General features: G+C 70.6%; 48 protein-coding genes and 1 pseudogene (2 of these 49 cut by a window edge). 24 read left to right on the top strand and 25 right to left on the bottom strand.

Features of this window, described 5'->3' with window-relative positions; all coding sequences use genetic code 11:
• From QF034_RS28350 to QF034_RS28340, 3 genes are all read left to right on the top strand, one after another.
• Positions 1-552: the 3' portion of a M4 family metallopeptidase gene (locus QF034_RS28350; protein WP_307177572.1), read on the top strand. The gene continues 1,509 nt to the left of window position 1, outside the view; the window shows 552 of its 2,061 coding nt (coding positions 1,510-2,061); the start codon falls outside the window, past its left edge; its stop codon occupies positions 550-552.
• A 209-nt stretch (positions 553-761) separates the two neighbouring features.
• The gene (locus QF034_RS28345) at positions 762-2,411 is read left to right on the top strand and encodes a M4 family metallopeptidase (protein WP_307177571.1); all 1,650 of its coding nucleotides are present in this window, start codon (positions 762-764) and stop codon (positions 2,409-2,411) included.
• Between the two features lie 63 nt (positions 2,412-2,474).
• On the top strand, positions 2,475-3,011 hold the full coding sequence (locus tag QF034_RS28340; protein ID WP_307179996.1) for a DUF1990 domain-containing protein: 537 nt from the start codon (positions 2,475-2,477) through the stop codon (positions 3,009-3,011).
• Between the two features lie 72 nt (positions 3,012-3,083).
• Here the strand turns inward: QF034_RS28340 and QF034_RS28335 are convergent.
• Positions 3,084-5,706: pseudogene (locus QF034_RS28335) on the bottom strand (glycosyltransferase family 1 protein).
• Positions 5,707-5,996: 290 nt separating this feature from the next.
• Here QF034_RS28335 and QF034_RS28330 point away from each other — a divergent pair.
• The 5 genes from QF034_RS28330 (at position 5,997) to glgB (ending at position 15,811) form a co-directional block, all read left to right on the top strand.
• Positions 5,997-7,199 (top strand): S8 family peptidase, encoded by a 1,203-nt coding sequence (locus tag QF034_RS28330; protein ID WP_307177570.1) that lies wholly within the window; start codon positions 5,997-5,999, stop codon positions 7,197-7,199.
• Between the two features lie 215 nt (positions 7,200-7,414).
• Positions 7,415-9,535: an alpha-1,4-glucan--maltose-1-phosphate maltosyltransferase gene (locus QF034_RS28325; RefSeq protein WP_307177569.1), complete on the top strand. Its 2,121-nt coding sequence runs from the start codon at positions 7,415-7,417 to the stop codon at positions 9,533-9,535.
• Complete coding sequence (gene treS / locus QF034_RS28320) at positions 9,532-11,232, top strand: maltose alpha-D-glucosyltransferase (RefSeq protein ID WP_307177568.1); 1,701 nt, start codon at positions 9,532-9,534, stop codon at positions 11,230-11,232. The genes QF034_RS28325 and treS overlap by 4 nt, the downstream gene beginning before the upstream one ends.
• A 191-nt stretch (positions 11,233-11,423) precedes the next feature.
• On the top strand, positions 11,424-12,866 hold the full coding sequence (locus QF034_RS28315; RefSeq protein WP_307177567.1) for a maltokinase N-terminal cap-like domain-containing protein: 1,443 nt from the start codon (positions 11,424-11,426) through the stop codon (positions 12,864-12,866).
• A gap of 41 nt (positions 12,867-12,907) precedes the next feature.
• A complete protein-coding gene (glgB, locus tag QF034_RS28310; RefSeq protein ID WP_307177566.1) occupies positions 12,908-15,811 on the top strand; it encodes a 1,4-alpha-glucan branching enzyme in 2,904 nt (967 codons plus the stop codon).
• 300 nt (positions 15,812-16,111) lie between these two features.
• Here glgB and QF034_RS28305 read toward each other — a convergent pair whose 3' ends face one another.
• The 4 genes from QF034_RS28305 to QF034_RS28290 all read right to left on the bottom strand — a co-directional run bounded on the left by QF034_RS28305 (position 16,112) and on the right by QF034_RS28290 (position 19,803).
• A complete protein-coding gene (locus QF034_RS28305; RefSeq protein WP_307179995.1) occupies positions 16,112-18,343 on the bottom strand; it encodes a HelD family protein in 2,232 nt (743 codons plus the stop codon).
• A 196-nt stretch (positions 18,344-18,539) separates the two neighbouring features.
• Positions 18,540-18,857 carry a thioredoxin family protein gene (locus QF034_RS28300; protein WP_307177565.1) on the bottom strand — a complete coding sequence of 106 codons (318 nt, stop codon included), beginning with the start codon at positions 18,855-18,857 and terminating at the stop codon, positions 18,540-18,542.
• Entirely contained in the window at positions 18,851-19,264 is a 414-nt protein-coding gene (locus QF034_RS28295; RefSeq protein ID WP_307177564.1) for a MerR family transcriptional regulator, read from the bottom strand. Before QF034_RS28295 ends, QF034_RS28300 begins: the two co-directional genes overlap by 7 nt.
• Positions 19,265-19,293: 29 nt before the next feature.
• Positions 19,294-19,803, bottom strand: a complete 510-nt coding sequence (locus tag QF034_RS28290) for an Lrp/AsnC family transcriptional regulator (RefSeq protein WP_307177563.1) — start codon at positions 19,801-19,803, stop codon at positions 19,294-19,296.
• Between the two features lie 45 nt (positions 19,804-19,848).
• Here QF034_RS28290 and QF034_RS28285 point away from each other — a divergent pair, with 45 nt between their 5' ends.
• Positions 19,849-20,763, top strand: a complete 915-nt coding sequence (locus QF034_RS28285) for an NAD-dependent epimerase/dehydratase family protein (protein WP_307177562.1) — start codon at positions 19,849-19,851, stop codon at positions 20,761-20,763.
• 1 nt (position 20,764) lies between these two features.
• Entirely contained in the window at positions 20,765-21,664 is a 900-nt protein-coding gene (locus QF034_RS28280; RefSeq protein WP_307177561.1) for an aldo/keto reductase, read from the top strand.
• Here QF034_RS28280 and QF034_RS28275 read toward each other — a convergent pair.
• Positions 21,661-23,334: a DHA2 family efflux MFS transporter permease subunit gene (locus QF034_RS28275; protein ID WP_307177560.1), complete on the bottom strand. Its 1,674-nt coding sequence runs from the start codon at positions 23,332-23,334 to the stop codon at positions 21,661-21,663. The genes QF034_RS28280 and QF034_RS28275 overlap by 4 nt on opposite strands.
• A gap of 106 nt (positions 23,335-23,440) precedes the next feature.
• Between QF034_RS28275 and QF034_RS28270 the strand changes: the two genes are divergently transcribed.
• Entirely contained in the window at positions 23,441-24,058 is a 618-nt protein-coding gene (locus QF034_RS28270) for a TetR/AcrR family transcriptional regulator (RefSeq protein WP_307177559.1), read from the top strand.
• 81 nt (positions 24,059-24,139) lie between these two features.
• Here the strand turns inward: QF034_RS28270 and QF034_RS28265 are convergent, their stop codons facing one another.
• Entirely contained in the window at positions 24,140-25,534 is a 1,395-nt protein-coding gene (locus QF034_RS28265) for a cation:dicarboxylate symporter family transporter (protein WP_307177558.1), read from the bottom strand.
• Between the two features lie 177 nt (positions 25,535-25,711).
• Between QF034_RS28265 and QF034_RS28260 the strand changes: the two genes are divergently transcribed.
• From QF034_RS28260 to QF034_RS28240, 5 genes are all read left to right on the top strand, one after another.
• On the top strand, positions 25,712-27,400 hold the full coding sequence (locus QF034_RS28260; protein WP_307177557.1) for a sensor histidine kinase: 1,689 nt from the start codon (positions 25,712-25,714) through the stop codon (positions 27,398-27,400).
• The gene (locus tag QF034_RS28255; protein WP_208641705.1) at positions 27,397-28,095 is read left to right on the top strand and encodes a response regulator; all 699 of its coding nucleotides are present in this window, start codon (positions 27,397-27,399) and stop codon (positions 28,093-28,095) included. The genes QF034_RS28260 and QF034_RS28255 overlap by 4 nt, the downstream gene beginning before the upstream one ends.
• 129 nt (positions 28,096-28,224) lie before the next feature.
• Complete coding sequence (locus QF034_RS28250) at positions 28,225-29,592, top strand: extracellular solute-binding protein (protein ID WP_307177556.1); 1,368 nt, start codon at positions 28,225-28,227, stop codon at positions 29,590-29,592.
• 16 nt (positions 29,593-29,608) lie between these two features.
• On the top strand, positions 29,609-30,529 hold the full coding sequence (locus QF034_RS28245; protein ID WP_307177555.1) for a carbohydrate ABC transporter permease: 921 nt from the start codon (positions 29,609-29,611) through the stop codon (positions 30,527-30,529).
• 5 nt (positions 30,530-30,534) lie between these two features.
• Positions 30,535-31,374, top strand: coding sequence for a carbohydrate ABC transporter permease (locus tag QF034_RS28240; RefSeq protein ID WP_307177554.1), 840 nt, complete (start codon positions 30,535-30,537; stop codon positions 31,372-31,374).
• A 319-nt stretch (positions 31,375-31,693) separates the two neighbouring features.
• Here QF034_RS28240 and QF034_RS28235 read toward each other — a convergent pair whose 3' ends face one another.
• Both QF034_RS28235 and QF034_RS28230 read right to left on the bottom strand, forming a co-directional pair.
• Positions 31,694-33,031: an enolase C-terminal domain-like protein gene (locus QF034_RS28235; RefSeq protein WP_307177553.1), complete on the bottom strand. Its 1,338-nt coding sequence runs from the start codon at positions 33,029-33,031 to the stop codon at positions 31,694-31,696.
• A gap of 45 nt (positions 33,032-33,076) precedes the next feature.
• Positions 33,077-34,414, bottom strand: a complete 1,338-nt coding sequence (locus tag QF034_RS28230) for a gluconate:H+ symporter (protein ID WP_307177552.1) — start codon at positions 34,412-34,414, stop codon at positions 33,077-33,079.
• A gap of 54 nt (positions 34,415-34,468) precedes the next feature.
• Between QF034_RS28230 and QF034_RS28225 the strand changes: the two genes are divergently transcribed.
• A complete protein-coding gene (locus QF034_RS28225; RefSeq protein ID WP_307177551.1) occupies positions 34,469-35,008 on the top strand; it encodes a hypothetical protein in 540 nt (179 codons plus the stop codon).
• A 206-nt stretch (positions 35,009-35,214) separates the two neighbouring features.
• Here the strand turns inward: QF034_RS28225 and QF034_RS28220 are convergent, their stop codons facing one another.
• Positions 35,215-35,676 (bottom strand): PPOX class F420-dependent oxidoreductase, encoded by a 462-nt coding sequence (locus QF034_RS28220; protein ID WP_307177550.1) that lies wholly within the window; start codon positions 35,674-35,676, stop codon positions 35,215-35,217.
• Between the two features lie 186 nt (positions 35,677-35,862).
• Between QF034_RS28220 and QF034_RS28215 the strand changes: the two genes are divergently transcribed.
• Entirely contained in the window at positions 35,863-36,600 is a 738-nt protein-coding gene (locus QF034_RS28215) for a helix-turn-helix domain-containing protein (protein ID WP_307177549.1), read from the top strand.
• 18 nt (positions 36,601-36,618) lie between these two features.
• Here QF034_RS28215 and QF034_RS28210 read toward each other — a convergent pair whose 3' ends face one another.
• Positions 36,619-37,644: an ATP-dependent 6-phosphofructokinase gene (locus QF034_RS28210; protein WP_307177548.1), complete on the bottom strand. Its 1,026-nt coding sequence runs from the start codon at positions 37,642-37,644 to the stop codon at positions 36,619-36,621.
• 221 nt (positions 37,645-37,865) lie between these two features.
• Here QF034_RS28210 and pta point away from each other — a divergent pair, with 221 nt between their 5' ends.
• The 3 genes from pta (at position 37,866) to pyk (ending at position 42,684) form a co-directional block, all read left to right on the top strand.
• On the top strand, positions 37,866-39,971 hold the full coding sequence (gene pta, locus QF034_RS28205) for a phosphate acetyltransferase (RefSeq protein WP_307177547.1): 2,106 nt from the start codon (positions 37,866-37,868) through the stop codon (positions 39,969-39,971).
• Positions 39,968-41,182 (top strand): acetate kinase, encoded by a 1,215-nt coding sequence (locus QF034_RS28200; protein WP_307177546.1) that lies wholly within the window; start codon positions 39,968-39,970, stop codon positions 41,180-41,182. Before pta ends, QF034_RS28200 begins: the two co-directional genes overlap by 4 nt.
• 74 nt (positions 41,183-41,256) lie before the next feature.
• Positions 41,257-42,684, top strand: coding sequence for a pyruvate kinase (pyk, locus tag QF034_RS28195; protein WP_307177545.1), 1,428 nt, complete (start codon positions 41,257-41,259; stop codon positions 42,682-42,684).
• A 104-nt stretch (positions 42,685-42,788) separates the two neighbouring features.
• Here pyk and QF034_RS28190 read toward each other — a convergent pair whose 3' ends face one another.
• From QF034_RS28190 to QF034_RS28175, 4 genes are all read right to left on the bottom strand, one after another.
• On the bottom strand, positions 42,789-44,147 hold the full coding sequence (locus QF034_RS28190; RefSeq protein ID WP_307177544.1) for a hypothetical protein: 1,359 nt from the start codon (positions 44,145-44,147) through the stop codon (positions 42,789-42,791).
• A complete protein-coding gene (locus QF034_RS28185; RefSeq protein ID WP_307177543.1) occupies positions 44,137-44,700 on the bottom strand; it encodes a DUF6114 domain-containing protein in 564 nt (187 codons plus the stop codon). Before QF034_RS28185 ends, QF034_RS28190 begins: the two co-directional genes overlap by 11 nt.
• Positions 44,701-44,819: 119 nt before the next feature.
• The gene (locus QF034_RS28180; protein WP_306963531.1) at positions 44,820-45,452 is read right to left on the bottom strand and encodes a DUF6230 family protein; all 633 of its coding nucleotides are present in this window, start codon (positions 45,450-45,452) and stop codon (positions 44,820-44,822) included.
• A 622-nt stretch (positions 45,453-46,074) separates the two neighbouring features.
• On the bottom strand, positions 46,075-47,049 hold the full coding sequence (locus tag QF034_RS28175; protein WP_307177542.1) for a tetratricopeptide repeat protein: 975 nt from the start codon (positions 47,047-47,049) through the stop codon (positions 46,075-46,077).
• A gap of 234 nt (positions 47,050-47,283) precedes the next feature.
• Here QF034_RS28175 and QF034_RS28170 point away from each other — a divergent pair, with 234 nt between their 5' ends.
• Positions 47,284-47,919 (top strand): TetR/AcrR family transcriptional regulator, encoded by a 636-nt coding sequence (locus QF034_RS28170; protein ID WP_307177541.1) that lies wholly within the window; start codon positions 47,284-47,286, stop codon positions 47,917-47,919.
• A gap of 19 nt (positions 47,920-47,938) precedes the next feature.
• On the opposite strand, the gene icmA is transcribed toward QF034_RS28170, so the two are convergent.
• The 5 genes from icmA to QF034_RS28145 all read right to left on the bottom strand — a co-directional run bounded on the left by icmA (position 47,939) and on the right by QF034_RS28145 (position 52,236).
• A complete protein-coding gene (icmA, locus tag QF034_RS28165; RefSeq protein WP_307177540.1) occupies positions 47,939-49,639 on the bottom strand; it encodes a coenzyme B12-dependent isobutyryl-CoA mutase large subunit in 1,701 nt (566 codons plus the stop codon).
• 75 nt (positions 49,640-49,714) lie between these two features.
• Positions 49,715-50,053, bottom strand: a complete 339-nt coding sequence (locus QF034_RS28160; protein ID WP_307177539.1) for a DUF3817 domain-containing protein — start codon at positions 50,051-50,053, stop codon at positions 49,715-49,717.
• 43 nt (positions 50,054-50,096) lie between these two features.
• Positions 50,097-50,606 carry a MarR family winged helix-turn-helix transcriptional regulator gene (locus tag QF034_RS28155; protein WP_307177538.1) on the bottom strand — a complete coding sequence of 170 codons (510 nt, stop codon included), beginning with the start codon at positions 50,604-50,606 and terminating at the stop codon, positions 50,097-50,099.
• Positions 50,607-50,638: 32 nt separating this feature from the next.
• Entirely contained in the window at positions 50,639-50,956 is a 318-nt protein-coding gene (locus QF034_RS28150) for an antibiotic biosynthesis monooxygenase family protein (RefSeq protein ID WP_307177537.1), read from the bottom strand.
• 20 nt (positions 50,957-50,976) lie between these two features.
• A complete protein-coding gene (locus QF034_RS28145) occupies positions 50,977-52,236 on the bottom strand; it encodes a cytochrome P450 family protein (protein ID WP_307177536.1) in 1,260 nt (419 codons plus the stop codon).
• A 247-nt stretch (positions 52,237-52,483) separates the two neighbouring features.
• On the opposite strand from QF034_RS28145, the gene QF034_RS28140 reads away from it, so the two are divergent.
• Together QF034_RS28140 and QF034_RS28135 are read left to right on the top strand one after the other, a co-directional pair.
• Complete coding sequence (locus QF034_RS28140; protein WP_307177535.1) at positions 52,484-54,112, top strand: FAD-dependent oxidoreductase; 1,629 nt, start codon at positions 52,484-52,486, stop codon at positions 54,110-54,112.
• Positions 54,113-54,149: 37 nt separating this feature from the next.
• Complete coding sequence (locus QF034_RS28135) at positions 54,150-55,127, top strand: amidohydrolase family protein (protein ID WP_307177534.1); 978 nt, start codon at positions 54,150-54,152, stop codon at positions 55,125-55,127.
• Between the two features lie 60 nt (positions 55,128-55,187).
• On the opposite strand, the gene QF034_RS28130 is transcribed toward QF034_RS28135, so the two are convergent.
• The 5 genes in view from QF034_RS28130 to QF034_RS28110 are tightly spaced (at most 34 nt apart) and all read right to left on the bottom strand, a layout consistent with a single transcriptional unit that may run on beyond the window.
• Entirely contained in the window at positions 55,188-55,529 is a 342-nt protein-coding gene (locus tag QF034_RS28130) for a TcmI family type II polyketide cyclase (protein WP_307177533.1), read from the bottom strand.
• Between the two features lie 26 nt (positions 55,530-55,555).
• The gene (locus tag QF034_RS28125) at positions 55,556-56,035 is read right to left on the bottom strand and encodes an SRPBCC family protein (RefSeq protein ID WP_307177532.1); all 480 of its coding nucleotides are present in this window, start codon (positions 56,033-56,035) and stop codon (positions 55,556-55,558) included.
• A gap of 1 nt (position 56,036) precedes the next feature.
• Complete coding sequence (locus tag QF034_RS28120; RefSeq protein WP_307177531.1) at positions 56,037-56,294, bottom strand: acyl carrier protein; 258 nt, start codon at positions 56,292-56,294, stop codon at positions 56,037-56,039.
• A 34-nt stretch (positions 56,295-56,328) separates the two neighbouring features.
• A complete protein-coding gene (locus QF034_RS28115) occupies positions 56,329-57,579 on the bottom strand; it encodes a ketosynthase chain-length factor (RefSeq protein WP_307177530.1) in 1,251 nt (416 codons plus the stop codon).
• A protein-coding gene (locus QF034_RS28110) for a beta-ketoacyl-[acyl-carrier-protein] synthase family protein (protein WP_307177529.1) crosses the window boundary here: on the bottom strand, positions 57,576-57,671 show its final stretch. Its footprint extends 1,173 nt past the window's final position; the window shows 96 of its 1,269 coding nt (coding positions 1,174-1,269); its start codon lies off the right edge, out of view; the stop codon is at positions 57,576-57,578. The genes QF034_RS28115 and QF034_RS28110 overlap by 4 nt, the downstream gene beginning before the upstream one ends.

Raw genomic sequence — 57,671 nt, 5'->3', positions numbered from 1 at the left:
GGCCGGGACAAGGCGGAGAAGATCTGGTTCCGCGCGCTGACCACCAAGTTCACCTCGACCACCAACTACGCGGGCGCCCGCACCGGCACCCTCGCGGCCACCGGTGAGCTCTACGGCACCGACAGCGCCGAGTACAAAGCGGTCCAGGACGCGTGGGCGGGCATCAACGTCGGCACGCGCTCCGGCGGCGGAGGCGGCGGCGGTACGTCCTTCGAGAACACCGCCGACGTGGCGATCCCGGACCGGGGCGCGGCGGTCACGTCGTCCATCACCGTCTCCGGGCGGACCGGCAACGCGCCCTCCAACCTCCAGGTCGCCGTGGACATCGTCCACACCTACATCGGTGACCTCCAGGTGCAGCTGGTCGCCCCCGACGGCACGGCGTACACGCTGAAGGGCTACGGCACCGGCGGCAGCGCGGACAACATCGACACGACGTACACGGTGAACGCCTCCTCCGAGGCCGCCAACGGCATCTGGCAGCTGCGGGTCCAGGACAACGCGGCCCTCGACACCGGATACATCAACAGCTGGAAGCTCACCTTCCCGTAGGCCCGTTCGCGGCCTGCCCAGGGCAGGGCGCCGCCCCGGCGGGTTCGACTCCCCCGGGACGGCGCCCGCTTCCCGTGTCCGGGCGTACGGCTCGTCGTCGATTTCCGGCCAACATCACGCAGGCCTCTGACATGTACGCGCCCGAGGTGCCACTCTTCCCCCACCCGCCGCACAGCACCACAGCACTTCCCCCACATCGAGGAGCTTGTGTGTCTACCTCTGTCTACGCGCGTCACAAGCGCACCACGCTCGCCATCGCCACCGCCGTCGCGGCCGGCGCCCTGCTCACCACCGGTCTGACCTCCGGCAGCAGCGCCGCCGCCGACGCCTCCTCCGGCAAGCCGGCCCTCGCCGCCGCCCCCGTCCTGCTGACCGCGCCCGCCCGCGCCGCCCTCATCAAGGAGCAGCAGGCGGACGCCGCGCGGACCGCCGACGAGATAGGCCTCGGCGAACAGGAGAAGCTGGTCGTCAGAGACGTCGTGAAGGACGCCGACGGCACGGTCCACACCCGCTACGAGCGCACCTACGCGGGCCTGCCGGTCCTCGGCGGCGACCTCGTGGTGCACGCGTCGAAGTCCGGCGCTGCCAAGGGCATCACCAGAGCGACGAAGGCGAAGCTCAAGGTCGGCTCGCTCAAGCCGGTGGTCACCGCCGCCAAGGCCGAGAAGCAGGCCGTGACGCTCGCCAAGGCGGCCGGCTCGGAGAAGACCGAGGCGAACTCCACGCCCCGCAAGGTGATCTGGGCGGCCGACGGCAAGCCCACCCTCGCCTACGAGACGGTCGTCGGCGGCCTCCAGGAGGACGGCACCCCGAACGAGCTGCACGTCGTCACCGACGCCGCCACCGGCAAGAAGCTCTACGAGTACCAGGGCATCGAGACCGGCACGGGCAACACCACGTACAGCGGCAAGGTCACCCTCAGCACCACCAAGTCCGGGTCCTCGTACAACCTCACGGACGGCACGCGCGGCGGGCACAAGACGTACAACCTCAACCGCGGCACCTCCGGCACCGGCACGCTCTTCTCCGGCTCGGACGACGTCTGGGGCGACGGCAACCCGTCCAACCTGGAGACCGCAGCCGCCGACGCCCACTACGGCGCCCAGATCACCTGGGACTTCTACAAGAGCACCTTCGGCCGCAGCGGCATCCGCAACGACGGCAAGGCGGCCTACTCGCGCGTCCACTACGGCAACAGCTACGTCAACGCCTTCTGGTCGGACAGCTGCTTCTGCATGACCTACGGCGACGGCTCGGGCAACACCCACCCGCTGACCTCGCTCGACGTGGCCGCCCACGAGATGAGCCACGGCCTGACGTCGGCCACGGCCGGCCTCAACTACAGCGGCGAGTCCGGCGGCCTGAACGAGGCCACGAGCGACATCTTCGGCGCCGGCGCCGAGTTCTTCGCCGCCAACTCCTCGGACGTCGGTGACTACCTCATCGGCGAGGAGATCGACATCAACGGCGACGGCTCCCCGCTGCGCTACATGGACAAGCCCAGCAAGGACGGCGCGTCCAAGGACAGCTGGTCCTCCAGCCTCGGCAGCGTGGACGTCCACTACTCCTCCGGCCCCGCCAACCACTTCTTCTACCTGCTGTCCGAGGGCAGCGGCTCGAAGACCATCAACGGCGTGACCTACAACTCGCCGACGTCCAACGGCTCCACGGTCACCGGCATCGGCCGGACCAAGGCGCTGCAGATCTGGTACAAGGCGCTGACGACGTACATGACGTCGACGACCAAGTACGCGCAGGCCCGCACGGCGACCCTGAACGCGGCCTCGGCGCTGTACGGCGCGTCCAGCACCGAGTACAAGGCGGTCGCGGCCGCCTGGTCCGCCGTCAACGTCGGCTGACCGAGGCACGACTCTCGGGCGGTACCCGGGCCGAAGGACGGCGCGGGTACCGCCCTACTCTTGGTGACCGTGTCTTATCCGGATCCGAAGGACTTCACCTACGCCGATGTCGGCGCCACCCGCGACGAGGGCTTCTGCCCGCCGGGCTTCCATCCCATGAACGTGCGCACGCGCCTCGGCGAGGGCGAGGAGGTCTTCCGCCGGGCCTCGGAGGCGGTGCTCACCTGGGAGATGCACCGGGCCCTGGGCGTCGGCATCGACGCCGGCGCGGACCGGGCCGCCCCCGGCGTGGACGTCACCGTCACCCTCGCCGGCATGATCAAGGCCCCCTGCCGTGTGGTGTGGACGGTCGAGGAACCCCGCCGCGCCGGCTGGGCCTACGGCACGTTGCCCGGCCACCCCGAGTGCGGCGAGGAGTCCTTCGTGGTCGACCGCACGGGAGACGGCACGGTCTGGCTGACCGTGAACGCCTTCAGCCGCGGCGCGAAGTGGTACGCGAGGGCGGGCGGCCCGGCGACCAGGGGCTTCCAGCACGCGTACGCGCGGCGGTGCGGCAATGTCCTGCGGAACCTGGCAACGCAGGGTGGTGCAGAAACCTAGGGGCGCGGGGCTGTATCGATGTGCGGCTCCGCCGCGTGGGCGCGACAAGCCCCCACGCACCGCAGACAACACTCAACGCATCAACAACCCCGCAGCCTCCACCAACTCCTCAGAGGGACCGGCCACAAGCCCCAACTCCGCGCTCGAAGCCAACAGCCGATGCGCGGGAAGGATCCGCACCGTATACCCAAAAGGTCCGGTGCGATCCAGAGACAAGGGCCCCTCATAAACCCAGCGCCCGTCCTGATCGGGGGACCCGGCCGGCTTCAACGGAACGACCGCCGCGTCAGCGATATGGTCCTCCTCGTCCACCCGCCCCGAAACGGCCTGCACCTCCACGTCATCAGGCCCGAGCTCCCCGAGCCCCACCCGCACCCGCAACCCCAGCGTCGTACCGAGCTCCGCCAGCGCCCGCAGCCGCGGACGTCTCCACATGGTCGACGGTGACCCCCGGCCACGCCGCCCGCACCCGGCCCTTCCACTCGGCGAGCTCCCGCGCCGCGTCCGGACCCATGGAACGGTGGGCGAGCGCGGCCGGCAGGTAGAGCCGCTCGACGTACTCGCGGACCATGCGCCCGGCCAGCACCTTCGGCCCGAGCAGGCTCAGGGTCTGGCGGACCATCTCGATCCAGCGGTCGGGCAGCCCGCTCTGTCCGCCGCGTTCGTAGAAGCTCGGCGTCACCCGCTGCTCCAGCAGGTCGTACAGCGCCGCGGCCTCTATGTCGTCGCGGTGGTCCGGGTCGGTCCCCACCCCGTCGGCCGTGGGGATGGCCCAGCCGAAGTCCGGCTGGAACCACTCGTCCCACCAGCCGTCCAGGACGGACAGATTCAGACAGCCGTTGAGGGCCGCCTTCATCCCGGACGTGCCGCAGGCCTCCAGCGGGCGAAGGGGATTGTTCAGCCAGATGTCGCACCCCGGGTACAGCTTCTGCGCCATCCCCATGCCGTAGTCCGGCAGGAACACGATCCGGTGCCGTACCCGCGGATCGTCCGCGAACCGCACCAGTTCCTGCACCAGCCGCTTCCCGCCGTCGTCCGCGGGGTGGGCCTTGCCGGCCACGACGATCTGGACCGGCCGCTCGGGATGCAGCAGCAGGTCCATCAGCCGGTCGCGGTCGCGCAGCATCAGCGTCAGGCGCTTGTACGACGGGACGCGCCGCGCGAAGCCGATGGTGAGGACGTCCGGGTCGAGCACGCCGTCGATCCAGCCCAGCTCGGCCGTGCCGGCGCCGCGCTGCCGCCAGGAGGCCCGCAGCCGCTCCCGCACCTCCGTCACGAGCTGCTCGCGCAAGCCCCGCCGCAGCTCCCAGATCTCCTGGTCGGGGATGTCCGCCACCGCGTCCCAGCGATCCGAGCCGCCGACGGTCAGGGCGTCCTCGGCGCGGTGGACGCCGATCTGCCGGGCGCCGAGCCGGAACACCTCGGGGGCGACCCAGGTGGGTGCGTGCACCCCGTTGGTCACGGAGGTGATCGGCACCTCGTCGGCGTCGAATCCGGGCCACAGGCCGGAGAACATCTCGCGGCTGACGTTGCCGTGCAGCAGGGAGACGCCGTTGGCGCGCTGGGCCAGGCGCAGGCCCATCACGGCCATGTTGAACAGGTTGGGCTCGCCGCCGGGGTAGGTCTCCATGCCGAGCTTGAGGACGCGCTCGACGTCGATGCGGGGCAGCTCGGCGTCGGGGCCGAAGTGGCGGGCGACCAGCTCGCGGTCGAAGCGGTCGATGCCGGCCGGGACGGGGGTGTGGGTGGTGAAGACGGTCCCGGCGCGGACCGCCTCCAGCGCCGAGTCGAAGTCCAGGCCCTCGGCGCAGAGCTCGGCGATCCGCTCCAGGCCGAGGAACCCGGCGTGTCCCTCGTTCGTGTGGAAGACCTCCGGCGCGGGGTGCCCGGTCAGCCGGCAGTACGTGCGCACCGCCCGGACCCCTCCTATGCCGAGCAGCATCTCCTGGAGCAGCCGGTGCTCGCTGCCACCGCCGTAGAGCCGGTCGGTCACGCCGCGCTCGCCGAGGTCGTTCTCCTCGACGTCCGAGTCCAGCATCAGCAGCGGGACCCGGCCGACCTGCGCCAGCCAGATCCGGGCGTGCAGCCGCCTGCCGCCGGGCAGGGCGAGGGCGACCTGGGCGGGGGTGCCGTCGGGCTCCTCCAGGAGGACCACGGGCAGCTCGTGGGGGTCGAGGACGGGGTAGTGCTCCTGCTGCCAGCCGTCCCGGGACAGGGTCTGGCGGAAGTAGCCGTGGCGGTAGAGCAGGCCGACGCCGATCAGCGGGACACCGAGGTCGCTGGCGGCCTTCAGATGGTCGCCGGCGAGGATGCCGAGGCCGCCGGAGTACTGGGGCAGGGCGGCCGTGATGCCGAACTCGGGCGAGAAGTAGGCGATCGCGGCGGGGAGTTCGTCGGGCTGGGCCTGGTACCAGCGCTCACCGGTCAGGTAGTCGTTCAGATCGCCCGCGACGGCGGCGAGGCGGCGCAGGAAGCGGCGGTCTGTGGCCAGGTCCGCGAGCCGCGCGGGCGGCACGCTGCCCAGCAGCCGGACCGGGTCGCCGCCCGAGGCGGCCCAGCGCTCGGGATCGACGGACTGGAACAGGTCACGGGTCTCCGCATGCCACGACCAGCGCAGATTGCGGGCCAGATCACTGAGCGGCCGGAGGGGTTCGGGGAGAACGGGTCGGACGGTGAATCGACGGATCGCCTTCACGGGTTCCACCTCGGCGCGTTGGCGGGATGACGCAGGGTTCTGACACACGGCTTCATCGGCGTCACCTACGACAGTACCGGCGTCGGTGCCGCAGCCGCTGAAGCTCCGCCTCCCGACGCTCGATCGGCCGGAACCGGCCCATCCAGGGATATGGCCGATTCCGCCCCCATAGGCGTCCTTGTGGCACTTCACGCGTCACGAGAGGCTGCCCCTGGCGTACCGGCCCGCGCCTGTTCGTACGCGGTGTCGCGCGGCAGCCGTACGCCGAGTCGAGGAGGGGAACTCGAACCATGGCACGGACGCGCACACGGCGTCTGCGCTGGACGGGGGGCCTGGCGGCGGCGATCTGTGCCGCGGCGTTTTCGGCCATCACCCTGCCCGCGCACGCCGTACCGGAGGGGCGGATACTCGGCGCCGGACAACCCGGCTCCGTGCACGGAAGTTACCTGGTGACACTGAAGGAGGGCACACGGGCTCCGTCGGCGGCCGGAAAGGCCCTCGCCGAGAAGTACGGGGTGCGCATCAGCCACACGTACGGCACCGTCCTGAACGGCTACGCGATCAGGACCGACGAGAGACGGGCCGGGCGGCTCGCCGCCGACCCCCGGGTCGCCTCGGTCGTCCAGGACACCCGTGTGCGGCTGGAGCACACACAGCCCGGGCCGCCCTCCTGGGGGCTGGACCGCGTCGACCAGCCGGGGCTGCCGCTGGACCGGAGCTACACCTGGCCCGAGTCGGCGGGCGCCGGGGTGTCCGTGTACGTGATCGACACCGGCGTCCGGACCACGCACCGGGACTTCGGCGGCCGGGCGAGCCACGGCTGGGACTTCGTCGGGAACGACAGGGTCGCCTCGGACGCCAACGGCCACGGCACGCACGTCGCCGGCACGGTCGCCGGGAGGACCCACGGTGTCGCCAAGCGGGCCCGCGTCGTCTCCGTGCGCGTCCTCGACGCGGCGGGGGCGGGCACCACGGCCCGGGTGATCGCCGGGATCGACTGGGTGACCCGGCACGCGGAGAAGCCCGCCGTCGCCAACCTCAGCCTGGGCGGCCCGCGCAACGAGCGGCTGGACGCCGCCGTCCGCGCCTCCATCGCCTCCGGCGTCACCTACACGGTCGCCGCGGGCAACGACGGCAGGCCGGCCGGCCTGTACTCCCCGGGGAGCGTCGAGCAGGCGCTCACGGTCGGCGCGACCGACCGGAGGGATGCGAAACCGGCCTTCTCCAACCACGGTCCGGCCCTCGATCTGTTCGCGCCGGGCGTGGACATCACCTCGGCGTCGGCCGCGAGCGACACCGCGCGGGTCGCCTTCTCGGGTACCTCGATGGCGGCACCGCACGCCGCCGGCGCGGCCGCGCTGTATCTGGCCGATCATCCGAAAGCGGCTCCGGCCCAGGTCACAAGGGTCCTGACGGAAGGAGCGGCGACCGGGAAGATATCCGGCCGGGGTCCCGGTTCGCCGGACAAGTTACTGCGGGTGCCGCACGGCTAGGGCGAAGGAGCAGCCACGCGCAGGGGCCGGCCTCGTCCGTCACGGACGAGGCCGGTCTTGTGTGTCGACATACGCGTGAGTAGTTAACAAAGTGCCGGATTGCCCACCCGAATAGGGTGGGAAGGCTCCTCCGGGTACCCCTCTCAGGAGCACCATGCAGGACCCACCTCCCCACATACATCCGCCTACCCACGTTGACGCGGACAGGAGCGGTCATGCCCGCCAAGCACCACTCGTCACCACCCCCCACCCGCCGCACCGGGGCGCGCGCGCCCGGCGGCGAGTCCCGACCCGCGCGCCCGGCCGACGCCGGTCCGCAGGTCCCGCAGCCACCCCCCGTGGGCGACGCGACCGCCGTCGGGCGCATACCCGTGCTCGACGTCCGCCCGGTCGTCCAGCGCGGACGCCGGCCGGCCAAGGCCGTGACCGGCGAGACCTTCGAGATCTCGGCGACCGTGTTCCGGGAGGGGCACGACGCGGTCGCCGCCAATGCCGTCCTGAGGGATCCGCAGGGCCGCCCCGGCCCGTGGACGCCGATGCGTGAGCTGGCTCCGGGGACGGACCGGTGGGGCGCCGAGGTCACCGCCGGGGAGCCCGGCCTGTGGTCGTTCACCGTGGAGGCGTGGGGCGATCCGGTCAGCACCTGGCGCCATCACGCGCAGATCAAGATCCCGGCCGGCATGGACACGGACGTCGTGCTGGAGGAGGGCGCGCGGCTGTACGAGAGGGCGGCCGCCGGTGTGCCCGAGGAGGAGGGCCGCCGGGACGTGATCCTCGCGGCCGTCGCCGCCCTGCGGGACGAGAACCGCCCGGCGGCGGCGCGGCTGGCGGCGGCGCTGACGCCGGAGGTGGACGAGGTTTTGGCCCGCCATCCCCTGCGGGACCTGGTCACGACCTCCGAGCCGCTGCCCCTGCTCGTGGAGCGGGAGCGGGCCCTGTACGGCTCCTGGTACGAGTTCTTCCCGCGTTCGGAGGGCACCCGGCAGCAGCCGCACGGCACGTTCCGCTCCGCCGCCCGCCGGCTGCCGGCGATCGCGGCGATGGGCTTCGACGTGGTCTACCTGCCCCCCATCCACCCCATCGGCACGACCTTCCGCAAGGGTAAGAACAACACCCTCTCCCCCGGCCCCGACGACGTCGGCGTGCCCTGGGCGATCGGCTCGCCCGAGGGCGGCCACGACGCCGTCCACCCCCAGCTCGGCACCCTGGACGACTTCGTCTGGTTCGTGGACCGGGCCCGGGATCTGGGGCTGGAGATCGCGCTGGACTTCGCCCTGCAGTGCTCCCCGGACCACCCCTGGGTACAGAAGCACCCCGAGTGGTTCCACCACCGCCCGGACGGCACCATCGCCTACGCGGAGAACCCGCCGAAGAAGTACCAGGACATCTATCCCATCGCCTTCGACGCCGACATGGACGGCCTGATCGCCGAGACCTGCCGGGTGCTGCGGCACTGGATGGACGCCGGGGTGCGGATCTTCCGGGTGGACAACCCGCACACCAAGCCGGTCGTCTTCTGGGAGCGGGTCATCGCGGACATCAACCGCACCGACCCCGACGTGATCTTCCTTGCCGAGGCGTTCACCCGGCCCGCGATGATGCACACCCTGGCCCAGATCGGCTTCCAGCAGTCCTACACGTACTTCACCTGGCGCAACACCAAGCAGGAGCTGACCGAGTACCTCACGGAGCTGTCGGGCGAGGCCGCCTCCTACATGCGGCCGAACTTCTTCGCCAACACCCCCGACATCCTGCACGCCTACCTCCAGCACGGCGGCCGTCCCGCCTTCGAGGTCCGCGCCGTCCTCGCCGCGACCCTGTCGCCGACCTGGGGCATCTACTCCGGCTACGAGCTGTGTGAGAACACCCCGCTCAGGGAGGGCGGCGAGGAGTACCTCGACTCGGAGAAGTACCAGCTCAGGCACCGCGACTGGGAAGCCGCCGAACGCGAGGGCCGCACCATCACCCCGCTGCTGACCAGGCTCAACACCATCCGCCGCGAGAACCCGGCCCTCCAGCAGCTGCGCGACCTCCATTTCCACCAAGCGGACCAGGAGGCGGTGATCGCCTACTCGAAGCGGCAGGGTTCGAACACGGTTCTGGTGGTCGCCAACCTCGACCCCCACCACACCCAGGAGGCCACGGTCTCGTTGGACATGCCGCAACTCGGCCTGGACTGGCACGAGTCGGTGCCGGTGCGCGACGAGCTCACCGGCGAGACCTACCACTGGGGCAGGGCCAACTATGTGCGCCTCGAACCGGGCCATAGGCCCGCGCATGTCTTCTCGGTTCTGCGACCGTCCACCCCGCAGATCGGAGGGTCACCCACAACATGATCGTCAACGAACCCGTGCCGGACACCTTCGAGGACACTCCCGCCAGGGACCGGGACCCGGAGTGGTTCAAGCGCGCCGTCTTCTACGAGGTGCTCGTCCGCTCGTTCCAGGACAGCAACGGTGACGGCGTCGGTGACCTGAAGGGCCTGACCGCAAAGCTCGACTACCTCCAGTGGCTCGGCGTCGACTGCCTGTGGCTGCCACCGTTCTTCAAGTCCCCGCTCCGGGACGGCGGCTACGACGTCTCCGACTACACCGCCGTGCTGCCGGAGTTCGGTGACCTGGCCGACTTCGTGGAGTTCGTCGACGCCGCCCACCAGCGCGGCATGCGCGTGATCATCGACTTCGTCATGAACCACACCAGTGACCAGCACCCGTGGTTCCAGGAGTCGCGCAAGGACCCCGACGGCCCCTACGGCGACTACTACGTGTGGGCCGACGACGACAAGCAGTACCAGGACGCCCGGATCATCTTCGTCGACACCGAGGCCTCGAACTGGACCTACGACCCGGTCCGCAAGCAGTACTACTGGCACCGTTTCTTCTCCCACCAGCCGGACCTCAACTACGAGAACCCGGCCGTGCAGGAGGAGATGATCTCCGCGCTGAAGTTCTGGCTGGACCTCGGCATCGACGGCTTCCGGCTGGACGCGGTGCCGTACCTGTACCAGGAGGAGGGCACCAACTGCGAGAACCTGCCCGCCACGCACTCCTTCCTGAAGCGGGTGCGCAAGGAGATCGACGCGCAGTACCCGGACACGGTGCTGCTGGCGGAGGCCAACCAGTGGCCCGAGGACGTCGTCGACTACTTCGGCGACTATCCGAGCGGCGGCGACGAGTGCCACATGGCGTTCCACTTCCCGGTCATGCCGCGCATCTTCATGGCCGTACGACGGGAATCCCGCTACCCGGTCTCCGAGATCCTGGCCAAGACCCCGGCCATCCCCTCGGGCTGCCAGTGGGGCATCTTCCTGCGCAACCACGACGAGCTCACGCTCGAGATGGTCACCGACGAAGAGCGCGACTACATGTGGGCCGAGTACGCCAAGGACCCACGGATGCGCGCCAACATCGGCATCCGGCGCCGTCTCGCCCCGCTGCTGGACAACGACCGCAACCAGATCGAGCTGTTCACGGCCCTGCTGCTGTCGCTGCCGGGCTCGCCGATCCTGTACTACGGCGACGAGATCGGCATGGGCGACAACATCTGGCTCGGCGACCGGGACGCGGTGCGCACACCGATGCAGTGGACGCCGGACCGCAACGCCGGGTTCTCCACCTGCGACCCGGGCCGCCTCTACCTGCCGGCGATCATGGACCCGGTCTACGGCCACCAGGTCACCAACGTCGAGGCGTCCATGGCCTCGCCGTCGTCGCTGCTGCACTGGACCCGCCGCATGATCGAGATCCGCAAGCAGAACCCGGCCTTCGGTCTGGGCTCGTACACCGAGCTGCCGTCGACGAACCCGGCGGTGCTGGCGTTCCTGCGGGAGTACGAGGACGACCTGGTGCTGTGCGTGAACAACTTCTCGCGGTTCGCGCAGCCCACGGAGCTGGATCTGAGCGCCTTCGAGGGGCGGCACCCGGTGGAGTTGTTCGGCGGGGTCCGTTTCCCGGCGATCGGCGAGCTGCCGTATCTGCTGACCCTCGGGGGCCACGGCTTCTACTGGTTCCGGCTCCGCAGGGATACCTTGTGAGGCCTGAGTCGGCCTGACGAGGCCCTGAATCACGGGGCGGGCCGCAAACCCCCGGGGCGGGGCGTTTCTCCCGCCCCGCCCGGGGCACGCATCAGTAACACCCCGCCCATCCGCGTGAGCCGGAGGGGCGCCGCCGGCACCTGCTGAAGGCCCCGGAGGCGCACCAATCATGGGTGAAAGGACGCGACGCCATGTCGGAAGCCGTCACACGCACCGTCACCGCCCCGCCCGGCCTTCTTGCCTCCCTCGATCCGCTGCTGCGGGAGTGGCTTCCGCGACAGCGCTGGTTCGCGGGCAAGGGACGTCCGGTCACCGGATTCACGCTGGTCGAGGCCACCGAGCTGCTCCCTGCCAACGGCAAGCTCGGCCTGTACCACCTGCTCGTGCGCGCCCACCAGCCGTCCGTACCGTCGCACGGCGCGCCCGGCCACCCCGGCGACTGCTACCAGCTGCTGATAGGCGCGCGCGAGGCGCTGCCGCCTCGGCTGGCGCCCGCGCTGATCGGACACCTGTCGACGGGGCCGCTGGCCGGCCGGACGGTCTATGACGCCCTGCACGACGCCCGGCCCGCCGAACTGCTCCTGGAGGCGCTGCGCACCCAGGCCCGGATCGGCGGGCTCCGTTTCGAGCGGGACCTCGACCAGGACATCCGGTCCGGTCTGGTCCCGCGCGTGGTGACCGCCGAGCAGTCCAACTCGTCGATCGTCTACGGCGATACGTTCATCCTGAAGCTGTTGCGGCGGATCGTGCCCGGGGTCAACCCGGACCTGGAGCTGCCGCTGGCGCTGGCCCGCGAGGGCTGCCCCCGGGTGCCCGCGCCGACGGCCTGGATGGTCGCGGACGTCGACCCCACGGCGGACCCGGTGCTCTCGACGGGCCCGGCCGACCTGGCCGGCCAGCCGTATGTGCTGGGGGTGCTCCAGCCGTTCGTGCAGGGCGCCTCCGACGGCTGGGAGCTGGCGCTGCGCGAACTGGCCAAGGGCGAGGACTTCGGCGCCGAGGCGCGGGCGCTGGGCCGGGCCACCGCCGAGGTGCACACCACGCTGGCCCAGGCACTGCCGACGGTCACGCTCGGTCACATGCAGCTCCGGCTCATGGTGGACGGCATGATCGAGCGGCTGGAGGCGGCCGTCCAGGCGGTGCCCGCGCTGCGGCCGTACGCCGGCGGGCTGCGGTCGGCGTTCACGGCACTGGGCGACCTGGCCGCCGAGGGCCGCACCTGGACCGCGCAGCGCGTGCACGGCGATCTGCACCTCGGGCAGTGCCTGCGCTCGCCGGCCGGCGAGTGGTGGCTGATCGACTTCGAGGGCGAGCCGGCCCGGCCGCTGGCCGAGCGGCGCATGCCGCAGCCGGCGGTGCGGGACGTCGCCGGCATGCTGCGGTCCTTCGACTACGCGGCACGCTCGGCCGATCCGCCCCAGCCGGACTGGGCCGAGACCTGCCGGTCCGCGTACTGCTCCGGGTACGCGGAGGCCTCCGGCCTCGATCCGCGCACCGACCCGGTGCTGCTGCGCGCCTATGAAACGGACAAGGCGATCTACGAGGTGGTGTACGAGGCCCGGCACCGCCCCGACTGGCTGCCGGTGCCCCTGGCCGCCATAGACCGGCTCGCCTCGACCGGCCACCTGACCTGACCCGACCTGACTGACCCACCTGCGTCCTGGAGGCTCCGCCCGTGACCCCCCGCCCTGAGTCCAGCGGTTCCCGTCCCAAGGGGACGGCAGGGGAGAAGATCCCCGAGCAGCCCACGGCCGCCCAGAAGAAGAGTGCCGCGAAGAAGACGTCGGTGCCGAAACAGGCGGCGGCCAAGAAGGCGACGGCCCCCGCGAAGAAGGCCGCCGCCAAGAAGACGCCCGCCGCGCGGCCACCCGCGACGAAGGCCACGGCCAAGAAGGCGGCCCCGGCGAAGACGACCGCGAAGAAGGCCGTAGAGAAGAAGGCAGTTGCGAAGAAGGCCGTCGCGAAGAAGGCGGGTGCCGAGAAGACGACCGCGACGAAGACGACCGCGACGAAGGCCGCTGCCGAGAAGACGACCGCGACCAAGACGACGGCGAAGAAGGCCACCCCCCAGAAGGCCACCGCCGCCAAGGCGACGGCCACGAAGGCGGTTGCCAAGAAGGCGACGGCCAAGAAGACGGTCGCCAAGAAGGCCACGACGGCGAAGGCGGCGGCCACCAAGGCCACGGCCACGAAGGCCACCGCCGCCAAGACCACCGGGACCAAGGCCACCGCCGCCAAGCCACCCGCGAAGAAAGCCCCCACGAAGAAGGCTCCCGCCAAGAAGGCGACCACCAAGAAAGCCACGACCAAGAAAGCCACAGTCGCGAAAGCCACCGCCGGGAGCACCACCGCCGCCCCGGCCCAGACGCTTCCGCCGGAGATGGAGGTCGCCGTCTCGCCCGCCGTCGGCGCGGCCGACCGGGAGCGGCTGCTCAACGGCACGCATCACAACCCGCATTCCGTGCTCGGCGCCCACCCCGCGCCCGGCGGGATCGCGTTCCGGGCGTTCCGGCCGTACGCCCTGTCGGTGACCGTCGTCGTCGGCGAGGTGCGGGCGGAGCTGGACGACGACGGGGAGGGGTTCTTCTCCGGGCTGCTGCCGCTGCGGGAGGTCCCGGAGTACCGGCTGCTCGTGGAGTACGAGGGGACGGTCCTGGACACCGAGGACGCCTACCGTTTCCTGCCCACGCTGGGCGACCTCGACCTGCACCTGATCGGCGAGGGCCGGCACGAGCAGCTGTGGACGGCGCTGGGCGCGCACCCGATGACCCACCAGGGCGTGACCGGCACCCGGTTCGCGGTGTGGGCGCCGAACGCGCTCGGCGTGCGCGTGGCCGGCACCTTCAACTTCTGGGACGGCACCGGCCACGTCATGCGCTCGCTCGGCTCGTCGGGCGTGTGGGAGCTGTTCCTGCCGGACATCGGCGAGGGCGAGCTGTACAAGTTCGAGATCACCCGCCCCGACGGTTCGAAGACGCTGCGTGCCGACCCGATGGCCCGCCGCACGGAGGTGCCGCCCGCGACCTCGTCGGTCATCACGTCCTCGGAGTACGAGTGGGGTGACGACGCGTGGCTGGCCCGCCGTGCCGAAGCCCCGGCGCACGAGGCGCCCTTCTCGGTGTACGAGGTGCATCTGCCGTCCTGGCGGCCGGGGCTGACGTATCGTCAACTGGCCGAGCAGCTCCCGGCGTACGTGAAGAACCTGGGCTTCACGCACGTCGAGCTGATGCCGGTCGCCGAGCATCCGTTCGGCGGCTCCTGGGGCTACCAGGTGACCGGCTTCTACGCGCCGACGGCCCGGCTGGGCACGCCCGACGACTTCCGGTACCTGGTGGACTCGCTGCACCGGGCCGGGATCGGGGTGCTGATGGACTGGGTGCCGGCGCACTTCCCGCGCGACGACTGGGCGCTGGCCGAGTTCGACGGCCGGCCCCTGTACGAGCACGCGGATCCGCTGCGGGCCGCGCACCCCGACTGGGGCACGCTGGAGTTCGACTACGGCCGCAACGAGGTGCGCAACTTCCTCGTCGCGAACGCCCTGTACTGGTGCGAGGAGTTCCACATCGACGGGCTGCGCGTGGACGCGGTGGCGTCGATGCTCTACCTCGACTACTCGCGCGAGCCGGGCCAGTGGACGCCCAACGAGCACGGCGGCCGGGAGAACCTGGACGCGGTGGCGTTCCTGCAGGAGATGAACGCGACGGTGTACCGCAGGGTGCCCGGTGTCGTCACGATCGCCGAGGAGTCGACCGCCTGGGACGGCGTCACCCGGGCCACCCACCACCAGGGCCCGAGCGGCTTCGGCGGGCTCGGGTTCGGGCTGAAGTGGAACATGGGCTGGATGCACGACACGCTCCAGTACATGAGCCACGAGCCGGTGTACCGCAAGTACCACCACCACGAGATGACCTTCTCGATGGTGTACGCGTACAGCGAGAACTACGTCCTGCCGATCTCCCACGACGAGGTGGTGCACGGCAAGCGTTCGCTGGTGTCGAAGATGCCGGGCGACTGGTGGCAGCAGCGCGCGGGCCACCGGGCGTACCTCGGCTTCATGTGGGCCCACCCCGGCAAGCAGCTGCTGTTCATGGGGCAGGAGTTCGCGCAGGGCGCCGAGTGGTCCGAGGCGCACGGCCCCGACTGGTGGCTCCTCGATCCGGGCTACGGGGCCGAGGCCGAGCACCGGGGCGTGCGGGACCTGGTCCGCGACCTCAACACGGTCTACCGCGCGACCCCGGCGCTGTGGCGGCTCGACACGGACCCGGCCGGTTTCGAGTGGGTGGTCGGGGACGCCGCCGACGACAACGTCCTGGCGTTCCTGCGGCTGGACCCGGAGGGCACGCCGGTCCTGTCGGTGTCGAACTTCGCGCCGGTCGTCCGCCAGGACTACCGCCTGGGCGTGCCCGAGGACGTCCCGGCCTGGCACGAGACCGTCAACACCGACGCCGCGCGCTACGGCGGCAGCGACGTCACCAACCCCGACCCGGTCAAGCCGGAGGCCCAGCCCTGGCACGGCCGCCCGGCGAGCATCCGGCTGACGCTGCCGCCGCTGTCGACGGTGTGGCTGCGCCCGGCGTAGACGGCCTGTGGCACCGCTGTGACGGGAGGGGTGGCTTCCGTCACAGCGGTGTCAGGTCCGGGCCTGGTGGGGTGGCCGCATGCACACGGCCGTGCCCCTCGGGTTCGCCGCCCTGCGCGCCCGAGGGGCCGTGGTGGAACGGTCTTCTGGTCGGTTCCGCTCGGCGCCGTCACCTGGGCGGTGATCATGACGGCGGACGACGCCTTCCTGTTCCCGGACACCGCCCCCTGCCCGCGTGAGCCCCTGCGGAAGGGCGTCATCGGCAGCGGGGAGGTCTTGCAGGCGCGTTCGCGACGGGGGCTACACGAAGGCCTCCGACAGGGACGCGGGCAGCTCCCCGGTGTGCAGCACTCCGAGCCGCTGGGTGGCGCGGGTCAGGGCGACGTACAGGTCGCTGGTGCCGTACCGGGCGGGCTCGACCACGAGGACGGAGTCGAACTCCAGGCCCTTGGCCTGGCGCGGGTCGAGGAGGACGACCGACTGCGTGAGGTCGGGTTCGGCGCCCGCCGTCACGCCGTCCAGCCGGGCGGCGAGGCCGCGGTGCAGGTCGCGCGGGGCGATCACCGCGAGCCGCCCCTCGGCCGGGGTGAGTTCCCCGACCGCCTTGGCGACGGCGCCCGGGAGGTCGTCGGTGGCCCGTGCCCAGGGGCGTACGCCCGTGGAGCGGACCGAGCTCGGCGGCTCGAAGTCCGGGTGCTCGGCGCGGACCACGGCCGCGGCGACGTCCATGATCTCGGCCGGTGTGCGGTAGTTGACGCCCAGCCGCGTGTGTTCCCAGCGGTCCTCGACGTACGGGGCGAGGATGCCCGCCCAGGAGCCGACACCGGCCGCCTCCGCCGTCTGCGCGGGGTCGCCGACCAGGGTCATCGAGCGGGTCGGGCTGCGCCGCATCAGCAGCCGCCACGCCATCGGCGACAGCTCCTGCGCCTCGTCCACGATGATGTGCCCGAACGCCCAGGTGCGGTCGGCGGCGGCGCGCTCGGCGGCGCTGCGGTGGTCGTCCTCCTCGTGCCGCTCGGCGAACCGCTCGGCGTCGATGATGTCGTGCGCGGACAGCACCTCGGAGGACTCGGGGTCGTCCTCCTCCTTGTCCTCGAACTCGTACGTCCGGGACGCGTAGGACACGTCCAGCACGCCCTGTGCGTAGGCGATCTGCCGCTCCCGCTCGCGCTGCGCGCGCTCCCGGGCCAGCCGGTCGTCCTCGCCGAGGAGTTCGGCGGCCTCGTCGAGCAGCGGCACGTCCGCGACCGTCCAGCGCCGGGTCACCGGGCGGCGTACGGCCGCGGCGTCCTCGGCGGACAGGAACTCCTCGGGCGCGGCGAGGAAGTCGGCGACGAGCCGCTGCGGGGTCAGCAGCGGCCACAGCTGGTCGATGGCGGCCCAGACCTCGGGGTTCTCGGCGAGGTCGTCGCGGATCTGGGTGATGTCGCTGGGGTCGAGCAGGCTGGACCCGTCGAAGGGGTCGGTGCCGATGCGCTCGGCGTACAGCTCGGTGAGGGTGTTGAGGATGTGCCCCTCGAAGTGCTCGCGGGCCGCGTTGTGCGGCAGCTTCGCGGCGCGGGTGCGCTCGCGGGCGACGTTCACCAGACCGTCGTCCAGCATGAGCACTTCACGTTCGTGCTCGATGGCGATCACGGGGTCGGGCAGCGCCTGCCGGCTGCTGACGACCTCGGCGAGGACGTCGGCCATGCCGTCGCGGCCCTTCACGGCGGCGGCCTCGGGCGTGTCGGTGGCGGTCGCCTTCACGCCGGGGAACAGCTCGCCGACGGTCGCGAGGAGCACACCGGTCTCACCGAGGGAGGGCAGCACCTCACCGATGTAGCCGAGGAACGCCGGGTTCGGCCCGACGATCAGCACCGCCCGCTTGGCGAGCAGCTCCCGGTGCTCGTACAGCAGGTACGCGGCGCGGTGCAGGGCGACGGCCGTCTTGCCGGTGCCCGGGCCGCCCTCCACGACGAGCACGCCGCGGTGCGGAGCGCGGATGATGCGGTCCTGGTCGGCCTGGATGGTCTGCACGATGTCGCTCATCCGGCCGGTGCGCGCGGAGTTGAGCGCGGCGAGCAGCACGGCGTCGCCGGCCGGGTCCTCGTGGCCGGTGCGGGTCTCGTCGCCGAGGTCGAGGATCTCGTCGTGCAGGTGGGTGACCCTGCGGCCGTCGGTGGCGATGTGCCGCCGGCGCCTCAGCCCCATCGGGGTGTGGCCGGTGGCCAGGTAGAAGGGGCGGGCGACCTCGGCACGCCAGTCGATCAGGACCGGTGTGCGCTCGGCGTCGTCCCTGCGCAGGCCGATGCGGCCGATGTGGTGGGTCACGCCCGAGGTGAGGTCGATCCGGCCGAAGCACAGGGAGCCGTCCACCGCGTTCAGCGCGGCGAGCAGCCCCGATCGCTCGGCGACGAGGATGTCCCGCTCCAGTCTGGCCTGCATGGGGGTGTTGCCCTGCGCGAGCGCGTCCGTGACGGAGGTCTCGGCGTCGCCGCGCAGCGCGTCCACGCGCGCGTACAACCCGTCGATGAATTCCTGCTCCTGCCGCAATTCATCGTCCGGAAATTCGGTGTTTGACAATTCCGCTCCCGCCCGGATATACTGTGCTCACTGAACTTCACTATGACTTCAATCGACTTGAAGTCACGAATGAACCAATATACGCAAGGAAATCCCCCGAGCGCAATTGCTCGGGGGATTTCCTCGTTTCCGGGCCTCCGGACCTGCGTGCTTCCGGGCTCGTCGTCTACAGCACGTCGGCCAGTTCCGCCAGCAGCCGCCGCTTCGCCCGCGCGCCCACCATCGCCTTCACGGGCTCACCGTCGCGGAAGACCATGAACGTCGGCATCGACAGCACCTTGTAGGCGTTCGTGGTCTCCGGGTTGGAGTCCACGTCGAGCTGGACCACCTTCAGCCGGTCGCCCTCCTCGGCGGCGAGAGCCTTCAGCACCGGCCCCATCTGCTTGCAGGGCGGGCACCAGTCGGCGGTGAACTCCACCAGCACCGGCAGGTCGGCGCCGATCACCTCCGCCTCGAAGTCCGCGTCCGTCACATCGGTCACCATGCTCGTCTCCCCAGTTCGCACTGTGGCTCCGGACCCCCCGGAGCCTCCGCCTCGGCGGCCAGCTCGGCCCGCGCCAGCTGCCGGGCGACCGTCTCCCGCACGCTCGTCAGCTGACCGATCAGGGAGTCGAGTTCGTCCAGCTTGCGCCGGTAGACCGCGAGGGACGCCGGACAGGTGTCGCCCTCGGGATGCCCGGCCCGCAGACACTCCACGAAGGGCCGCGTCTCCTCCAGGTCGAACCCGAAGTCCTGCAACGTCCTGATCTGCTCCAGCAGTTTCAGGTCGCACTCGTCGTACGTCCGGTATCCGTTGCCCTCACGTCGCGCGGGCAGCAGCCCCCGCGACTCGTAGTACCGCAGCGTCCGCGTCGTGGTCCCGGCCCGTGCGGCCAGCTCGCCGATTCGCATGCCGTCGAACGTAGTCCTTGACGCCGACGTCAAGGCAACAGCGGTTTCCGCTGCACCGGGGAGGTCAGCACGATCGACGTGGTGGTGCGGCCCAGCGCGGAGACCGCCTCCAGCACTTCTTCCAGGTGGACGGTGTCCCGGACCGCGGCCTTGAGGATCCAGCAGTCCTCCCCGACCACGTGGTGCACCTCGGTGATCTCGGGCCGCTCGATCAGCTCCAGGGTCCTGGGGTGCTTGAGGTTGTAGCCGCCGTGCGGGTCGACCCGGATGAACGCCTGGATGCCGTAGCCGAGCCGGGCCGGTACGACGTGGGCGCCGTAGCCGCTGATCACGCCCGCCGCTTCCAGGCGCCGCACCCGCTCGGTGACCGCCGCCGGGCTGAGCCGGACCCGGCGGCCCAGCTCGCTGAGCTTGATCCGGCCGTCGGTCTGGAGCAGCTGGAGGATCTGCCGGTCCAGCGCGTCGAAGGCCACCGAGGTTTCGTCGGCGGTGGTGCGCAGATGCCGTGGTTCTTTCGGCGCGGCGGCCGGAACTCCCATGGTTCCCCCTTCAGGACGTCGATGTACGCCAGGAGAATTATGGTCATGGAAAAGGCCCTGGAAGTACTGGTCATCGGCGGGAACCGTTACGTCGGAAAGCGTCTGATCGCACGGCTGCTCGCCGAAGGGCACCGCGTCTACGTGCTGAACCGGGGATCGTCCCCGCCGCCCGCCGGCGTGGAGCACTTGGTCGCCGACCGGGACGACGAACGGTCCCTGACGGGCGCGCTCGGCTCGCGCGTCTTCGACGTCGTCGTCGACCAGGTCTGCTGCACACCCCGTCAGGCGGCCGTCGCCCGCCGTGTCTTCTCCGGCCGTACCCGCCGCTATGTGATGACCTCCACGGTCGAGGTGTACGAGTACGAGGACTCCCCCGCCCTCGTGCGCGAGGAGGCCGTCGACCCGGCCACGGTCACCGTCGACCTCGGGCTGCCCTGGGACGACCCGGCGTTCCTGGAGACCAACTACGGGGAGGGCAAGCGGCAGGCCGAGGCGGTCCTCGCGGCCGACGGCCCGGCGTTCCCGTACACGGCGGTGCGGGTGGCCCATGTGCTCGGCGGGGCCGACGACTTCACCGGGCGGCTGGCCCACTACGCCGAGCGGATGCGCACCGGCGAGCCGATCGCCGTGCCGGTGGTGAACCGGCCGGCCACCTACGTCCACGTCGAGGAGATCGCCCGGTTCCTCGCCTGGGCGGCGGGGGAGGACTTCGCCGGGCCGGTGAACGCCGCCTCGCACGGGACGCTGAGCACCGAGGAGTTGTGCGAGGCGGTGGCCGCGCACGTCCCGGGTGGCCGGGCCGTGTTCCGGCCCGTCGAGGTCGGCGAGGTCTCGCCGTTCTCCTTCCGCCGCTCCTACGGCATGGACAACGCCCGGGCCGCTGGGCTCGGCTTCACCTTCACCGACGCCCGGCAGTGGCTGCCGCGTGCCGTCGCCGAGACGCTCGGGAAGGGCGACTGACATGCGGTACAGGACACTTGGCGGGCTGCGGGTGAGCGTGATCGGGCTCGGCGCGATGCCGCTGTCCATCGAGGGGCGCCCGGACGAGGAGCGCGCGCTGGCCACCGTGCACGCCGCGCTCGACGCGGGCGTGACCCTCCTCGACACGGCCGACTCGTACCATCTGCCGGGTGCGGAGCCCGGCCACAACGAACGTCTGCTGGCCCGCGCGCTGGCCGCCTACGGCGGTGACACCTCCGGCGTGCTGGTGGCGACGAAGGGCGGCCGGGGCCGCCCGGCCGGCGGCGACTGGACGGTGGACGGCTCCCCGCGCCACCTCAAGGCCGCCGCCGAGGCCTCCCGCAAGCGCCTCGGTGTGGAGGCGATCGGCCTCTACCACCTCCACAAGCCGGACCCCGACGTGCCCTTCGAGGAGTCGGTCGGCGCCCTGCGGGAGCTGCTCGACGCGGGCACGATCCGGCTGGCCGGGGTGTCCAACGCGGACGCGGACCAGATCCGCCGGGCGCGGGAGATCCTCGGCGAGAAGCTGGTGTCGGTGCAGAACCGGTACTCCCCCGCCGTCCGGGACAGCGAGCCGGAGCTGCGGCTCTGCGCGGAACTGGGGCTGGCGTTCCTGCCGTGGAGCCCGCTGGGCGGGCTGGCCCGCAGTTCCCTGGACGGACCGTCGCGCACCGAGGGCAGGGAACACCTGGCAGCCTTCCACGAGGTCGCGGCGGCCCGCGGTGTCAGCCCCCAGCAGGTCGGCCTGGCCTGGCTGCTGGCGCGCTCCCCCACCGTCATCCCGATCCCGGGCGCGAGCCGGCCGGCGACGGCCAGGGACTCGGCGGCCGCGGCGGACCTGCTGCTCACCAAGGAGGAGCAGGCCCGCCTGGACGAAGCCGCCGAGCCGGTCCGCGTCTAGCGGGCCCCGACGGACTCCAACTCCCTGTCGTCCTCGGCAGGCTGGTCCGCGGCCTTCCCGTTGCCGGGCAGCAGCAGCGCCACCACGACCGTCCCGACGCCCAGGATCACGGCCCCGACCAGACTGGTGTGCGCGACCGCGTCGGCGAAGGAGGAACCCACCGCATCGGCCATCTGCCGTGCCCCGCCGGCGAGTTGCCCGGCCTGCGCCTTGAGCCGCTCCGCCTGCTGGGGGTCACTCGTGTGCGCCGCCTGCTCGGCCAGCTGCCGGGCCTTGTCACCGATGCCCCGGGCGACGGCGTACCCGGCCCCGACGGAGTCCTGGGCCGTCTCCAGCGAGGAGGCGGGGAGCCTGCCGCCGGCTGTCGCGTCCGCGAGGTGGCCGGAGTACGAGGTGGCCAGCAGCGAGCCGAGGACGGCGATGCCGAGCGACCCGCCGAGCTCCAGCGACGTGTCGTTCACCGCGCCGCCGACGCCGAGCTGGGACTCCGGGAACGCCCCCATGATCGCGTCCGTGCAGGGCGACAGCGCGAGCCCGATCGCGAGGCCGAGCACGATCAGGGGCGCGACGAAGTCGCCGTACGACGACCCGGAGTCGACCCGGGTGAGCAGCGCCAGGGCCGCCGTACCGCCGACCATGCCGGCCGTGACGGTCCACTTCATGCCGACCCGCGGGGTGAGGTAGCCGGTGAGGGCGGAGCCCACGAAGACGGCACCGGCCAGCGGCAGCATGCGCAGGCCCGTGTCCAGGGCGTCGTAGCCGAGGACGAACTGGAGGTGCTGGGTCAGGTAGTAGAAGGCACCGAAGACGGCCAGGAAGAACAGGGCGACGGCGAGGTTGGAGCCCGCGAAGCGGCGGTCGGTGAAGCGGCGCACGTCGAGGACGGGGCGCGGGTGGCGCAGCTCCCAGAGCACGAAGGCCATGAGCCCGGCGCCGGCGACGACCGCCGCCGTGACCGCCTTGACGCCCCAGCCGAAGTGCGGACCCTCGATGATCATGTAGACGAGCGCGCCGATCCACACCACCGACAGCAGTCCGCCGCCGTAGTCGATCCGCCCCTGGTGGCCGGACCTGGACGGCGGTACGAGGACGAGCGCTCCGACGACGGCCAGAGCGGCGATGGGCACGTTGATGAGGAACGTCGACGACCAGCCGTGGTGCTCCAGCAGCGCCCCGGCGACCAGCGGACCGGCCGCGATGGCGAGTCCGGCCGTGGCGGTCCACAGGGTGATGGCCTTGGCGCGTTCGGCGCGCGGGAAGGTCGCCGCGAGCAGGGACAGCGTCGCGGGCATGATCATCGCGGCGCCGGCGCCCATCACGGCACGCGCCGCGATCACGGCCGTGGCGCTGTCGGCGAGGTAGCCGGAGACGGCACCGCCGCCGAAGACGACCAGCCCGAGGACGAGAGCGCCCCGGCGGCTGTACTTGTCGCCTATCGCGCCGAGAAGCAGCATCAACGCGGCGTACGGGACGGTGTAGCCGTCGATGACCCACTGGAGGTCGGCGCTGGACAGGCCGAGGTCCTCGGTCATGGCGGGCGCGGCGACGGTGAGGGCGGTGTTCGCCATCACGATGATCAGCAGGCTCAGGCAGAGCACGAGGAGCGCCCACCAGCGGCGTGCGTAGGGGCGGTCCATCCTCTCGGCCGGTTCGGTCATGACGAGTCGCATGGCAGGGATCGCCTTCCTCAGACTTGCACATGGGTGTGCATTTGCACAACACTGTGCAATGTACGCCGTTGCACAGCACTGTGCAAGTCGATGGAGGAGGGGCACAATGGCGTCCATGACCACGGGCACCACCAGCCGCGCCGACGCCAACCGGCGCCGCATCCTCGACGTCGCCCTCGCGGAGCTGCTGCGCGACCCCGACGCGTCCATGGACCAGATCGCACGCGCCGCGGGCGTCGTACGGCGGACCGTGTACGGGCACTTCCCGAGCCGCGAGGCGCTGATCAGCACCCTCGTCGACGAGGCGGTGGAGTCCCTGTCGGCCGCGCACGCGGCGGGCCGGGAGGGCGTGGAGGACCCGGCGGAGTCCGTGGCCCGCTCGGTGCTGGCGGTGTGGGAACTGGCCGACCGCTACCGGCTGCTGATCGCGCTCGCCCAGCGCACGGTCACCATGCAGGGCATCCGGGAGCGGCTCGCCCCCGTCCGGGAGGCCGCCACCGGGGTGCTCCGGCGCGGCCTCGACGAGGGCGTCTTCAGCTCACCGCTGCCCGCGCCGGCCCTGGCGTACGTGCACGAGCAGATGCTGGTCGCGCTGATGGAGGCGGTGAACGACGGGCTCGTGGCAGCACAAGAGGCGGGCCGCTGCGCCGCGGTCACGGTACTGACCGCGGCGGGCGTGCCCGCCTCGAAGGCCACCGAGCTGGTGGCGAAGCTGAACGATTGATCTGGATGTGCTGACCGGGCGGCTGAGCGACGGGGGGACACTCAGCCGCCCGGAGTCTCGCGGGGGCGTGGCGCGCGGCCGTCAGGCCTTCGCCAGCTCCTTCTCGCCGCCCTGCTCGGGCACCTCGGCCTGCCCGTCGGCCGGGCCGCCGTGCGCGTCGTCCAGCAGCGTCTTCTCGTCGAAGGGCAGGTGACCGGCGAGGACCTGGTTCACACGGTCCTTGTCGATCTCCTTCGTCCAGGTGCCGATCAGCACGGTGGCCACGGCGTTCCCGGCGAAGTTGGTCAGCGCGCGGGCCTCGCTCATGAAGCGGTCGATGCCGACGATGAGGCCGATGCCGTCCACCAGGGCCGGCTTGTGCGACTGGAGACCACCGGCCAGCGTCGCGAGGCCCGCGCCGGTGACACCGGCGGCACCCTTCGAGGCGACCAGCAGGAAGAGCAGCAGCGGGATCTGCTCGCCGATCGACATCGGCGTGCCCATCGCGTCGGCGATGAACAGGGACGCCATGGTCATGTAGATCATGGTGCCGTCGAGGTTGAAGGAGTAGCCGGTCGGGACGGTGATGCCGACGACCGGCTTGCTGACGCCCAGGTGCTCCATCTTCGCGATGAGCCGCGGCAGCGCGGACTCGGACGAGGACGTGGACAGGATCAGCAGGAACTCCCGGCCCAGGTACTTGAACAGCGTGAGGATGTTCAGGCCGGAGATCACGCGCAGCAGGATGCCGAGCACGATGAAGACGAAGAGGAAACAGGTGACGTAGAAGCCGAGCATCAGCACGGCGAGGCTCTTGAGCGCGTCCACGCCGGCGGAGCCGGTGACGGCGGCGATGGCGCCGAAGGCACCGATCGGGGCGGCCCACATCACCATGGCGAGGATGCGGAAGACGAGCCGCTGGATGTGCTCGATACCGTGCAGGATCGGCTGGCCCGCCGAGCCCATGCCCTGGAGCGCGAAGCCGGCGAGCAGGGCGATCAGCAGGGTCTGCAGGACCGACTCGTTGGTGAAGGCGGACACCATCGTGGTCGGGATGATGCCCAGCAGGAAGTCGGCGGTGTTCGTGGTGGCCTCGGGGTCGATCTGTGCGTGACCGGCGTCCTTGACCGCGTCCGTCAGCGCGAGGCTCGAGCCCGGCTCCAGGATGTTGCCGACGACCAGGCCGATGCCCAGAGCGACCAGCGACATCACCATGAAGTAGCCGAGGGCGATACCGCCGACGGCGCCGACCTTGGTGGCCTTGCGCACCGAGCCGATGCCCAGCACGATCGTGCAGAAGATGATCGGCGAGATCATCATCTTGATCAGGTTCACGAAGCCGGTCCCGATCGGCTTCAGCTCGACAGCGAAGTCGGGTGCGGCCAGACCCACCGCGATACCGGCGGCGACCGCGATGATCACCGCGATGTAGAGATAGTGCGTGCGGTCCCGCTTGGGTTTGCGTGCGGCAGGTGCCGTATCGGCTGCGCTGGTCACGGCGGCCCTCCTTGACGACGTCGTCGGCATCACCGGCGTGCGGCTCACGTCCGGGACAGGGAGCGGGGAACTCCCGGGGATGCGTATTGGGGAATGCCGTGACTATGTCCTGCTCTGTGAGCGCGGTCACCCTTCCGTTCATTTAGTTCACAATCAGCCACGAGGCAGACTGACGGCATGCGCTTCTCCGTACCCGGTCCCCGCAGCCTGGCGGGCCAGCTCTTCGCCATGCAGGCCGTCCTGATAGCGGTCGTCGTGGCCGGATACGCGCTGTTCACTTACGTCAGCGACCGCAGCCAGGCCGAAGAGGCGGCCCGGCGCCAGGCCAGGGCGGTGGCGCGGTCCGTCGCCGACTCCCCTTCGGTGCTGGAGGCGGCCCGCGGCTCCGACCCGACCGGCCGGCTCCAGCCGTACGCGCTGCGGGTGATGCGGGACACCGAGGTCGACTTCATAACGATCATGGATCCGCGCGGCATCCGCTGGACGCACCCCGACCCGGACCGGATCGGCCAGCCCTTCCAGGGCCACACCGAGAAGGCCCTCAAGGGCCAGACCTTCACCGAGACCTACACCGGCACGCTCGGCCCCTCGGTCCGCGCGGTCACCCCGATCCAGGACGGCAAGAAGATCGTCGGCCTGGTCAGCGCGGGCATCCGGGTCGAGGAGATCAGCCATCGGGTGCAGGACCAGCTGACGGCCCTGCTCGGCGTCGCGGCCGGCGCACTGGTCCTGGGCGCCGTCGGCACCTATGTCGTCAACGCCCGGCTGCGCCGTCACACCCACGGCATGAACGCGGCCCAGCTCAGCCGGATGCACGACTACCACCAGGCCGCCCTGCACGCCGTACGCGAGGGGCTGCTGATGCTGGACGGGCAGTACCGTGTGGCGCTGATCAACGACGGAGGGCGGGAGCTGCTCGGCGTGGCCGGGGACGTGGTGGGCAGGTCGGTGGCGGAGCTGGGGCTGCCCGCCCCGCTGACGGGCGCGCTGCTGGCCTCGGAGCCGCGGGTGGACGAGGTGCATCTGACGGCGTCCCGGGTCCTGGTGATCAACACGTCTCCGGTGTCGGGCGGCGAGCGGCGCGGTACGGTCGTCACCCTGCGCGACGTCACCGAACTCCAGTCGCTGATGGGCGAGTTGGACTCGGAGCGGGGCTTCACACAGGCGCTGCGCTCGCAGGCGCACGAGGCGGCGAACCGGCTGCACACGGTCGTCTCGCTGATCGAGCTGGGTCGGGCGGAGCAAGCGGTGGAGTTCGCGACGGCCGAGCTGGAACTGGCACAGGCGTTGACCGACCAGGTCGTGGCGGCGGTGAGCGAGCCGGTGCTGGCGGCACTGCTGCTGGGCAAGACGGCCCAGGCGAACGAGCGGGGCGTGGAGCTGATGGTGTCGGAGGACAGCAGCCTGGACGACGGCCTGCTGCCGGAGTCCCTGCCGGCACGGGACCTGGTGACCATCCTGGGCAACCTGATCGACAACGCCGTGGACGCGGCGCAGGGCAGCGCGCGGGCGCGGGTGACGGTGGCGGCCTACACCCAGGACACGTCGGACCCCGGGGACCCCGAGGCCGCCCCGGAGCTGGTGCTGCGGGTCTCGGACACGGGCCCGGGCGTGGACCCGGAACACGCCGAGGCGGTCTTCCGGCGCGGCTTCTCGACCAAGCCGGCGGGGCCGAGCGGCCGGGGCCTGGGGCTGGCCCTGGTACGGCAGGCGGTCCAGCGGCACGAGGGGGCGCTGTCGGTGTCGGAGGCCGAGGGGGGCGGGGCGGAGTTCGAGGTACGGCTGCCGCTGCGGGAGTCGGGGGCGGTGGCCGAGGGCGTGACATCCAGGACCTCGGTGTCCAGAGGCGCTGGAGGCAACGCATGACGAGCGACAGCACGCCCGAGAGGGACATCCGCGTCCTGGTCGTGGAGGACGACCCGGTCGCCGCCGACGCGCACGTGCTGTACGTCGGCCGCGTCCCCGGCTTCGTCGCGGTGGGCAAGGCGCACACGGGCGCGGAGGCCCGCCGGGCCCTGGAGCGCACCCCCGTCGACCTGCTCCTGCTCGACCTGCACCTGCCGGACGTACACGGACTGCACCTCGCGCGGTCCCTGCGGGCGGCCGGACACCACGCGGACGTGATCGCGGTGACGTCGGCGCGCGATCTGGCGGTCGTGCGCGAGGGCGTCTCCCTCGGAGTCGTGCAGTACGTCCTGAAGCCGTTCACCTTCGCGACCCTGCGGGACCGTCTCGTGCGGTACGCCGAGTTCCATGCCGCGGTCGGCGAGGCGAGCGGCCAGGACGAGGTCGACCGGGCGCTGGCGGCCCTGCGCGCCCCGGGCCCGGCCGCCCTGCCGAAGGGCCTGAGCGCACCGACGCTGGAGCGGGTGACCGTGGCCCTGCGCGACAGCGCGGAGGGCCTCACGGCCGCGGGTGTGGCGGAGACCGTGGGCATCTCCCGCATCACGGCCCGCCGTTACCTGGAACACCTGGTGGACGCGGGCCGCGCGGCCCGCCGCCCGCAGTACGGCACGGTGGGGCGCCCGGAGCTGCAGTACCGCTGGGTCACGGGCCACTGACGGCCCGTCAGCTACCAGCGCCGACTACCGAACCTGCGCACACGCATTGACCTGACTAGACCACTCAACTTACGTTCACCACGCAGCCGTCCCGGCCACAACGAAGTGCGCCCGTAGGAGGTTCGTGCCGTGCGCCCCACCGCCGCTCTCACACCTCTCGTCGTCCTGGCCCTCGCCGCCACCACCCTCACCGCCTGCGGTGGCGGTTCCGGCAGCGACCCCGACACCGTGAAGGTCTCCTTCAAACAGTCCACGGACAACTCCATCAAGGTGATGGACACCTATCTCGCGGACATCAAGAAGCAGTTCGAGAAGGCCCACCCGGGCAAGAAGGTCGAGCTCGTCCCGATCAAGGCCCCGGACTCGGAGTACTACACCAAGCTCCAGCAGATGCTCCGCTCCCCCAAGACCGCACCCGACCTGGTCTACGAGGACACGTTCCTCATCAACTCGGACATCACCAGCGGCTATCTCAAGCCCCTCGACCCGTACCTCGCCAAGTGGCCCGACTGGAACCGGTTCATCGACACGGCGAAGGCGGCGGCCAAGGGCGAGGACGGCAAGACGTACGGCGTCCCCGACGGCACCGACACCCGCGGACTCTGGTTCGACAAGGGCATCTTCGCCAAGGCAGGCCTCCCCGCCGACTGGCAGCCGAAGACCTGGAAGGACGTCCTGACCGCGGCCCGCACCATCAAACAGAAGGTCCCCGGCGTCATCCCGCTCAACGTCTACACGGGCAAGCCGGTCGGCGAGGCGGCCACCATGCAGACCTTCGAGATGCTGCTCTACGGCACGAACGACGGCCGCACGGACCCCCTCTACGACAAGAACGCGAAGAAGTGGATCGCCGGCGGCCAGGGCTTCAAGGACGCCCTCGCCTTCGTCGAGACGGTCTACAAGGAGAAGCTGGGCCCGGACGTCTCCGACGCGCTCGACCCGAACGTCATGACCCGGGTGCGCGGCGAGTGGCTCCCGCAGGGCAGGCTCGGCATCGCCCTCGACGGCTCCTGGCTGCCGCAGGACTGGCTGCCCGGCAGCGGCCACGCATGGCCCGAGTGGTCCAAGAAGCTGGGCCTGGCCGCCATGCCGACCCAGAACGGCCAGGCGCCCGGCAAGGTGAGCATGTCCGGCGGCTGGACCTGGTCGATCCCGGCCAAGGCCGGCAACCCGGACCTGGCCTTCGCGTTCATCAAGACGATGCAGACCAAGGCCAACGCGCAGAAGTGGTACGTCGCCAACTCCGGCATCGCGGTCCGCGAGGACGTGGCGAAGGACCCCGGGTACGCCACCGCCCAGCCGGGCATCACGTTCTTCACCGACCTGGTGGCCTCGACGCACTACCGCCCGGCCTACCCGGCGTATCCGAAGGTCTCCACGGCCATCCAGGAGGCGATGGAGAGCGTGACCACGGGCGACGCGTCGGTGGACGAGGCGACGAGCGCCTACACGAACGCGCTCAAGGACGCGACGGACGACGAGGTGGTCGAGCGGTGAGCGAGGGCTGCCGCGCATGACCGCCACCGCACCCCGCCCGCCGCTCGCCAACACGCCCGAGGCCACGCACCCGGGACGCGGCCCCCGCCTGCCGGTGCGGGTCCTGCCCCTCACGCCCGCCGTCGTCCTCCTGCTCCTCTTCCTGGCCGGCCCGATCGCCTACTGCGTCTTCATCGCCTTCACCGACCTCCAGCTCACCGGCCAGGCCGAGGACTCGTTCGTCGGCTTCGAGAACTTCACCCGGGCCTTCGGGGACGAGGCGTTCCTCAACGCCGTATGGCTGACCCTGGTGTTCACCGTCCTGTCGTCCCTCGTCGGGCAGAACACGCTGGGCCTCGCCCTGGCGGCGCTGATGCGGCGCGCGTCGAAACCGGTCCGCACGCTCACCGGCGGCATCGTGGTCACGGCCTGGGTCCTGCCGGAGGTGGTGGCCGGCTTCCTGCTCTACGCCTTCTTCCGCCGCGAGGGCACCCTGAACGCCCTCCTGGACTGGCTCCACCTGCCCTCCCAGAACTGGCTGTTCACCCTCCCGATCCTGGCGGTGTCCTTCGCCAACGTCTGGCGCGGCACGGCCTTTTCGATGCTGGTCTACTCGGCCGCGCTGAACGAGATCCCCCAGGAGATCACCGAGGCCGCCGAGGTGGACGGGGCCGGGGGCTGGCGCCGCATGTGGCACATCACCCTCCCCATGATCCGCCGCTCCATCGCCACGAACCTGATGCTCAACACCCTCCAGACCCTCTCGGTCTTCGGGCTGATCTGGGTGATGACCAGGGGCGGCCCGGGCGGCAAGAGCCAAACACTGCCGCTCTTCATGTACGAACAGGCCTTCCAGAACAGCCTGATCGGCTACGGCACGGCGGTGGCCCTGCTGCTCCTCCTGGTCGGCTCCCTCTTCTCCCTCGTCTACCTGCGCCTGCTGCGGACGGAGGTCTGACCCGCATGGCCCTCACCCTCGCCTCCCGCCGCGCGGCCCGACGCCTGGCGGCGGACGCGGGCCTCCTGGTGGTCGCCGCCGCGTTCGTCCTCCCCCTGGCCTGGGTCGTCCTGTCCTCCCTGGACCCCCACGCCGACCTCCGGGTCAAGACACCCGACGGCCTCACCCTGGACAACTTCGACGCGATCCTCACGCCCGAGATCACCTTCACCCCCCTCCTCAACAGCCTGATCCTGTGCGGCAGCGCGACATTCCTGACGGTGGTCTGCGCGGCCCTGGCCGCCTATCCGCTCTCCCGGTTCCGCTCCCGCTTCAACCGCCCGTTCCTGCTGACGATCCTCTTCGCGACGAGCCTGCCCATCACGGCGATCATGGTCCCGGTCTACGCGCTCTTCGTCCGGGTGGACCTGATCGACACCATGCAGGGCACGATCTTCTTCTTCGCAGCGTCCCAACTGCCGTACGCCATCTGGCTGATGAAGAACTTCATGGACGGCGTACCGAAGGAACTGGAAGAGGCGGCCTGGACCGACGGGGCCTCGTCCCTCCAGTCCCTGATCCGCGTCGTGCTGCCCCTGATGGGCCCGGGCGTGGCCGTCGTGACGGTCTTCTCCTTCGTCATGATGTGGGGCAACTTCTTCGTCCCCTTCATGCTCCTGCTCACGCCCGACCAGATGCCGGCGTCCGTCAGCATCAACGACTTCTTCGGGAACCGGGGAATGGTGGCGTACGGGCAACTGGCGGCGTTCTCGGTCGTCTACTCGACACCGGTGATCCTTCTGTACGTCCTGATCGCCAGACGCCTGGGAGGGGGCTTCGCCCTGGGAGGGGCGGTCAAGGGCTGACCGGCGTCTGTGCCGCCCACCTTTGCCCCCTGGGGGCACCTCCCAGGCCCTTGAGGCACTGGGTGAGGCACGACTGCCCGCAGCCAGGGCAAGCACGACGCACCCGCACCCGCCGGCGCACGGAAGGGGACGTGTCGGGGGGTGTCCGCCCGCAGCGGTTGGCGCGTCAACGGACAGTCAGTCGGCGTCCGACCCCATCGCGCCGTTCCGAGGACGGACACCCCCCGGCGCGGCCCCGACCCACCACCGGCGAGCAGGCGCTACGCGCACCCCCACCGAAGCAGCCACAGGCCGCCGCAGGCACACCGCCCACCGGCGATCACCGCACCAGACACGGCCGCTTCGCGTCGAACTCCCAGCCAGGCACCAGGTACCGCATCCCCACCGCATCGTCCCGGGCCCCGACCCCCTTCTCCCGGTACAGCTCGTGCGCAGCCAGCAGCCGGTCCATGTCGAGCTCCACGCCCAGCCCGGGCGCGTCGGGGACGGCGATCTCCCCGCCGACGATGCGGGGCGGCGAGACGGTCAGCCGCTCCAGCCCCTCCTGCCAGATCCAGTGCGTGTCCAGCGCGTTGTACTCCCCCGGCGCCGCCGCCCCGCAGTGCGTCACCATCGCCAGCGAGATGTCGAAGTGGTTGTTGGAGTGACACCCCCACGTCAGCCCCATCGCGTTGCACAACTGCGCCACCCGCACCGACCCCTGCATGGTCCAGAAGTGCGGATCCGCCAGCGGAATGGACACCGACTGGAGAGCCAGGGCATGAGCCATCTGACGCCAGTCCGTCGCGATCATGTTCGTCGCCGTGGGCAACCCCGTGGCCCTCCGGAACTCCGCGAGGATCTCCCGCCCGGAGTAACCGCCCTCCGCCCCGCAGGGATCCTCGGCGTACGCGAGCGTGCCCACCAACGGCCGGCACAGCTCCACCGCCTCCCGCAGCGACCACGCCCCGTTCGGGTCCAGGGTGATCCGCGCCCCGGGAAAGCGCGCCTTGAGCGCACGCACCGCCGCGACCTCCTCGACCCCCGCCAGCACACCCCCCTTGAGCTTGAAGTCCCGGAACCCGTAGTGCTCGTAGGCCGCCTCCGCCTGCCGCACGATCGCCTCCGGCGACAGCGCCTCCTCGTGCCGCACCCGGTACCACTCCACGGACGCGTCGGGCTCCCGGACGTACTCCAGATCCGTCCGGTCCGGGTCACCGACGTAGAAGAGGTACCCCAGCACCCGCACGGACTCCCGCTGCTGCCCGTCACCCAGCAGCGCCGCCACCGGCACGTCCAGATGCTGCCCGAGAAGATCGAGCAGCGCCGACTCGACCGCGGTCACCGTATGGACCGTGGTCCGCAGGTCGAACGTCTGGGCACCCCGCCCCCCGGCGTCCCGGTCGGCGAACCGCTCGCCGATCTCGCGCAGCACCCGCTTGTAGTCCCCCACCTTCGCCCCGACGACCAGCGGCTCGGCGTCCCGCAGCGTCCGCGTGATCTTCTCCCCGCCGGGCACCTCCCCCAGCCCGGTGCGCCCCTCGGAGTCGGTGAGGACGACGATGTTGCGGGTGAAGTACGGGCCGTGCGCGCCGGAGAGGTTCAGCTCCATGCTGTCCCGGCCCGCGACGGGGTAGACGGCGAACGCCGTGACGGTCGGCTGCTGCCTGCTGCTCATCAGGTGCCCTTTCTCAGAAATACGGTTCACAGAGCGAGATGCGGTTCACAGACTCAGGACGTCGAGGACCCACTCGACGGCGAGCACCCCGCCCAGCCCGAGCACGGCGAGCGTCGTCGTATAGGACGTGCGGACCTTGATCGCCTCGATGACGGAGAGGTTGAAGTACTCCTTGAACAGCCAGAACCCGGGGTCGTTGACGTGGGAGAAGGCGATGGAGCCGCAGGCGACGGCCAGCACCATGATCTCCGGGTGCACCCCGCTGCCCGCCAGCAACGGCAGCGCCACCCCGGAGGCCGTGACGACGGCGACCGTTGCCGAGCCGAGCGCGATGCGCAGGATGACGGCGACGAGCCAGGCGAGGACGATCGGCGAGATGGACCAGCCGTCCGTGACGTCCTTGATGTAGTCGGAGATCCCGCCTTCGACGAGGACGTTCTTGAAGGCCCCGCCCGCGCCGATCACCAGCAGGATCATCGCCATCGCCTGGGCGGCCGAGCCGCATGAGGCGCCGACGTCGCTCAGGCTGCGCCCGATCCGCGGCCCGAACACCCAGACCGCCAGGCACAGGGTCAGCAGCAGCGCGATCGGCGCCGACCCGACGAAGGCGACGACGTGCAGGAACGGGCTGTCACCCGAGGCGGCCATGTCGGTCACGGCGGCGGCCACGATCAGCACGACGGGGAACAGCGCCACGAACAGCGACCAGCCAAGGCCCGGCAGCTCCTCGTCGGTGAACTCGCGATCGCTGACCAGGCCCTTGGGGATGGCCGGCGTCAGCCGCGCGACGAACGGAAGACGAGGCCACGTCAGGGCGATGAGCGCACCGGCGGGCACGGCGACGAACAGGCCGTAGAACAGCGTCAGTCCGACGGAGGCGTGGAAGGTCGCGGCGACGGCGGTGGGGCCGGGGTGCGGCGGCAGGAAGCTGTGCATCGTGGACAGGGCGATGGACATCGGCAGGCCGACCCAGAGCAGCTTCGCGCCGGTGACCCTGACCAGGGTGAACGCGATGGGCACGATGATCACGAACGCGACCTCGTAGAACATGGTCACGCCGATCAGCATGGACGTGACCACCATGGCGACCTGGACCCAGCGCGGCCCGAAGGCGTCGAGGAGCTTGCCGGCTATGCGCTGAGCGGCGCCCGCGTCCCCCATCACCCGGCCGACCATGGCGCCGAGTCCGATGGTCAGCATGGTGTCGCCGATCTGGTCCCCGATGCCCTCGGAGAGGACGTCCGGGACGGTCGCCACCGGAATCCCCTGGACGAGTGCGACCCCGACCGCCACGAGCAGCAGGGCCGCGAAGCCGTTCAGTCTCAGCCTGGTCATGAGAAGGAGCAGAACCAGAACGCTGATTCCGACTACGAGCAGAGGCAAGGCAGTTCCCCTTTGAACCGGTGTCCCATCCCTATATGCAGACGGCGTCCACGTATGAAGATGGAGGCTAAGTGGGTGAACGTGCCGGGTCAATGGCCGGGTGATCACGGATTCGCGCGGACCTACGATGAGCCGCATGCAGAAGCGCAGAGGTGTCCGCGCGTGAAGCCGGCTCGCGGGAGCGAGGACGAGATCCTGGCCGATGAGCTTGCCGCTCTAGGCGCAGCGAGTGGCGGCAGCGGTCACTTGACCCGGCTTGTCGCCAAGGCGATGAGGAAGAACGTCCATGAGATCGACCTCGTCATGCCGTTGCCGTTCGACGAGGCCGTCAAGCGTGTCGCCGAAGTGCTCGGCCGAGCCGGACGAGCAGGCGGGTCCATGCAGGTCGAGCACGGCGTGGACCAGGAGACGATCCGGGTCGTCGCCGGCGGTGGTTTCGGCGGCCTGAATCCCGTGGTGGTCACCGCGCTGGTGACAGGAAGCGGGGTGGGCGGCGCGAAAGTCAGGCTCCGCGCAGCCGCCAAGGAAGGTTTGGTCAAACAGCGAGCGGGTGAGAAGACCGCCGCCCGTCTCGCGGCGTCGCTGAGCGAGTAGAGCGGACCGGGCACCGCGAGCGAGGGGGGCGGGTCGGACCTGTCCGACCCGCCCCCACGCCCCTGCGGGCGGCCGACCACCCGGGCACGGCGCCCCGGCACCGCCGTCCCGCCCACCCGGGCACGGCGCGCCCCGGCACCGCCGTCCCGCCCAGCCGGGCACGGCGCCCCGGCACCACCGCCCCGCCCAGCCGTGCGCTGCGCCCCTCAGCCGGCCGCCCCGTCAGCCGCCCCGTCCGGCAGGACCCCCGCCCGGAACGGCTCCACACCCTCCAGCCTCCGCACCCGCGTCGGCTCGATCAGCAGCATCACCCGGCGCTCCCCGGGCAGCAGCCACGGATACCGGTCCTCCCCGAGGTACTTCCGCGCGAGCCGGTCCATCGCCCGCTCCGCCTCCTCGCCCTCCACGAACCGGACGACCTTCCCCCGGATCTCCGCCCGGTCGTACGGGTTCCCGGGGTCGTGGTGGGACAGCGAAACGTACGGATTGCGCCGCAGATTCTCTTCCTTCACCCGCCCGATCGACGTGTTGACCATGACGTACTCCCCTTCGATGTCCGCCCACATGGGCGACACCTGGGGCGCACCGTCCGCACCCACCGTCGCGAGGTGCCAGAAGTTTTTCGCGAGGAGACGCTCGCGAATATGCCCACTGAGCTTGCCGTTCACTTGACTGGCCGCCTTTCCGGGCCCGCGCTCGCCGGGCCCGGCGCCATCCTCGCCGTATCTCCGCCCCGACCGACAGACGATCTTCAGCCCCGGTCGAACCCGCCGGTAGCCGTAGCTTCCTACAATCCGTGATCCTGGCCGAACAGACCGTAGTCACCGCAGTCCCGCGCCCCTAGCTTGTGGCCCGTGCGCCGACCTTCAGCCCGTCCGAGCCAGCCCGCACCCCACCCCCTGCCCACCACCCCGACGCCCCCGCCCTTCAACGCCCCCGCCGCCCGCCGGCTGCGCGCGGCCCTCGGCATGTCACCCGAGCACGTCGCCCACGACATACGCGTCTCCTACGGACACCCCCACATCACCCCCGGCCACGTCACGGCCTGGGAACGCGGGGCGGCGGCCCCTTCCGGCTCCGAACTCACCGCACTCGCTGGGGTGTTGTGGTGCTCGCCCGGCGAACTCATCGGCAGACCCCGCACCCTGCGCGAGCACCGCATCGCCCGCGGTTTCGCGCCGGAGGACGTGGCCCGTGCCGTGGGGCACGAACTCCACGCCTATCTGCGGATGGAGGAGACCGACACCTGGCGCGGGACCGACCGCCAGTCCGCCGCCCTCGCCGATCTGCTCGGCCTGCGCCTGCCCGACTTCGTCTCCGTCACGGGCCGCGACGCCAAGCTCGGCGAACTGCTGCGCAACGCCGTCACCACCCGCTGGCAGGCCTACGTACGCCCGGTGGCCAAGGTCGTGCCCCTGGACCGGCCGTTCCTGGAGGGCGCCCTCCAGGGGCTGCACCAGGACTACCAGGGGCACATGGCCGCCACGCTGAGCTGGGGCGGCGGCAGGACCGACGCCGGTGACGCCGCCCGCGACTTCCTCGACCGGATCGTCGAGCACTTCTGGACGAGGATCCCGAAGAGCCCGGCCTAGCCCGGCACAGGCGCGGCTCTAGAAGACCGACTCGGCCTCGTCCATGCGGTCCTTCGGCACCGTCTTCAGCTCGGTCACGGCCTCCGCGAGCGGCACCATCACGATGTCCGTCCCGCGCAGCGCGGTCATCCTGCCGAAGTGCCCCTGGTGCGCGGCCTCCACCGCGTGCCAGCCGAACCGCGTGGCGAGCACCCGGTCGTACGCGGTGGGCGAGCCACCGCGCTGGACGTGGCCGAGAATGACCGGCTTGGCCTCCTTGCCGAGCCGTCGCTCCAGCTCGTGGGCGAGTGCCGTGCCGATGCCCTGGAAGCGCTCGTGGCCGAACTTGTCGATCGCGCCCTTGCCGTAGTCCATGGTGCCGTCGGCGGGGTGGGCGCCCTCGGCGACGCAGACGACCGCGAACTTCTTGCCGCGGGCGAAGCGCTCCTCGACCATCTTCACGAGATCGGCCGGGTCGAAGGGCCGCTCCGGCAGACAGATCCCGTGCGCACCGGCCGCCATGCCGGACTCCAGCGCGATCCAGCCCGCGTGGCGTCCCATGACCTCCACCACCATCACGCGCTGGTGGGACTCGGCGGTGGTCTTCAGGCGGTCCATCGCCTCGGTGGCGACCCCGACCGCCGTGTCGAAGCCGAAGGTGCGGTCGGTCGACGAGATGTCGTTGTCGATCGTCTTCGGGACGCCGACCACCGGCAGACCGGCGTCGGACAGCATGCGGGCCGCCGTGAGCGTGCCCTCGCCGCCGATCGGGATCAGCGCGTCGATGCCGAACTCGTGGATCATGTCGGAGGCGTTCTCGCAGGCCTCGCGGAGCCGGTCGCGCTCCAGCCGTGACGACCCGAGTATCGTGCCGCCGCGGGCCAGGATGCCGCTGACCGCGTTCAGGTCGAGCGTGCGGTAGCGGCCGTCCAGCAGGCCCGAGTAACCGTCCTCGAAGCCGATGACCTCGTCGCCGTAGTTGTCGACCGCGCGGTGCACGACCGACCGGATCACGGCGTTCAGGCCGGGGCAGTCGCCGCCTGCGGTGAGAACTCCGATACGCATCGTGCTGTGTCTCCTGCTCGCTGTTGATACCGGTGAGCCTCTGCCGATTGTTTCACGCTCCACAGCCCGGTGCGGCACCCCGAGGCTGATGGGCGCCTTATCTATCGGCGGAGGTATTGTCAAGAGGGTTCTGCTCACCTCGGTGGGCGATTTTTGTGCCCGTGGCTGGATAGCCGTTGGCTTGATACACACCCCCACTCGAGACGAAACGGAGAGCGCGCGTGACCCGCAGCGTGTACGTGACCGGCATCGACCGCGGCGACGGCCGCCAGGTCGTCGAACTGGGGGTCATGGAGCTCCTCACCCGGCAGGTGGACCGGGTGGGCGTCTTCCGCCCCCTCGTCCATGACGGGCCCGACCGCCTCTTCGAGCTGCTGCGCGCCCGCTACCGGCTCGCCCAGGACCCGGCGACCGTCTACGGCATGGACTACCACGAGGCGTCCGCCCTCCAGGCCGAGGCCGGCACGGACGAGCTGGTGTCCACGCTCGTCGACCGCTTCCACCTGGTCGCCCGCGACTACGACGTGGTCCTGGTCCTCGGCACCGACTACGCCGGGACCCAGCTCCCGGACGAGCTGTCGCTCAACGCCCGGCTGGCGAACGAGTTCGGCGCGTCCGTGATCCCGGTCGTGGGCGGCCGCAAACAGACCGTGGAGTCGGTGCTCGCCGAGACGCGCAACGCCTACCGGGCCTACGACACGCTGGGCTGCGACGTGCTGGCCATGGTCACCAACCGGGTGGCCCGCGAGGACCGCGACGCGATCGCCGCCCAGCTCGGCTCCCGGCTCCCGGTGCCGTGTTACGTCCTGCCCGACGAGCCCGCGCTGTCCGCCCCGACCGTCTCGCAGATCGGCCACGCCCTCGGTGCCAAGGTGGTCCTCGGCGACGACTCGGGGCTGGCCCGGGACGTGCTCGGCTTCGTCTTCGGCGGCGCGATGCTGCCGAACTTCCTGGGCGCCCTGACACCGGGCTGTCTCGTCGTCACCCCGGGCGACCGGGCCGACCTGGTCGTCGGCGCCCTCGCCGCGCACAGCGCCGGCACCCCGCCGATAGCGGGCGTGCTGCTCACCCTGGACGAGGTGCCCGGCGACGACATCCTCACGCTCGCCGACCGCCTCGCGCCCGGCACCCCGGTGCTGTCGGTGGCCGGCACCAGCTTCCCCACCGCCGAGCAGCTGTTCTCCCTGGAGGGCAAGCTCAACGCGGCCACCCCGCGCAAGGCGGAGCGGGCGCTCGGCCTGTTCGAGCGGTACGCCGACACCGCCGACCTCGCCCGCCGCCGCGTCTCCGCCCCGAGCAGCGACCGCGTCACGCCGATGATGTTCGAGCACAAGCTGCTGGAACAGGCCCGCTCCGACCTGCGCCGGGTCGTCCTGCCCGAGGGCACCGAGGAGCGGGTGCTGCACGCCGCCGAGGTGCTGCTGCGCCGCGGCGTGTGCGAACTGACCCTGCTCGGCCCGGTCGACCAGATCCGCAAGAAGGCCGCCGACCTCGGCATCGACCTCGGCGAGACCCAGCTGATCGACCCGGCCACCTCCGACCTGCGGGACGCCTTCGCCGAGAAGTACGCCGCTCTGCGCGCCCACCGGGGCGTCACCGTGGAACTGGCGTACGACGTCGTCTCCGACGTGAACTACTTCGGCACGCTGATGGTCCAGGAAGGCCTCGCCGACGGCATGGTGTCCGGCTCGGTGCACTCCACGGCCGCCACCATCCGCCCCGCCTTCGAGATCATCAAGACCAAGCCGGACGCCGACATCGTCTCGTCGGTGTTCTTCATGTGCCTGGCCGACAAGGTCCTCGTCTACGGCGACTGCGCGGTCAACCCGGACCCGAACGCCCAGCAGCTCGCCGACATCGCCATCCAGTCGGCGACCACGGCCGAGCAGTTCGGCGTGGAGCCGCGGATCGCCATGCTGTCGTACTCCACGGGCACGTCCGGCTCCGGCGCCGACGTCGACAAGGTCCGCGAGGCCACCGAGCTGGTGCGCGCGCGCCGGCCCGACCTGAAGATCGAGGGCCCGATCCAGTACGACGCCGCCGTGGAGCCGTCGGTCGCGGCGACCAAGCTGCCCGGCTCCGAGGTCGCCGGGCAGGCGAGCGTGCTGATCTTCCCCGACCTGAACACCGGCAACAACACCTACAAGGCCGTGCAGCGCTCGGCCGGCGCGATCGCCGTCGGCCCGGTGCTCCAGGGTCTGCGCAAGCCGGTCAACGACCTGTCCCGGGGCGCCCTCGTCCAGGACATCGTCAACACGGTCGCCATCACGGCGATCCAGGCCCAGTCCCCCGCCCCGTCCCCGAGCGAGAAGGCAACCGCCCAGTGAGCCCCACCCGCGTCCTCGTCCTCAACTCCGGCTCCTCGTCGGTGAAGTACCAGCTGCTCGACATGCGTGACGACAGCCGGCTGGCGGTGGGCCTGGTCGAGCGCATCGGCGAGCAGACCTCCCGGCTGAAGCACACCCCGGCCGGCGGCGGGAGCCGGGAGCGCGGCGGGGCGATCGCCGACCACGACGCCGCCCTGAAGGCCGTCGCCGAGGAGCTCGCCAAGGACGGTCTCGGCCTGGACTCGCCCGAACTGGCCGCGATCGGGCACCGGGTGGTGCACGGCGGCAAGTCCTTCACCGAACCGACCGTGATCGACGACGCCGTGCTCGCCGAGATCGAGCGGCTCATCCCGGTCGCCCCGCTGCACAACCCGGCCAACCTCACCGGGATCCGCACGGCCCGGGCGCTGCGGCCCGACCTGCCGCAGGTCGCCGTCTTCGACACCGCGTTCCACACGACGATGCCGGAGTCGGCCGCCCGCTACGCGATCGACGTGAAGACGGCCGACGAGCACCGCATCCGGCGCTACGGCTTCCACGGCACCTCCCACGCCTACGTCTCCCGGGCCACCGCCGAGCTGCTCGGCAAGGACCCCGCCGAGACGAACGTGATCGTGCTGCACCTGGGCAACGGGGCGTCGGCCTCGGCCGTGCGGGGCGGGCGCTGCGTGGACACCTCCATGGGGCTGACGCCTTTGGAGGGGCTCGTGATGGGTACGCGCTCGGGAGACATGGACCCGGCCGTCATCTTCCATTTGATGCGTGTTGGTGGAATGTCCGCCGACCAGATCGACACTCTTCTCAACAAGAAGAGCGGTCTGATCGGACTGTGCGGCGACAACGACATGAGGGAGATCCGCCGCCGCGTCGACGAGGGCGACGAGCAGGCGGAGCTGGCGTTCGACATCTACATTCACCGCCTGAAGAAGTACATCGGCGCCTATTACGCCGTACTCGGACGGGTGGACGCGGTGGCCTTCACCGCCGGCGTCGGCGAGAACGCGGCGCCCGTGCGGGAGGCCGCCCTGGCGGGTCTGGAGGAGCTGGGCCTCGCGGTGGACGGCGAGCGCAACGCCGTACGCGGCGACGAGGCGCGGCTGATCTCGCCCGAGGGTGCCCGGGTCGCGGTGGCGGTGGTACCTACTGACGAGGAATTGGAGATCGCGACACAGACCTACGCGCTGGTAATTGGTTCGGGGAATCACACCTGAGCGGCATCCCGCCCTTTTGTATTTTCCGCCAGACGGAATATTCCGTTGCGAAACAAACCGATAGGATCGCCCCCATGCGCCGTTCGAAAATCGTCTGTACTCTCGGCCCCGCGGTCGACTCCCACGAGCAGCTTGTCGCGTTGATCGAAGCCGGCATGAACGTGGCCCGCTTCAACTTCAGCCACGGCACGCACGCCGAGCACCAGGGCCGGTACGACCGGGTCCGTGCCGCCGCCAAGGAGACCGGCCGGGCCATCGGAGTCCTCGCCGACCTCCAGGGCCCCAAGATCCGTCTGGAGACCTTCGCCGAGGGTCCCGTGGAGCTGGTCCGCGGTGACGAGTTCACCATCACCACCGAGGACGTCCCCGGCGACAAGACGATCTGCGGGACGACCTACAAGGGCCTGCCCGGCGACGTGACCAAGGGCGACCAGGTCCTCATCAACGACGGCAACGTCGAGCTGAAGGTCACCGAGGTCGAGGGCCCCCGGGTGAAGACGATCGTCATCGAGGGCGGCGTCATCTCCGACCACAAGGGCATCAACCTGCCCGGCGCGGCCGTCAACGTGCCCGCGCTGAGCGAGAAGGACATCGAGGACCTCCGCTTCGCGCTCCGCATGGGCTGCGACCTGGTCGCGCTGTCGTTCGTCCGGGACGCCAAGGACGTCGCGGACGTGCACCGCATCATGGACGAGGAGGGGCGCCGCGTCCCGGTCATCGCCAAGGTGGAGAAGCCGCAGGCGGTGCAGAACATGGAGGACGTCGTGATGGCGTTCGACGGCGTGATGGTCGCCCGTGGTGACCTTGCCGTCGAGTACCCGCTCGAGAAGGTCCCCATGGTGCAGAAGCGCCTGATCGAGCTGTGCCGGCGCAACGCCAAGCCGGTGATCGTGGCGACCCAGATGATGGAGTCGATGATCACCAACTCCCGTCCCACCCGCGCCGAGGCCTCCGACGTGGCCAACGCGATCCTGGACGGCGCCGACGCGGTCATGCTGTCCGCCGAGTCGAGCGTGGGCGCGTACCCGATCGAGACCGTCAAGACGATGTCGAAGATCGTCACCGCGGCCGAGCAGGAGCTGATGTCCAAGGGCCTCCAGCCGCTCGTCCCGGGCAAGAAGCCGCGTACGCAGGGCGGTTCGGTGGCCCGTGCCGCCTGCGAGATCGCCGACTTCCTCGGCGGCCGGGGCCTGGTGGCCTTCACCCAGTCCGGCGACACCGCCCGCCGGCTGTGCCGTTACCGCGCGGTCCAGCCGATCATCGCCTTCACCACGGACGAGTCCACCCGCAACCAGCTCGCGCTCAGCTGGGGCGTGGAGCCGCACGTCGTGCCGTTCGTGAACAGCACCGACGAGATGGTCGACCTGGTGGACCAGGAGATGGTGAAGCTGAACCGCTTCAACGAGGGCGACATCGTGGTCATCACGGCCGGCTCGCCCCCCGGTGTCCCCGGCACCACCAACATGGTGCGCGTCCACCACCTGGGCGGCGCCAAGAGCTGACCCGGAAAGGGCCTGAGGGCCCTTGTACGGCGCGGAGGGCGCCCCCTGGGGATCCAGGGGGCGCCCTCCGTGTGTGCGGCTCCCGAACGGGCCTTGAGCGGCGTTCAGCCGGTGACGAAGTTGTGCAGCCCGGGCACGTGCAGGGTCCCGCCGAACTGGCCGGCCTGCTGGACCTTCACGTTGGTGAAGTAGATCAGCGGGATGTTCAGCGGCGGCGGGTGCTCCGGGTCGAACGTGATCGGGATCAGTCCGAGCAGGTTGCCGGAGATGCTCTCCGTGTACATCACCGTGTCGCCGTCGCGGATCGTGGACGTCGAGCCCTTGGCCGCCTGCACGTGGTAGGTCTTGCCGGACTGCTTGTCCTTGACCGTCTGGTGGAGGTCGCCGATGTCGGTCCCGCCGGAGATGACGTACTTCAGGACCTTCTTGACGGTTCCGTTGGCGGTGCGCACCTCGACGACGCCCTTGTAGTCGGCGCCCTTCAGCGTCAGCGAGCTGGCGTTGAGGAACCACGGGTCGTCGGGCAGCGGCACCTTGTTGTCGACACCGCCCTCGGCGTCGGTGGCGGCCGGGCAGTCCTCGGCGTCCGTGGAGGAGCTCGGGGACGGGCTGGGCGAGGCGGTGGCCTCCCCGGCCTCCTTTGCCGCCTTCCCGGCCTCCTGAACCGCCTTCTCGACCGTCTTGGTGGTGTCCTCGGCCGCCTCGGACGCCTTGTCGGTGGTGTCCTTGACGGTGTCCTCGACCGTGCCGGCGGCCTTCTCGGTCGTGTCCCGCACCGTGCCGGCGGCGTCGTCGCCCGTCTCCTCGGTGCTCTCGGACGCGGAGGCGGACGGGGTGGGGCTCGGGCTCGCGCCGGCCTTGCCCCCGCCGTTGAAGATGCCCCCGATGGCGTCGCCGATGTCCTCCAGCAGGTTGCCGCCGCTCTCGGACGGCGAGGGGGACGGAGTGGCGGCCGAGTCGCCCTCGGCGGGCGCGCTGGTGGACGGGGTCGGCTTCGGCTCGGCCTCGTCGCCGGAACCTGAATCCGGCGAAGAGGAGTCGTCCTGGTCCGCGCCCGTGCCGCCCCCGCCGGACGAGGGGGACGGCGTGGGAGCCGTCTCGCCCTTGCCGGCGCTGTCGTCCTTCGAGCCGTCGCTCGCCGAGGGGGACGGCGTGGGCGAGGCGGAGTCGTCGCCCTTGGGGTCCTTGGCGTCCTCCAGGGCCGCCACGCACTCCTTGTACTCGTCGGCCGTCAGGCTCTTCGACGTCGGCGTCGCCGGGGTGTCGCTGTCGGCGATGGCGAGCGTGGATGTGAAGCCCATGCCCATGAGGACCGCCGTCGGCATCGCGGCCATGGCTATCGCCTTGCCCGCGGGCCTGTTGAACCTGGTGAACAGCGGCTTCTTGGGTGCCGCGTGGCGCGGCCCGGTTCTCACACGGGACGCCTCCACATCAGCCCCGTGGGTCACCTCGTCAGCCGGCACTGTGCCTCCCGTTCGCCCCGTTGGCCGGGTTCGTTCCTGACAGATCGTTCGGCTGGTCCGCCCCGTCCACGGGCCGCAGCACCGTGGTGTCGTGGTCCATGGCGCCGGGAGCCTCGCCCGTGCCCGTGGTCGCGTGGGCGGCGAGCTGCCCCGCGGGCGGCGGGCCCGGCGCCCAGGCCACGGCCATCGCCCCGCCCACGAGGGCGAGGAAGAAGCCGATGAGGAAGCCGCCGAGGTTGGACACGGGGATGGACACCAGCGCCAGCAGGATCGCCGCGACACCCGCGAAGACGCGGACGTGCTTCTGGAACCAGAGGCTGACGCCCAGCACGACGAGCAGCACGCCGATGATCAGGGAACCGGCACCCGCAGTGGTCGCCATCGCCAGCGTCAGGTGACCGATCTGGAGGTTCGCGTACGGGAAGTAGGCGATGGGCAGTCCGCTGAGCAGGACGAACAGTCCGGCCCAGAACGGCCGCGTACCCCGCCAGGCGCGGAACTGCTGCCTCCGGAGAGTGAACTGGCCGTCAGCGACAGGAGTCTCGGCGCTCATGGAAAAACAGCTCCCTGGTACGGCGTTGCTGTGGTGGTGATGTGGGCCGTCCGTGAAGGCCCGGCCGGAAGGTGGACGGGCGGGGGCGCCACCGGCTCCCCCGCCCGCTCAGCGAGTGCTTAGTAGCACTCCTTGACACCCGTCGACAGCGACATCTTCAGGCCGCTGAGCTTGAAGGTTCCGGCGGTGGTCGCCCACGCCGTCTGCTTCACGTCGGACAGGGTCGCCCGGTCCGCCTGCTGGGCGAAGCCGTACGGGTTCGACGTCTCGCCCTTCCTCATGGCCGGACCCTTGTTGGCGTCCTTCGCGGCCACACCGATGTCGATGTTCTCGAACGTCGCGTCGGCGCTGAGGTCGGCGACATCGATGTAGAGGTTCTGCGCCTTGACCGGCTCCGCGCCCTGGCCCGCACGCAGGATCAGGCTGACGTTCCCGAGCACCGGAATGTTCGGGGTGACGACCGACTGGCACAGGTTCTTGATCGTCGCCGACTTGAACGACGAGACCGCAACCGGGTGCACGGCCTTCTTGCCGTCGAGCGTGTACCCCTCGTCGAGGGCGCCGTACTGCGAGAAGCCCTCACCGACGAGCTGGTCGGTCGTGACCTTGAACGACTGCCCGGAGACACTGAACGACGCGGCGAGAGCGCCCTGCGCGAGGGCGACACCTATCGCAGCCGTGGCGGCGACGCTGGGCACCATGACCACAGCGAACCGCTTCCATCTGGTCCCGCCACGCACCTGGGACTCCATATTTCCTCCTTCTCGGACGTACATCTCCTGACCTGGCTCGCCCCGAATCGCGGCTCAGCCGTGCAGGGATGGGAGAAGTGCTACGTCCTCGGGAAGGAGAGCGCCTGCACTCGGCGGCGCAACTCGCGCCCGAATCACCGGCGATCACCCCCGAGCGACAACCACTGGTCGCGCCTGACACGCATCACGCACAACCCTGCTGGACAGGCTTCGCCGGGTGGGCGAAGACCCCCCTGCCCAAGAGCCGGCGCCACTGCCGCCGGCTCTGCTCGGTGGGGACCCAGGACGTCCCGCGACCCAACCGGCTGCCGGGGTACGGGAATGGACCGAGCGTGGCCGATCGTGGTGCATTCTCGCCGCCCGCACAAGGGGGTTCGTTACTGGCTAGTAACGGCGGGATAACCGAACAACGACCCCCCGGTCTCGGACGGCGACACAGGGTGGCGTCGAACGACAGTACAAAGCTGTTGATCGCTGGACAGAAACCGACAGATCAACGCCCGGGTCTTACTCGCAGTAACAGCGGCCGCGATTACCAAGTTTTGGTAAAGCGCGGCCGCGATGGCGCCCTGTCGGCAAATCCTTCACATGGGCGCCACAGGCCCGTGTGTTTAACGACTGGTCAGAACAGGGCCCGGGCCAGGGCCCTGCGGGCCGCGATCACGCGCGGATCCTCGGGTCCGACCACCTCGAACAGCTCCAGCAGCCGCATCCGTACGGTGTCCCGGTCGTCACCCACCGTACGCCCCACGGTTTCGATGAGCCGGCCGAAGGCGTCCTCCACATGGCCGCCCACCAGATCCAGGTCGGCCGCGGCGATCTGCGCCTGCACGTCGGCCGGCTTCTCGGCCGCGTCCCTGCGCACCTGCTGCGGGTCGACGCCCTGCACCCGCTGGAGCAACTCGGCCTGGGCGAGGCCCAGTTTGGCCTCCTCGTTGCCCGGGTCCTCGCTCAGTACGTTCTTGTAGGCCTGGACGGCACCGCTCAGATCACCCGAGTCCAGCGCCTGCACGGCGGCCTCGAGGAGCCCGTCGTACGGACCGGCCGGCCGCTCGGGAGCCGGCTGGGCGCCGCCCGGGTCGGCCTCGGGGTCGACGGTGAGGCCGGTCAGACCGAAGCGCTGCTCGGCGACCTGCACCAACTGGTCCAGCGTCTGCCGGATCTGCGCCTCGCCCGCGGCCCCCTGGAAGAGCGGCAGCGCCTGCCCCGCGACGACCGCGAACACGGCCGGGATCCCCTGGATGCCGAACTGCTGCATCAGCATCTGGTTGGCGTCGACGTCGATCTTGGCGAGCAGGAAGCGGCCGTTGTACTCGACGGCCAGCCGCTCCAGGACCGGGCTCAGCTGCTTGCAGGGCTGACACCACTCGGCCCAGAAGTCGATGACGACGGGCACCTCGGCGGACCGCTGGAGGACGTCCCTCTCGAACCCCGCCTCGTCGACGTCGATGACGAGATCGGCCGGGGAGATCGCCCCCGCGCCGCCTTCCCGGGCGGCTTGCGCACGCGCCTGCTCCGCCTTCGCCTTGGCCTCCTGGGCCGCCTTCACCGCGGCGAGGTCGACGACTCCGCTCATGGACATGTTCCGTGGCTGCATGCGTCTATCCTCCCCCGTACGGCGTGCGCGTGTGAAAAACGGTGTGAAAGCCGGGCCGGTCGGTGCCCTTCGGCGCCGGGTCCCCACCCCACGCCATGTCACTCCAGCCCGTGTACGTCCCTCACGGGCTTTCGCTACGAGTCGTAGCGTAATGCCACACCCCACCGCCCGAACACCACCCCCCGGTGATCTCCCTCACGGCCCGCGCGGGAAACGCCGGTTTATGGTCATCCCATGCCGAGCCGCAGCCCAGCCAGCCGCGCCGGGCGCCCGCGCAGCGCCACGGCGGACGCCGCGATCCTGGCCGCGACGCGGGCGGCGCTGGTCGAACTGGGCTGGTCCAAACTCACCTTGGGAGACGTCGCGACACGCGCCGGGGTTGCGAAGACGACGCTGTACCGCCGCTGGGCGGGCAAGAACGAACTGGTCGTCGACGCGGTCGCGGAACTCTTCGACGAACTGGAGCTCCCGGACAGCGGCTCACTGGCCGCGGACATCGAGGGCGTCGTCCTCCAGTTCGCCGCCATCCTGGCCCGCCCGGAGGCGAAGAGCGGGCTGATGGCGGTGGTCACGGAGGCCACGCGCGACGACGCCCTGCGCGAACGGATCCGCGCGTCGGTGGTCGACCGCCAAAAACGCCTCGTCGTGGAGGGCCGGTCCCGAGCCCAGGAGAGAGGCGAGCTCCCACCCGAAACGGACCCCGCCGCAGCGTCCCGCACCGCGGACCTGATCTTCGACATGGTGGCGGGAGCGGTGGTCCACCGCACGCTGGTGAGCGGGGAGCCGGTGGACGAGGAGTGGGTCCGCGGCTTCACCCTGGTGCTGCTCAGGGGCCTGGCGGGAGAAGCCGCGCACCCGTCCGCCGGCTGAACCGCGCTCCCCGGGGACCTCAGAAGCCCGCAGGCTCCGTGTACACCCCCCACTCGTCCCGCAGCACCCCGCAGATCTCGCCGAGTGTCGCCTCGGCCCGTACCGCCTCCAGCATCGGCTCGATCATGTTCGCGTCCGACCGCGCCGCGGCGATCATGTCGTCGAGCGCCGCACGGACCCGCGCGTCGTCCCGCCCGGCCTTGCGCTCCCCGAGCACCCGGACCTGCTCACGCTCCACCTCGTGGCTGACCCGCAGGATCTCCAGATCGCCGGTCACCGAGCCGGTGTGGACGTTCACCCCGACGACCTTCTTGTCGCCCTTCTCCAGCGCCTGCTGGTACCGGAACGCCGATTCCGCGATCTCCCCGGTGAACCAGCCGTCCTCGATGCCCCGCAGGATCCCGGAGGTGATCGGCCCGATCGGGTGCTGCCCGTCCGGGTGCGCCCGCAGTCCCCGCTCCCTTATCTGCTCGAAGATCTTCTCGGCGTCGGCCTCGATCCGGTCCGTCAGCTGCTCGACGTACCAGGAGCCGCCCAGCGGGTCGGCCACGTTGGCGACGCCGGTCTCCTCCATCAGCACCTGCTGCGTCCGCAGCGCGATCTCCGCCGCCTGCTCGCTGGGCAGCGCGAGGGTCTCGTCGAGGGCGTTGGTGTGCAGCGAGTTGGTCCCGCCGAGCACGGCCGCCAGCGCCTCCACGGCCGTCCGTACGACGTTGTTGTACGGCTGCTGGGCGGTGAGGGAGACGCCTGCGGTCTGCGTGTGGAAGCGCAGCCACTGGGCCTTCTCGGACGTCGCGCCGTACACGTCCCGCATCCAGCGGGCCCAGATCCGCCGGGCCGCCCGGAACTTCGCGATCTCCTCGAAGAAGTCGACGTGCGCGTCGAAGAAGAAGGACAGACCGGGGGCGAAGACGTCGACGTCCAGCCCGCGCGACAGCCCCAGCTCCACGTACCCGAAGCCGTCCGCCAGCGTGTACGCCAGCTCCTGCGCGGCCGTCGCCCCGGCCTCCCGGATGTGGTAGCCGGAGACGGACAGCGGCTTGTACGCGGGGATGCTTGCCGCGCAGTGCTCCATCAGGTCACCGATCAGCCGCAGATGCGGTTCCGGCTGGAAGAGCCACTCCTTCTGGGCGATGTACTCCTTGAAGATGTCCGTCTGGAGCGTGCCGTTCAGGACGGACGGGTCGACGCCCTGCCGCTCGGCGGCGACCAGGTACATGCAGAAGACGGGCACGGCCGGGCCGCTGATGGTCATGGACGTCGTGACGTCACCCAGCGGAATGTCCTTGAACAGGACCTCCATGTCGGCCGCCGAGTCGATCGCGACCCCGCAGTGCCCGACCTCGCCCAGCGAGCGCGGGTCGTCGGAGTCGCGGCCCATGAGTGTCGGCATGTCGAAGGCGACCGAGAGCCCGCCCCCGCCGTTGCGGAGGATCATCTTGTAGCGCTCGTTGGTCTGCTCGGCGTTGCCGAACCCGGCGAACTGCCGGATGGTCCACGTACGCCCCCGGTAGCCGGTCGCGTACAGACCGCGGGTGAAGGGGTACTCCCCGGGCCAGCCGATCCGCTCGAAGCCGTCGTACCTGTCGCCGGGCCGGGGCCCGTACACCGGCTCCACGGGGTCGCCGGAGAGCGTGGTGAAATCTGCCTCGCGCTTGCGCGCGGAGTCGTACCGGGCCTGCCAGCGGCGGCGGCCTTCCTCCATGGCGTCAGCGTCCATACCCTCAAATTTACTAGGACGTCCAAGTAAATGTCGATGGCAGACCGCCGTACGTTCGCCCGTACGGCGGTGCGGTTACGCCTTGGCGGTCGCGGGCGAGTCCTCCGCGACCCTGGCCTCCAGCTCGTGGCTGATCCTGCGCTCCACGAAGAACGCGGCCGTCGGAATGGTCCCGGCGAGCAGCACCCACAGCTGCTTGCCCACCGGCCACTTCGCCTTGGAACCCAGGTCGAAGGCGAAGATCAGGTACACGACGTACAGCCAGCCGTGCGCGATGCCGACGACGCGCGTGAAGTCGGCGGCACCGTCCATCTGGAGCAGGTACTTGGCGATGACGCCGAGGGTCAGCAGGACCAGCAGCACACCGGTGACGTAGGCCATCACGCGGTAGCGGGTCAGCACGCTCTTTTTCATGCCGTCGAGCGTAACCACCCGTTCCGGGAGATCTTGGCCCGGGTCACTCCTCCTCGAAGTCCCCCGCGGCGATCCGCAGCGGCCGCAGCATCGCGAAGATCTCGGCGCACTCCTCCGCGTCGTACGCCCCGAGCCCGAAGTCCATCGCCATCAGGTCGCGGGTGGCCGCCTCGACCACCTCGCGGCCCTTGCCGGTGATGCTGGCGAGGGTGCCGCGCCCGTCGTTGGGATTGGGCCGCTTGTCGACGAGGCCCGACCTCACGAGCCGGTCCACGGTGTTCGTCACGGACGTGGGATGCACCATGAGCCGCTCGCCGATCTTGGACATCGGCAGCTCGCCGGACTTGGAGAAGGTGAGCAGCACCAGCGCCTCGTAGCGCGCGAACGTCAGCCCGTACGGCTTGACCACCGCGTCGACCTCGGCGAGGAGAATCTGCTGGGCGCGCATGATCGAGGTGATCGCGGCCATGGACGGCACGTTTCCCCAGCGCTGCTTCCAGCGTTCGTCGGCGCGCGCGATCGGATCGAAGGAGAGACTGAGCGGCTTCGGCACGAACCCGACCTTACCGGCCGGTCACATGATGGTCAGCCCTGTCTCGGCCTTCGGTCACCCGTGCTCCCGGGCATGATCTCGAAGACCCCGGTCCACCGGTCGTCGTGCAGACAGGCGTTCATCGGCCCGACCAGAGTGGTGTGATCGGGGTCGGTGCGCCACCGTTCGATGGCTTCGAGGCTTTCCCACTCACTGGTGAGCAGCCAACGACCGGGATCGTCGAGGGAGCGGCAGAGCTGTTCGCGCAGATGTCCGGGACACCGCATGGCACCGTCGCGTACGCCTTGGTAGGCGTCCACGAAATCCGTTTCCCTTCCCTCCCGGACGCGCAGCAGCCGCACCACGCGCACCCGCGCCGGGACCTCCCCCATCACGACGGGTCGAGAACGACGGGGAGTTCCGCGAGCCCGCGGAAGGCGGGGAACGGCACGGTCAGCCAGCGCACGTCCTCCGGCTCCCCGACCAGGGCCATCTCGGGGTGGCGCCCGAAGAGCGTGGTGAGGGCGATCTGCATCTCCAGACGCGCCAGCGGCGCGCCGATGCAGTAGTGCGGGCCGAGTCCGAAGGCGAGGTGTGTCGCCTGGACGTTCGGGCGCTCGACGTCCATGCGGTCCGGGTCGGGGAACATCTCCGGGTCCCGGTTGGCCGCCGTGAGCGAGATCTGCACGAGCGCACCCTTCGGGATGCGTGTGTCGCGGAGCTCGATGTCTTCCGTCGCGTAGCGGAACGTCGAGTTCTCCACGGAGGTCTCGAACCGGAAGATCTCTTCGACGGCCGCGGCCGTCGCCCGAGCGTCCCGGAACGCCAGGCGCTTCTGCTCCGGCCGGCAGAGCAGGTGGTAGACGGCGTTGCCGATCTGGTACGCGGTCGACTTGTGGCCCGCGAAGAGCAGCACCCAGGCGGTGGAGACGAGTTCGTGGTCGGTGAGCGCGCCGTCCTCGTCCTGCGCCGTGACGAGTGCGCTGAGCAGGGCCCCGTCCGGCTCCTTCCGCTTCCGCGCGATCAGGTCCACCAGGTAGTCGCGCAGGTTTCCCTCGGCGATTTCCAGCGCCTTTCTCGCCTCCGGCCCGAAGCCGGTCTGAGCGACGGTGGCGGACCATTCCTGGGCTTGCCTGCGCTCGTTCTCAGGGACGCCGAGGAGCTCGCAGATCACGTGCAGCGGCAGCGGGAAGCAGAACTCCTGGAGGAGGTTCACGGGCTCCGACGCCGGGCAGCGCTCCAGCAGTTCGTCGGCGATCTTCTGGACCTTCGGCCGCAGCGACTCCACCCTCTTGGGGGTGAAGGTGCTGCCGACGATCCTGCGGAGCCTCGTGTGCTTCGGAGGGTCCGAGAAGAGCATGTTGTCGTCCAGAGCGATCGACGAGTCGCCGAAGATCCGGTGGTAGGCGTCGATCGCGCCGTACATGTCCTTGCTCAGCCGGGGGTCGGCCAAGGCGGCACGGGCGTCGTCGTACCGGGTGATGAGATAGGTGTCGACCCCGTGCGGGGGCTTCAGCGGGCACACGGGCGCTGCCGCCCTGAGGGCGGAGTACACGGGATGCGGGTTGGCGCGGAACTCCCGGCTGCACGACGAGGCCGCGGCAGCGGCCTCTTCTGACGACATTTCCTCGGATGCGAACGCTTGCGTCATGGCTGGTCCCCGGGTCGTGAGTTCCGTCGGTCGAATCACACGGTTTCCCGGTCGGCACTGTGCCGCAAACGCTGCTGGGCCATATGAGTCCGAGTGCCGCAGAAGGTGCGCAAAACGGCTCCGGTTACCCGGCCGGCGTACCCCAGGGCGCCCTGGATCGCGGCGGTAAGTCCTGCTTGGTAAACATCAGGGACGGGCCAGTCCACCGTTCCCGGGCTGGGCGGTCGCCGGATGACGAGGAAACCCAGTGAGCGGACGCGGAGTGGAATCTGTACCAGTTCTCATCGTAGGCGGGTCCCTGGTGGGTCTTTCCACCTCGGTGTTCCTGGGGCGTCTCGGAATCGAGCACATGCTCGTGGAGCGGCATGCCGGGACATCGACGCACCCACGGGGCCGCGGGAACAACGTGCGCACCATGGAGATCTTTCGCACCGCCGGACTCGAGCAGAGCGTGCGGGAAGCCGCCTTCGCCCTCGCCGGGAACGACGGCGTTCTCCAGGTGGACACCCTCGTCGGGGACCGGCGCCGCTGGATCGTCCAGGACATCGCCGCGGGCATGGATGTCTCCCGGGTCAGCTCCTCGAACTGGTGCCTGTGCAGCCAGAACGATCTGGAGCCGGTCCTGCTCGGCCGCGCCCGCCAGGGCGGAGACATCCGCTTCGGCACGGAGCTGCTCTCCTTCACGCAGGACGACGAGGGGGTCCTGGCGCAGGTCATGAGCCGGGACACCGGTGAGACCCATACCGTGAAAGCCGATTTCCTGGTGGCCGCCGACGGCCCGAGAAGCCCCGTTCGCACACGCCTGGGAATCGGCCAGTCCGGGCCCGGTGCCCTGTTCCACAACGTCAGTGTCACGTTCCGGAGCAAGTCCCTCAAGGAATACGTCGGGCCGAAGCGCTTCATCGTCTGTTACACCACCGATCCACAGGGGGAAGGCGCCCTGCTGCCCGTGGACAACGAGGAACGGTGGGTCATTCATATTCCTTGGTCGCCCGATCGGGGCGAAACCCTGGAGGATTTCGGAAACGAGCGCTGCGCGGCACATATTCGCGCGGCCGTCGGTGTTCCGGACATTGATGTCGAGATCACGGGGAAGGCGCCCTGGCACGCTTCCCAGCGAGTCGCGGACAGCTACGGGCAGGGCCGGGTCTTTCTGGCCGGTGACTCGGCTCATGAAATGCCGCCCAACGGGGCGTTCGGCTCCAACACCGGAATCCAGGACGCCCACAACCTCGCCTGGAAACTCGCCGCGGTCCTGCGCGGCTGGGCCGGCCTACCGCTGCTCGGCACCTACGAGTGCGAACGACGGCCGGTCGCCGTCACGACGAGCGAGCGGGCCGCCCAGCAGGTGGCCGAGGAGCAGCACCCCGCGTTCGGCACGGCGGCGGGACGCAACAACGACGCGGCGGACCTCATGACGGTCGCGCTCTGCTACCGGTACGCCTCGGACGCCGTGGTGGGCGCCTCCCCTGACCGGCCGGTCATCCCGGAGGCCTTCCGGATCGACGGCGAGCCGGGGAGCCGCGCACCCCACTTGTGGGTCCGCAGAGCAGGCGCCCGGATCTCCACTCTCGATCTGTACGAGCGTTCCTTCGTCCTGCTCGCCGGGGCCGAAGGCCACAAGTGGCGCCGTGCGGCGGAGCGGGCCGGCGAGGAGCTGGGCGTTCCGGTCGAGGTGTATCTCGTGGGAGACGGCCCCGACCACGACCTTGTTCCCGAGCCGGATGCCGACTGGGCGGCGCTGCACGGCACCGCCGCCGACGGTGCCGTCCTCGTACGCCCGGACGGTTTCGTCGCCTGGCGCGCGCCCACCCAGCCGCCGTCCGCCGATCGTGTGCTGACGGACGTGCTGCGGACCGTGCTCCGCCGCAGCTGAGTACCACCCACCGAAACGACCACGCGAGGACATGCCCATGCCATACGAAGACGGCCCCGTCGCGGGCCGAGTGGACGTCCACCACCACTTCACCGCGCCGGCCTGGCTGGACTGGGCGGCGGAACGCGGTGTCGTGAACCGCGAGAAGCTGCCCTGGTGGACCCGCTGGGACCTGGACGCGGCTCTGGAGGTCATGGACAAGACGGGCATCAGCACCGCCGTCATGACCGTCGCGATGCTCGGACGGTTCCGCGAGCGCGCGGAGCGCCAGGAGAGCGCACGGATCGCCCTGCGGGCGGCGGCCGATGTCGTCGAGGAACATCCCGCGCGCTTCGCCTTCTTCACCCCTGTGTTCCTGGACGACCTGGAACTCTCGCAGTGGAGCCTGCGCTACGGACTCGACGAACTCGGGGCCGTCGGAGTGAGCACGAGAACGAGCATGGACGGTGTCTACCTCGGTGACGCCGGCCACGACCGCCTGCTGCAGGAACTCAACGACCGGTCCGCCGTCGTCAGCACCCACCCCATGGAGGTGCCGGCCGGAAAGGACGGCGGTGCCGGACTGCCGGGAATGCCGCCCTTCGTGTGCGACTTCCTCATGGACACCACACGCGCGGCCATCAACCTGATCCGGAACGGCACCCTGGACCGCTATCCGAACCTCAGCTTCGTCCTTCCCCACGGAGGAGGCTTCCTGCCGTACATGGCCACGCGGCTCGAACTCTTCGGCGGGCACCTCACCCCGGGGATCGAGCCGGGCCGGGTCCGTGACTACCTGCACCGGTTCTACTTCGACACGGCGGGCCCCATGTCCCCCTCGGCCACGCCCACGCTGCTGGCCACGGTGGATCCCGGCCGGGTCCTCTTCGGCACGGACTGGCCGCCCACCTCCGCGCAGGCCGTCGCCGACATCGCCGTACCCGCTCTGGACGGCGACCCGTTCCTCTCACCGGAGCAGCTCAGGGGCATCAACCGGGAGAACGCCCTGCGCCTGCTGCCCTCACTGGCCCGCTGAGACCGCAGACGAGAAGGCCGCCGCCCTCACGGGCGGCGGCCTTCTCGTCTCTCCTCGGCGTCACCGGGCGGCCGGGGCCGTGTCTCTCTCCCAGTGGTAGAAGCACTGCGCCATCGCGTCCTTCGGACCGCGCCAGTTCTGCGGGTCGTACGGGCTGACGTACGCCTCCAGCTTGCTGCTGATGTCGCGGAACTCGGGGTGCCCGGCCACCCGCGCGATGGCGGGGCCCGGGTCCTGCTCGGCCTCGATGAAGTGCATGTACACATCGCCGAACTGGAAGAGGGAACGCTGGGTCACCCCGACGAGGCGGGGCAGGTCGCCGCGGTCGGAGGCCGCGAAGACCTCGGCGATGTCCTCAGCGGCGTGCGGTGCCATCCGGGCGACGATCAGGGCGTGGTGCATGAGGTCTCCTTACGCGGCTGCGCCGTTCAGGCGGGCGTGACGGGGGAGGTCCGCCGCTCGTCGGCGGCCTGCTCGATGCGGTCGCGGATGAGGGCCATCTGGACGGGCGAGTTGCGGTTGATGATGTCCGTCATCCCGGCGTCGTCGACCGGCGCGTCCGGCCGCATGGCGAAGTCCTGGGTCCAGCGCATCCGGACGCCGTCGGGGGTCTCTTCGTACTCCCACCGGATGTTCATGTACTCGAACGGGCCGGGTTCGACCCGGCGTGCCGTGACGGTGAGCTTGTCGCGGTCGGTGGTCCGTTCCGACACCCAGCTCCACTCCTTGCCGTTCTCGTCCGGGTGCATGGTCAGGCGGAAGGTCACCGTGTCGCCCTGCCGGGACAGCACCTCGGCCGCCGCGTACTCGCTGAACAGCCGCGGCCATCTCTCGACGTCGTTGGTCATGTCCCAGACCAGATCGAGGGGTGCGGCGATGGTGATCTCGTTCTCGGTGTGCCCTGCCATGTCAGGCTCCTGCCGTGAGCGTGCTGTTGACGAGGTCGAGGAAGTCGCGGGGGCTCTTGCACTTCTCGGCGTCGGTGGGAAGCGCCCGGGCGTGCCGGTTCTCCAGCTCGCCCACGATGCCGAGGAGGCCCAGCGAGTCCAGCCCGAACTCGGCGAAGGGGGTGTCGATCCGGGCTTCGAGGTCGGTCGGGTCGACGGTGACACCGGCGGCCTTCTTCATCAGTGCGGCCAGCTCTTCCAGGGTCACTTCACTGCTCATGCGTGTTCTCCTTGTCGTAGGGGTGCGGTGGGCTTCACCGGGCGGCCGGTCCCGGGTCGCGGCGCAGTACCAGCGCCGCGTTGGAGCCCATGAGTCCACGGCTGAGGACCAGGGCCGTGCTCAGCTCGGCCGGGCGCGCCGTCGACGTCACCAGGTCGATGTCGTGGCAGATGTCGAGGACGTTGGGCGTGGGCGGGATCCGTCCTTCTTCCATGGCCATCACCGCGGCCGCGACGTCCAGCAGGGGCGCCCCGCAGTAGGACCGCCCGATGCCGGTCTTGGGAGCCGTGACGGGCACGCGGGTGCCGTGCGGGCCGAGGGCGTCGGCGAGGGCGAGGGCCTCGGCCCGGTCCGCTTCCGGGACACCCATCGCGTCGGCGAAGACCACGTCGATCTCCTCCGGTGCGCAGCCGGCCTCGTCGAGGGCACCGCGGATGGCATGGGCGAGTCCCTCCCGTGAGCGGTCCCAGTGCGAGGCGCCGCTGAACGTGGCCGCATGGCCCGCCACGGTGGCGCGGACGTCCGCGCCGCGCCGGCGTGCGCGGTCCAGGTCCTCGACGATCAGCACGGCACCGCCCTCGGCCGGGACGAAGCCGCAGGCCTCGGAGGTGAAGGGGAGATAGGCCCGCGCCGGGTCCTCGGCCGTGCTGAGTTCCGGGTATCCGAGCTGGCAGGCCATCGAGTACGGAGCGAGCGGCGCTTCGGCCGCCCCTGCCACGACCACGTCGGTCCCCCGCCGCACGGTACGGGCGGCGTGCGCGATGGCGTCCAGGCCACCTGCCTCGTCGCTGGCGACCACGCCGCAGGGGCCCTTGAAGCCGCTGCGGATCGATATCTGGCCCGTGCTGGCCGCGTAGAACCAGGCGATGGACTGGTAAGGACCGACGAAACGGGACCCCTGTCCCCACAGCTTCTGCAGCTCCCGCTGGCCGAACTCGCCGCCACCGGATCCGGCGGCGGTGACCACACCGACGGAGTACGGCGAGTCGGTGGCCGCGTCACTCAGTCCCGCGTCCTTCAGGGCGGCACTGGCGGCGGCCATCGCGAAGTGGCTGAAGCGGTCGGTCTGGACGAGGAAGGTCTCCTCGATGAGTGCCGTGGGGTCGAACCCCCGGACCTCGCCGGCGACCCGGAGCGGAAGGTGCCCGCATCCCTCCCGGGTGATCCGGTCGAGTACGGACAGGCCCTCCTCGACGGACTTCCAGTAGGTCTCCGTCTGCAGTCCGTTGGGCGCAATCACACCGATCCCCGTGATGGCGGTGCGGCGGTTCGGCTGAGTACTCATCGTTTCCTCCCGGCCTGCCCTGTCAGGAGCACTGCGGACTGGAACCCGCCGAAGCCGCTGCCCACGGACAGCACATGGGCGAGCTTGCGCGG

Source organism: Streptomyces africanus, assembly GCF_030816955.1.
GTDB lineage: Bacteria > Actinomycetota > Actinomycetes > Streptomycetales > Streptomycetaceae > Streptomyces > Streptomyces africanus.
This window is presented reverse-complemented; position numbering and strand designations above follow the sequence as displayed.

Coding starts and splice junctions, on each gene's coding strand:
- QF034_RS28330 (WP_307177570.1), top strand. CDS start 5,997: ATGGCACGGACGCGCACACGGCGTCTGCGCTGGACGGGGGGCCTGGCG.
- QF034_RS28325 (WP_307177569.1), top strand. CDS start 7,415: ATGCCCGCCAAGCACCACTCGTCACCACCCCCCACCCGCCGCACCGGG.
- treS (WP_307177568.1), top strand. CDS start 9,532: ATGATCGTCAACGAACCCGTGCCGGACACCTTCGAGGACACTCCCGCC.
- QF034_RS28315 (WP_307177567.1), top strand. CDS start 11,424: ATGTCGGAAGCCGTCACACGCACCGTCACCGCCCCGCCCGGCCTTCTT.
- QF034_RS28300 (WP_307177565.1), bottom strand. CDS start 18,857: ATGGTGACCGATGTGACGGACGCGGACTTCGAGGCGGAGGTGATCGGC.
- QF034_RS28295 (WP_307177564.1), bottom strand. CDS start 19,264: ATGCGAATCGGCGAGCTGGCCGCACGGGCCGGGACCACGACGCGGACG.
- QF034_RS28290 (WP_307177563.1), bottom strand. CDS start 19,803: ATGGGAGTTCCGGCCGCCGCGCCGAAAGAACCACGGCATCTGCGCACC.
- QF034_RS28285 (WP_307177562.1), top strand. CDS start 19,849: ATGGAAAAGGCCCTGGAAGTACTGGTCATCGGCGGGAACCGTTACGTC.
- QF034_RS28280 (WP_307177561.1), top strand. CDS start 20,765: ATGCGGTACAGGACACTTGGCGGGCTGCGGGTGAGCGTGATCGGGCTC.
- QF034_RS28275 (WP_307177560.1), bottom strand. CDS start 23,334: ATGCGACTCGTCATGACCGAACCGGCCGAGAGGATGGACCGCCCCTAC.
- QF034_RS28270 (WP_307177559.1), top strand. CDS start 23,441: ATGGCGTCCATGACCACGGGCACCACCAGCCGCGCCGACGCCAACCGG.
- QF034_RS28260 (WP_307177557.1), top strand. CDS start 25,712: ATGCGCTTCTCCGTACCCGGTCCCCGCAGCCTGGCGGGCCAGCTCTTC.
- QF034_RS28255 (WP_208641705.1), top strand. CDS start 27,397: ATGACGAGCGACAGCACGCCCGAGAGGGACATCCGCGTCCTGGTCGTG.
- QF034_RS28245 (WP_307177555.1), top strand. CDS start 29,609: ATGACCGCCACCGCACCCCGCCCGCCGCTCGCCAACACGCCCGAGGCC.
- QF034_RS28240 (WP_307177554.1), top strand. CDS start 30,535: ATGGCCCTCACCCTCGCCTCCCGCCGCGCGGCCCGACGCCTGGCGGCG.
- QF034_RS28235 (WP_307177553.1), bottom strand. CDS start 33,031: ATGAGCAGCAGGCAGCAGCCGACCGTCACGGCGTTCGCCGTCTACCCC.
- QF034_RS28225 (WP_307177551.1), top strand. CDS start 34,469: ATGAAGATGGAGGCTAAGTGGGTGAACGTGCCGGGTCAATGGCCGGGT.
- QF034_RS28210 (WP_307177548.1), bottom strand. CDS start 37,644: ATGCGTATCGGAGTTCTCACCGCAGGCGGCGACTGCCCCGGCCTGAAC.
- pyk (WP_307177545.1), top strand. CDS start 41,257: ATGCGCCGTTCGAAAATCGTCTGTACTCTCGGCCCCGCGGTCGACTCC.
- QF034_RS28185 (WP_307177543.1), bottom strand. CDS start 44,700: ATGAGCGCCGAGACTCCTGTCGCTGACGGCCAGTTCACTCTCCGGAGG.
- QF034_RS28180 (WP_306963531.1), bottom strand. CDS start 45,452: ATGGAGTCCCAGGTGCGTGGCGGGACCAGATGGAAGCGGTTCGCTGTG.
- QF034_RS28175 (WP_307177542.1), bottom strand. CDS start 47,049: ATGCAGCCACGGAACATGTCCATGAGCGGAGTCGTCGACCTCGCCGCG.
- QF034_RS28170 (WP_307177541.1), top strand. CDS start 47,284: ATGCCGAGCCGCAGCCCAGCCAGCCGCGCCGGGCGCCCGCGCAGCGCC.
- icmA (WP_307177540.1), bottom strand. CDS start 49,639: ATGGACGCTGACGCCATGGAGGAAGGCCGCCGCCGCTGGCAGGCCCGG.
- QF034_RS28160 (WP_307177539.1), bottom strand. CDS start 50,053: ATGAAAAAGAGCGTGCTGACCCGCTACCGCGTGATGGCCTACGTCACC.
- QF034_RS28145 (WP_307177536.1), bottom strand. CDS start 52,236: ATGACGCAAGCGTTCGCATCCGAGGAAATGTCGTCAGAAGAGGCCGCT.
- QF034_RS28135 (WP_307177534.1), top strand. CDS start 54,150: ATGCCATACGAAGACGGCCCCGTCGCGGGCCGAGTGGACGTCCACCAC.
- QF034_RS28130 (WP_307177533.1), bottom strand. CDS start 55,529: ATGCACCACGCCCTGATCGTCGCCCGGATGGCACCGCACGCCGCTGAG.
- QF034_RS28125 (WP_307177532.1), bottom strand. CDS start 56,035: ATGGCAGGGCACACCGAGAACGAGATCACCATCGCCGCACCCCTCGAT.
- QF034_RS28120 (WP_307177531.1), bottom strand. CDS start 56,294: ATGAGCAGTGAAGTGACCCTGGAAGAGCTGGCCGCACTGATGAAGAAG.
- QF034_RS28115 (WP_307177530.1), bottom strand. CDS start 57,579: ATGAGTACTCAGCCGAACCGCCGCACCGCCATCACGGGGATCGGTGTG.